Source organism: Moheibacter stercoris, from assembly GCF_040545805.1.
Classification (GTDB): Bacteria; Bacteroidota; Bacteroidia; order Flavobacteriales; family Weeksellaceae; genus Moheibacter; species Moheibacter stercoris.
In genome coordinates this window covers 1-41,954 of record NZ_JBEPMO010000020.1, presented here as the reverse complement: position 1 = coordinate 41,954, position 41,954 = coordinate 1, and the positions used below count along the sequence as shown (strand labels likewise).

The window sequence follows — 41,954 nt, the reverse complement described above, 5'->3', positions numbered from 1 at the left end:
CACAAAGCAATTTACTAAAATTGCTTCAATTGGGAAAGCTTTGGCTTTCCTTTTTTTATTTATAAAAAAGGCTATCTCACTTTTGAGACAGCCTCCTTTCCATTAAAATGTATGGTAGAATTACTTTTTAATTACTTTGAAAGTTTCCACTTGTCCGCCTTCTAATGTTACACGGAATACATACAATCCAGAAGTCAATGCCGAAACATTTACTTGGCCATTCGTTACTTTTCCATTTGTCATTACAGATTGACCTGCTAAGTTGAATACTTCTACTTTCTCAATTCCTTTTGATGTAGTAATGTTCAACACATCGTTTACTGGATTTGGATAGTAAGCAAATTTCGCTCCTGAAATGTCAGACAAGCCTAAAGTAGCACATTCTCCATCGATGATCATGTCTCCTTCTACGGTTGCTCCAGTAGATGAAACGAATAAATCGAAGGTTGCTCCTCCGTTCGCAGACTGATACGTCGGCAATGTATCGGTGTACACATAATCAGACGATACCCAGAATACTGGATTTCCTGATCCTGTTGGCGCTCCTGAAATACCTACCCAGTATTTTTTATCTGCTGTTGCAGTGGCTGGGAAAATTACGGTATTTGGTAAAGTAATTTCTACTGAATACACTGGATAACCTGTCGAACCAAACGTTCCATTTTCTGTAATTGAAGATGGAGTGATGGAGGTTAAAGTCTCACCGAATTGAGCTCCTACCGCTGTATCTCCTTCGAAGAACATCATATCAAATGTGGTAGGTGCTCCTCCTAAAGTAACCACATTGATTGTGAATTTCTCCACTTCGAATTGTGTATTGGCTAAAACATTGAAGTCGTTAGCAGCCATATAATTATCTGATCCGTTGTTTACAAATCCTACTCCATTGGTAGCCACTCCTTCATGTACTGGTGCACATGGATCGTACACTGGAGGATCAAAACATGTTACATTCAACTCATAATTTCCAGTAGATGAGCTCCATCCTTCTACCATAATGTAGTAAGTTGAAGTACCGTCTGACATAAAGGTAACTTCTGACTGAACTCCACATGAATCATCGTTGTAAGCAACTTCAGTTCCTAAACCACAATCCGTAAATACGCGGATTGCTGTATCATACGTAGAATTACATAATGACAATGTAACCATTTGAGCGCTTCCTGTTCCTGTGAATTTGTAGAATACATCTCCTGCAGAATTTCCACCTGAGTTGGTAGCAAATGTAGTGGCACCTGTAACTGTATCTCCACAAGCTACTGCAATTGCATCCTCACAATCATCATTTGCTGGTGGTGGTAAGATTTCTCCACATTGAACAAATTTCGATCTTGAAACATTTTCAAATTCACAATCAGAATTGTTGTGCAAAATGAATCGAACAGTTTCAGATGTTGTTGCAGTCCAAGTTATTGGAGTTACTCCAGCAGCATAAGCCACGGATCCATCTGGGCTTGCAATCGTGATAAAGTCAGTATTAACTGAACTTGAGAAGATATATTCTGTACCTGCCGTTACGGTAATACTAGAATATTCTCCAGTCCAAGCAGCAGAAGTTACCAATTCAGGCGCACCAGAACAAGCTGGAGTCAAAGATCCCCAAGATCCGTTAGGCGTATCCAAACATGGTTCTTCTGTTGCAACATCATTACAATCTCCTTCTACATAGAATACACTACGGAAATTTTCATCATCAAGTACCCAAGCTGCTCCAGAGTTATTACTCAAGGCCACTACAGAACCACTTGTTCCTGAAGTTGTCGTAACCCAATAGGTTGCGTTCGGTGTTGTAACATTTAACCAATAGGTTCCTTCTCCTAAAGTAATTGGAGTTGCAAGTGCAAATTCAACGCGGTGTGCAGTAAATCCGAATGCTTCTCCATACTCAACATTTGTCGTTGGTGTTAAAGTCATATTCTCTATTTCAGTTCCAGGGAAACCAGCTGCATCTTCATGAATTCTAATGGTAGCTGAGCTTACACCTGAAGTTGACAAGAAACTCATGGTTACTTGACGTAAAGTAAATTCAGTTCCTGCATCAACCGTGAAATCATCTGCTACACGATAAACATCTGATTCTAAAATTCCATATCCATTCTCAAGCGCACTAATTTCTCCATCTCCTTGGTAACAGTCATAATCAGGATCATCAAATACGTAAGGTTCTTCACAAGTAACATCCAATACATAGTTTCCAGTACTGGAACTGAATCCTTCTACCATAATGTAGTAGGTTGATGTACCATCAGATTCAAAGGTCAATTCAGAACGAGTTCCGCAAGAATCATCATTGAAAGCGATTTGTGTTGCCAACGTACAGTCTGAGTACACTCTTAAATATGTATCAAAAGAAGAATCACATAATGATAAGGTTACAATTTGTGCTTCTCCATTTCCAGTAAATTTATAGAAAACATCTCCTGCTGCGTTTCCTCCAGAATTGGTTGCAGTCGCAGTAGAACCAGATACGCTATCTCCACAAGCTACAGCAATTGCATTTGCACAATCATCGTTTGCTGGTGGCGGAACAATTTCTCCACATTGTACTCTTCTTGCACGCAATCCAGAGCTTGCAACATTACAATCTGAATCTAAATGCAAATAAAAACGAATCGTCTCATTGGCAGTTGCAGTATAAGTTACAGATCCTACACCCGAAGTATAAGCAATCGTACCAGCCGAATCAGCTATTGTTATGAAATCGCTTGAAATTGAACTAGAGAAAATATATTCTGTTCCAGCTGTTACATGTACCAAAGAATATTCTCCTGTCCATCCAGCTGTTGTAATATTTTCGCTAAGTCCATTACATGCAGGAGTAAATCCTGATCCTGTTGGATATTGACCATTTGGCGAATTAAAACAGCCTTCTATTGGTTCCTCTGGCGTAATACAATTTCCTTCCAATAAAAATGCACCATCATAAGGAAATCCATAAAGCCCTACATCTACCCATTCTCCTCCAAGTAATCCAGCGAAATTGGTTCCATTTTGAACTCCCTCAGTATATATCCAATAACTTGCATTGTTAGCTATTGAAGAAATTCCCAACCAGTATAAATTACCTGATTCACCACCTTCCAATGAAATAGGCGTTGGCAACGTCAACTCTACCAAATAAATTCCTGTCGCAATCTCTGTCATTGCATCTGGAGTTATGGCAGTAGGACTCATGATCTCTGCACCTGGCAATCCTGCATTATTTCCATAAAATGCTACATTTACTTGTACAACAGGATTCATCAAAATTAAATTCAACCTTTCAATTTCGAAGACAACATCTGCGGCAACTGGAAAATCAGCTGCAAGCCCCAGTAACGTCAAATCTCCCAAACCATCACTTGCGCCTACATCATAGAGAACATCACAAGGAGTAATGTCATCTAGCCCGAAGTCTATTGTTTGAGCATTCCAATTGGGAGCCCCAGTTGGAAGTCCATTTATCCCCGTTCCAGGGCCATTCCATTGATTTTGTAAAGTGCTACTGTAAGAATGTAGCATTGGATTGTTTCCATTCAGTTGAGCTCCTGCCGAGATCATACACAAAATAGAAACTAACCCAGAAAGTAGTTTTTTCTTCATCTGTTATGTATTAATTAATGATTAAGACGGAAAATTACAGTTTTTCATCAAAAAAATAAAATTTATTAATCATTTATCCATCTCTTTTATAGCGTATTATTTATTTGAAATGTTTCATTTTTTAATTTAAAATCCTGATTGATAATCTCCTAACTTCCCCAGTTCAACTCTAATTATTTTTTCTCCAAAACTTCAACTTTTAATGAATACTAAATGAAATTACAAATCCATCGGTGCCATTTGCTAGTGCAAATCGTCAGCACAAATAAGAAGAGGATTGACTTAATTGAACCCAAATGAATGCTTTGAGTTTTCATTTTCCTTTTGGTTGGATGTTTACTAAATTCTATTGTACAAAAAAAGCCCCGATTTCTCGGGGCTTGCTATTTCTAAAAGTTAGTATCTAATCCTTACTTTTTAATCACTTTGAAAGTTTCCACATGTCCGCCTTCCAATGTTACACGGAATACATAGCTTCCAGAAGTCAATGCCGAAACATTTACTTGACCGTTCAATACTTTTCCGTTTGCCATTACTGACTGACCTGCTAAGTTGAATACTTCTACTTTCTCAATTCCTTTCGCTGTCGTGATGTTCAATACATCTTTCACTGGATTTGGATAGTAAGCAAATTTCGCTCCTGACATATCTGACAAGCCCAAAGTAGCACATTCACCATCGATGATCATGTCTCCTTCTACGGTTGCTCCAGTAGATGAAACGAATAAATCGAAGGTTGCTCCTCCGTTCGCAGACTGATACGTCGGCAATGTATCGGTGTACACATAATCAGACGATACCCAATACACTGGATTTCCAGCAGCAGTTGGTTGTCCTGAGATTCCCACCCAGTACTTTTTGTCTGCTGTTGCAGTGGCTGGGAAAATAACGGTATTTGGTAAGGTAAATTCTACTGAATACACTGGATAACCTGTCGAACCAAACGTTCCATTTTCTGTAATTGAAGATGGAGTGATGGAGGTTAAGGTCTCACCGAATTGAGCTCCTACCGCGGTATCTCCTTCGAAGAACATCATATCAAATGTGGTAGGTGCTCCTCCTAAGGTTACAACGTTGATCGTGAATTTCTCCACTTCAAACTGAGCATTTGCCAATACATTGAAATCATTGGCTGCCATATAATTGTCAGCTCCATTGTTGACAAATCCAACTCCATTGGTTGCAATTCCTGTATGAATTGGCGCACATGGATCGTATGGTGGTGGTGGAACGATTTCTCCACATTGAACCATTCGATCAACCCAGTTTTGAGAACCTAAACAGTCTTCATTTTCATGCGTATAGTAACGGATGGTTTCTGTGGCAGTAGCCGTCCATGTTACAGTACCTGTTCCAGTTGTATAAGCTACCAATCCGTCTTCATCTGAAATCGTGATGAATGCTGTTGCAACATCAGTTGAGAAAATATATTCGGTTCCTGCTGTTACATTTACCAATGAATATTCTCCAAACCATCCCCAATCACCGCCTGTGATACTTTCTGGAATTCCATAACATGATGGTGTGTAAGCTGTTGATGGATAAGCTCCATTTTCTGCTTCTAAACATCCTTCTGTTGGCTCTTCTTCATCTAAGTCTTCACAGGTTACATCCAATACATAGTTTCCAGTAGTGATACTCCATCCTTCTACCATAATATAGTAAGTTGAGGTACCATCTGATTCAAATGTTAATTCTGAACGAGTTCCACACTCATCATCATTGAAAGCGATTTCTGTTGCCAACGTACAGTCTGTGAACACTCTTAAAACAGTATCGAAATCGGAGTCACATAATGACAAGGTAACGTTTTGCGCTACTCCAGTTCCAGTAAACGTATAGAATACGTCTCCTGCAGAGTTTCCTCCAGAGTTAGTTGCAGTCACAGTAGAACCTGTTACGCTATCTCCACAAGCTACAGTAATTGCATTTTCACAATCGTCGTTTGCTGGTGGTGGAACAATTTCTCCACAAGTAACCATTCGATCAACCCATTCTTCTGAAGCTAAACAATCTTCATTTTCATGCGTATAATAACGGATAGCACCTGTTAAAGTTGCTGTCCAAGTTACGGATCCAGTTCCAGTGGTAAAGACTATTTCCCCTGCTCCATCTGCAATTGTAATGAACGCCGTAGCTACATCGGTTGAGAATACATATTCCGTTCCTTCTGTAACGTTTACAATAGAATATTCACCAAACCATCCAATATCTCCTTCTGTGATACTTTCTGGAATACCGATACAAGCTGGAGTAAATGCCTCTTCTGGATATGCACCATATTCTGCTTCTAAACACCCTTCTTGTGGTTGTTCCAATTCACTACATGTTCCGTCAATGGACATAATCCCTTCGTAATTTCTTCCATTTGAAACATACAATGACCAAGTTGAGCCACCATTTGCAGATTGCCAAGTTGGCAATGTATCTTCTAGGTTGTAGACATAGGAAACCCAGAATATGTTATTATTGGTTGTTGAAGGTGTTCCCGACAAACCAATCCAATATTTTTTATCTTCTGTTTCAGTCGCTTCAAATACCAATGGTTCATCAAAAGTCAAAACAACTTCATAGGTTGTGAAACCTGTATTTCCAAATTCTCCAGCAGGAGTAATGGAAGTTGGGGTAATACCAAGAATAGCTTCACCAATTTGTGCTCCCACACCTGTTTCTCCTTCAAAGAACATGGCTTCAAATGTAGTAGGTAATCCACCTTGCGTAACAACTCTAGCTGTTACTGAATTGATTTCAAATTGAGTATTTGCTAAAACATTGAAATCATTGGCTACCACATAATGTGCTGTTGCAGAATGCACCATACCAACTCCATTGTTTCCTAAACCATCGTGCTCAGGCGCACAAGGATCATATGGAACAAATTCTCCACAAGCGACCATTCTTGAAACTAGGTTTTCAGAACTTAAACAATCTTCATTTTCATGCGTGATGAATCGAACTGTACCAGTAGTTTCTGCTGTCCAAACAAGGGATCCAGTTCCTGTAGCCAATATTTCAGTTGCATTTGAATTTGCAATGGTAATATACGCTGTTTCGATGTCAGTTGAGAACGTATATTCAGTTCCTGCAACAACATTGATAATAGAGTATTCACCAAAATATCCCTCATCGGTGATTAGATTTGGAACCCCATTACAAACTGGCGTTTGAGCAAATTCTGGCCAAGCACCATTTGGTGTAGACAAACAACCTTCTACTGGCTCTTCTGGCACAACATCAATCAAAATATTATCCAAATGCAAATAGAACATATCTCTAGCTGAATAGGCATTAAATCCTACATAATAAACACCTGTCGCGCTAGGAGTAAACGTTTTGGTATCTGAAGTTTTTCCATGTGAGAAACTTGGATAATCTGCAATTAGGTTGGTCATACCGCTTGGAGTATTCGAATTTCCAAACATTACTTTCATGCTTTCTGAAAAACCTGCAGCTCCATAGTCATAAGAAATTTGGTAAGTTACTCCTTCTTCCAAATTTAATCCTTGTGTAAAGAACCAAGAATTTGCGGCATTATTTGTATTCCAAGAATAACGCAATACTTTTCCAGAAAACCCATTGGTAGTCGTTGTATAGTTAACCGTAGCCCAATTGTTACCTGTTCCAGCGTTGACAACTGTCGTACATTCTGGCATTCCAGGTACAACTGCAGAAGTGAAATCTTGTAAATACGGAACATCTGTTGCTAAACATCCACATTCACCTGCTATGAAAAATACAGCTTGGGATTGAACACTAAAATCTTCACCCCAAGTATCACCAAAATCCTCACTAAATTGAACGTATCCACCAGTGGTACCATTTTCATTAACTTGCCAATATACGGTTGATGAATTGGTGTTTAAGAATTCTGGCTCAATCCAATAGGTTCCTGAATTCAATACAATAGGTGTAGTTAAATTAAAGGTTACATGGTAGCCTTTCAATCCATACCCTGCATTATGCAAAACACTTGATTCTGCAGATAACGTTATAGTATGAAGAATTTCACCTGGTGATCCATTTTCAGATGCACGAATGTTGAAGGTTCCCTGTGTGATAGCGGTTGAACTTAACACATCAAACGTCATTTGTCTAACCGTTAAATTGAATCCTTCATCCACTACGAAATCATCAGCAACTCTATATTCTGCATTGATTCCAAAACCATCTTGTACTTCTCCAATAATTCCGTCTCCTTTCACACAAGGATAATTTGGAGCTGATATTGGTGTGATTGTTCCACATTTTACCAATTTCATTCTTTGTATGGATGAATCATCACACGACTCATCATCATGTGCCAAGAAACGATAGTTTCCCGTAGCAGTAGGTGTAAATTCAACTTGTCCAACACCAGCTTTTAACACAGTGTTTCCAGCAAAATTTGCAATGGTAACAATGTTGGTTTCAATAGAACTTTTAAAATAATAGGTTTGTCCACCTATTAAATTTACTAGTGCATATTCAGCACCCCAAGCATCTGCAGTAATTGGTTCATAATGTCCTATACAATTTGGAAAATACACTAATTCTGGGTACATACCATAATAATCATTCAAACATCCCTCTGCAAATTGGGTTGATTCTACTTTCACATCGTCTACACCAATTCCGTAAGAATAATCATTGATTCCTTCAAACGCAATATAATATTCACTTGCATCATCCGACTCTGGCAAATTCAAGGTTACTTGAGTCCACGCAGTTACATTCGAAATGTATTCTGCTCCAGGAATCAATGTCCAAGCCCCATCTGCTGATGTCTTATAAAATACGCGTAATTGACTTTGATCTGAACCCCACGTTGGGTTCACATACCAAAAACTCAATTTAGACTCAACTCTATCTGTGAAATCAAACATTGGAGAAACCAATCTCGTTTGATTTGCAGTTTGTGAGGACTGACTAAATGATGCGTTTAAAACACCACCATGTGAAGTACGGTGCGCTCCTGTACCTGAGCCTGAAGACCCAGCTCGATAAATCCAGTTAGAAGTACCTACCACATATTCATTTGTCCAACAAATTCTTGATGCACTATCTGCTTCAAAGGTTTCGTTGAATGGAAATGTTGTAATGGTACAGCCTTCATCAAAAGTTCCAAAAAATTGGTTCGAATTCCAACCTGAAAAAATGTTTAAACCCACATTTAGTTGTGAATCTAACCATTGGTTTGTTTTAATTTTCTCCCATGAATTCATTGGATTGGCCAATAACATGGACGAGAAAATCACCGACATAAACAAAATCAGTTTATGCCGAGAAAATAAATGTTTCCTCATAAATAGTACTTAATTAAGGTTTTAAAAGTAAAGAATCTTTTCAAATATTTAATTATTTATTTATTTAATTTTGACCCAATTGTATCTAGACACCATTATGAATTCATCTTTATCATTCCACTCCAACGTTTTAATCTTTTTCAAAAAAAGTGGAACCTCTCGAGGAGTGTTAACAGAGAAAGAAACTTTTATTTTAAAACATCATTTCCCAGGTGATCAACAGACTGAATATCTTGGAGAAGCAGGTTTATTTCGTGGATTGAGTGCAGATGATTTACCTGAATATGAAAAAAAGTTAGAAGAAGTTTGTTTGACGCATTCCTTTGACAATAAAAATTGGTGGGAAGAACTAAGGAATTTCCCTTCTATTCAATTCGGATTGGAACAAATTGAGCAAACCATTTCCTTGCACAAAGGAAAAAAATTAGAAGACAGATTTAATCCCATTTTGTTTCCATCTGATTTCACCAATGGGGAAACGGGAATTCCCATTAACGGATTGATTTGGATGGGTGGCAAACAAGAAATGCTTGCTCAAATTCAAGATAAATTGGATAAAGGATTCAAATGCTTGAAACTAAAAATCGGGGTAGATTGGACTATGGAACATGAAATTTTAAAAAGTTTACGTTCCAACTTCCCAAAAGATTTATTGGAAATTCGTGTGGATGCAAATGGCGGATTTTCTTTTGAAGAAGCGAAAGTTGTTTTGGATGAATTGTATAAGTTAAGTATTCATTCCATCGAACAACCTATCAAAGCAAAAAATTGGGATAACATGGCAAAACTTTGTGCTTTCACTCCTACGCCAATTGCTTTGGATGAAGAATTAATTGGTGTATTTGAAAAAGACCAGAAACGAGAAGTATTACAAAGCATCAAACCCCAATATATTATCTTAAAACCTAGTTTGGTCGGAGGTTGGAAAGGTAGCCAAGAATGGATCGATTTTTCAAACGAAATGAACATCGGTTGGTGGATAACCTCCGCACTTGAAAGCAATATTGGACTTAATGCGATTGCCCAATGGACCTATACACTCAACAGCCCCATGCCACAAGGTTTGGGAACTGGAGCATTATTTCAAAATAATTTTCCTTCTCGATTAAAAGTTCAAGGAGACCAACTCTTTTTTATGTAAATTTGACGTATGAAGCATTTAATATTAGCTAGTTTAATTCTTTTCTTCTTAGGAATTTCGTGTGGCACGCAGAAAAAAGTTTCAACCTATACCTATCAAAAAGAATTACGAGATTTTTACAATAACCCCAAAACAACGCCACTAAAAGGGGAAGAAATCAGCCAATTCAAGGGGATTACATTTTTTCCGATTGACAATCAATTCAAAGTTTTGGCTAATTTTAAGGCGATTGAAAACGGCAAAATACTTCCGTTTCCAACCTCAGCTAAAAAAATCAAGCATTACAAAGAATATGGAATCATCCAATTTACCATTCAAAATCAACCATTAGAATTAACCTTGTATCAGTCAGAACCGCTTCATGAGGGATATGAAAACTCTTTATTTTTACCGTTTACAGATGAAACAAACGGAGATACTTCCTACGGTGGCGGAAGGTATTTGGATCTGGAAACAACCGATATTCAAAACAATCAAATTTGGATTGATTTTAATAAGGCATACAATCCCTATTGTGCCTATAGCAAACATTACAATTGCCCAATTCCACCCGCAAATAATTATTTGGAAATCGAAATCAAAGCTGGCGTAAGTTATTTGGAATGAAATTATTAGATTTTTCAACAGGAAATTTAGAAGAATTAAACCCCCAATCTGATTGGGAATTGGCCATTTCAAATTTTCTAAAAGATTGGCATTCATCCTCTGAAAATATCGCCTCACAAACCTCAGGATCCACGGGCGAACCCAAAACCATCCAATTACCCAAATCTGCCATGAAAATGAGCGCAGAATTAACGGGTGAATTTTTTGATTTAAAAAAAGGTGATTCAGCGCTTCTTTGCCTTCCTGTTGGATTTATCGCAGGCAAAATGATGCTTGTACGAGCTATTCAATTGGGATTAAAACTCTATTGCGTAGAACCTAAATCCAAAATTGACCTCAACGAATTTCCAGAAATGGACTTTGTTCCTATGACGCCGATGCAAGTTGAGAATTCTTTGAATTCTCTATTAAAAATCAAATGCTTGTTGATAGGCGGAGCTCCTTTGTCCAATTCATTACGTGAAAAATTGCTCCAATTGCCAACGCAATCTTATGAATCTTATGGCATGACCGAAACCATCACTCACATCGCATTGAAGAAAATCAATCAAGACGATTTTCATGTATTAAAAGGAGTTGGAATTTCACAAGACTCTAGAGATTGCTTGGTCATTCAAACACCTTATTTTGAAGAAAAAATTATCACCAACGATGTAGTCGAAATTAGGTCAAATACGACATTCAAATGGTTGGGACGAGCAGACAATGTGATCAATTCTGGAGGAATTAAATTATTTCCAGAAAAAATTGAAGACAAATTGAAACCCTATATTTCTCAAGATTTTATCATTAGTTCGATTCCGAATAAACTATTGGGAGAAGAATTAATTCTCATAATTGAAGGAAATCAACCCATCGAAATTGATTTCAATTCGTTGAATTTGCCAAAATTTGAAATTCCTAAGAAACAATTTCACCTAGCAGAATTCTCAAGAACGGAAGCGGGAAAACTAAAACGAGCTGCAATTCGAGAGGCGATACTCAATCAGATTTAGTCAATTTTGATCGCCTCAAAAAGCACAGGTAAATGGGTGTTTTCAAAAATAGGTCTTGCCTCATCCAACATGACATTCAAATCATTGTAACGATTAGAAAAATGACCCAAAATTAATCTCCCTACATTCGCATCTTTGGCAATCGTAGCCGCTTCTTTGGCGGTTGAATGACCTGTGTAATCGGCCATATCTTGCAAATCACTTAAAAAGGTCGATTCATGATACAACAAATCTACACCTTGAATAATTGGTACAATATCAGGTTTGTAACGCGTATCGGAACAAAACGCATAGGATCTTGACGGATCGGGATCCAATGTCAATTTCTCATTCGGAATGATTTCTCCTGATTCAAGTACGAAATCACGACCGTTTTTCAAATTGTCGTAATCACAGGTAAGGATTTCGGGATATTGCTGAACTGCCTCAATATTGAGTTTTCTCTTTTTGGGTTTTTCTTTGAACAAATATCCGTTGGTATAAATACGATGATTCAATGGAATGGTGTACACTTCCACTTTTTCATCTTCAAAAATTTTGACCGATGATTTTCCTTCCAATTCAATAAAATCAATTTCAAATGAACAATTGGATTGCGTATGTCTCAATTGGTTCATGATAAAATCTTGAATTCCTTTAGGACCGAAAATTTTCAATGGCGTTTCTTTTCCCAAAAGTTGCAGAGTACTGATTAAACCAATCAGCCCAAAAACATGATCTCCATGAAGATGAGAGATAAAGATATGGTTGATTTTGGAAAATTTTGCTTTGGCTCTCCTCAGTTGAACTTGCGTACCTTCTCCACAATCTATAAGGAAATACCGATTGGCAATTTCTAGTAATTGTGCAGTTGGAGCGGATTTCTTCTTAGGGATAGCAGAATTAAATCCCAAAATGGTCAATTTTATACTCAAGACGCTAAATTTTCTAAATGGTTAATCAATTTCTGTACCGCATGATAGCGATGGCTAATTTTGTTCTTTTCTTCCGGATTCATTTCGGCAAATGTTTGCGAATATCCAGTTGGAACAAAAACAGGATCATATCCAAACCCCTCTAAACCTTTGGATTCTGATAGAATCTCGCCCTCTACTTTGCCAGACAAAAAGGAAAGTTCACCTTTCCAAATCACACAAAAAACCGCTCGGAATTCCGCTTTTCTATCGGAATGATTTTTCAATTCTTGAAGAAGCTCCTCAATATTATCTTGTGAATTTCCTGTTCCAGCATAACGTGCTGAAAACACGCCAGGAGCACCATTTAGTGCATCTACAAATAATCCTGAATCATCAGCAAAAACATTTTTACCCGTTCGTTTGAAAATTGTTTCGGCCTTTATTTGGGCATTTTCCTCTAAGGTTGAACCGGTTTCTTCAATCTCTTGCTGAAAGTCAATATCATTTAAAGATAAAATAGTCAACCACTTTGGCAATATTGCACGTATTTCTTTGACTTTGTTCTCGTTATGTGAAGCAAAAATTAAATCCATTTTGTTTTCTTTTCTGTTAATTTAAAAATTCCCCATCCGGCCAAAATTGCCAAGGCAAAACAAATCACCACTGAATTATAATCGGTCGGGTCTGTGACATTTTGATCCATGGTTTCGTATTTGGTCATCATCACAAAGGAAATCATATTGTTCAACGCATGCAAAAACATGACCAACCAAAGCGATTTTGTACGATAATACACATACCCAAAAATGGCTCCCAAAAATCCAGCACCTAAAAATTGCCAAGGATTCATATGGGCCGCTCCAAATAGAAAGGAACTTAAAATGATGGCGATAATAGGAGATGTTCCGTTTTGTAGTAAGCCTCTAAGAAGAATTCCTCTGAATAAAATTTCTTCAAAAATAGGCGCCAAAATACAAACTGTAATAAATCCTGCCACTTTATAATGCAACATTTTTTCAAATGCATACATGATTTCACGATAAAAATCTTCCAACCATTTTGACCCAGTAGTCGGAATAAAGGAAGTTAAAAATTCCGCAAATGGCAACATCAAAAGATACATGACTACACTTAAGAAAATGACGGCAATGGATGTTGGCGTCCAAATGTGTTTTGAAATTTCTTTCCATGTTGTTTTCACATAAGGAATCACGACAAAAATGGCCATCAAACTACCCACCAAAAAAGACAAAGGCAAGGTAATATGATAGAAACCTTCATTGAAATAAACCGGCAGGTTGATCATGGCTCCTAGGAATTGCAAACAAATAACAATAAGCAGAGCTACTACCAAGGATTTTGGTATGGATAATTGAAAACTATTTTTTTCCAAGTTTGACGGGAATTCATTTTCCCGTAAGTGATCATTCATGATGATAAGGTTTTCCTTGCAAGATAGCAAAAGCTCTATAAAGTTGTTCGACTAAAAACAATCGAATCATCTGATGGGTAAAGGTCATTTCCGATAGGGATAATTTCTTATTGGCACGCTTGTAAACCTCATCTGCAAAACCATAAGGCCCACCAATAACAAAAACAATTTGTTTAACTGATTGATTCATCAACAATTGAATTTCGTTGGCAAATGCAGTAGAACTGAACTGTTTTCCTTTCTCATCTAACAAAATAACATAATCTGTAGGATGGATTTTGCTTAGAATTAATTCAGCTTCCTTTTCTTTTTGTTGTGATTCCGAAAGGATTTTCCGATTTTTGAGGTCGGGAATTTCAATTCGAGCATAATTCCAATGGCTAGGAAGCCTCTTTTCATATTTGAGAATCAGCTCCTCCAAAGGCTTTTCGTCTGTTTTTCCTATACAAAGTGTTAGAATATTCATTTTGTTTACATCAACTTTACTACAAAACTATGGCGATTCGATCAAAGTTGAAGGAAATTTCGAAAAACAATCTTTTTAAAAAGGTTACGAAAAGCATCAAGTTTCGAAATTTACACGATACTTCCTTATATGATTTGTTCAATTTATTGTTGAAGGGTGTTTCTGCAAGGACTTTTGCCATGCGCGTGGGAGCTGTCTCTTGGGCATTTTTCTTCAGTTTATTTCCGTTTTTGTTGTTCCTCTTTAGCATGTTGCCTTATGCGCCCTTATACCAAGAGATTTCAACTTTATTGTTTTCGGAATTTATTCCGAGAATATTACCTGAACGTATCACCAATGAAGTGATTTCTTATATTTCTGAAACAGCCGATGGGAAAAGTGGACGAAGCATTGGTTGGTTGTTTATCATTTTGACGATTTTGCTTTCCTCCAATGGAATCACGGTGATGATCAATGGATTCAATGGATCGCATTATGGCTATGCCGTGAGACGTAAAGGCATTCACAATCGATTTATTTCGATCATTTTAACCATTTTCTTTGTGGTATTTATCATTGCGCAATTGATTTTGACCTATTATACATCCTTTGCATGGAGTTACATTGAACAATATGACGTTTTGATCGAAACACCTATCATGCTTCGCATCTTAAATTTCGTATCGGCTAGTGTTTTCTATTTCACTTCTTTGGTCATGTTGTATTATTATGGCACCAACATCAAGCAAAGATTTCGAAATGTCGCTCCAGGAGCAATCATGGCAACTTTGTTATTCTTTGTCACCTTGATGGGATTTAATTACTACATCAAGAAATTTAATTATTATGACTTGTTATACGGATCAGTTGGTTTGGTTATGATCATGATGGTATTTATCTACATCAATGTTTTATTGATCATGATCGGATTTGAATTGAATGCAGCCATCCATTATGCGAAAACCAATCCAAGAAATGAGCTGGACAAAACGAATTAATGAAAATTTATAAAAATTTATTGTATAGAAAAAGCCACCCATTTCTGAGTGGCTTTTCTATTCTATTTGAAAATCAATTATTTTTTAACGATTTTGCTGATATGCGTTTTTCCAGTTGTATCTTTTACTTTCACAGCGTAAACACCTGCTGGTAAGAAAGAAACGTTAACTGAGTTTGAAGCTTTTCCTGCAAATACATTTTGTCCAGCCATGTTTGTGATTTCAATGCTTTGAACATCTGCGTTTTTCAATGCAACATTGATTACATCTGTCGCTGGGTTTGGATAAACTGACAATGCAGCTGAGTTCAATTCAATTGTACCAGCAGTAGCTTCGCTAGTAATTGTCATGATCACGTGAACATCACCAAATCCGATTGAAGCCATAGTAGCTGGAGTGTTGATTGAACAAGCTGGAGCCGTGATGTAAGAAGGTGCAGTTTCACCTGCGTCATTTGATGCTGGATACCAAGAAATTCCATCTGCTTCACCGTCACCTTCGAAAGCCATAACCAATTTTGATCCTGCTGGAACAACTACTGGCTCAGACAAAACAACTTCTTTAATTGTTAAAGCGTCTGCAGCTGTAAAGTTTACTGGCTCATATGCCAATTCTGTAACTGTTCCTGCTGGATAAGCTCCGTTTGCAGTTCCTAAAATTAAAGCAAATGGTAAATCACCTGTAATGTTTTCCATACCAAATCCTACACTAGTAACCGTAAAATCTTCGGTAATTCCAAAAGAAGCCAAATCAAATGCTCTTGAGAACATATTGTAAGATGTATGAACACCTTGAGTTCCACAAGTTACAGCATGAGGAGTTAAAATTGTGGTAGTGTCAGTGTTTTGGGTAATTGTTGTTTGTGCGAAACCTGCAGTAAATGCAGCACCCAATAAAAGAGTAGATAATTTTTTCATGAAATTGTTATTTTGATTAATTTATTAGTCCAAAAATAGATATATATATCAAATTCACAAAATTTAAACTAAAATAATTAAATTTTAACATTCATATTTTAATTGATAATAGAAAACTATTTACAACATTCTAGATTGTCAGATGAAATAAATAGTTAAAACCTTTACCTATCTATTGTTATTATAGTTGATTTTTAGCTGATTTTGACGAAATCTTGAATGTATTTTCCTGCATGACAAAGTGATTTCAAGGAATTTTCTATCAGATTTTGAACTTCAGTTTTAATGGTAGACGGATACAACATATGGATATTGGCTCCAGCATCTAAGGTGAAATACAGCGGAAGATTTGTTTCTTTTCTGAATTTCCAAATTTCCTCAATCGCTTTCAAGGTATTGGGCTTCATCAAAATAAAATAGGGACTAGAAGTCATCATCATGGCATGCAACGTCAACGCCTCCAATTCTACCAATTTCCCAAATTCATGCAAATCACCCGATTCCAAAATCGGAATAAGTGTTCCTAAATTTTCTTCTGCCGATGAAAATCTACGTTCAGCATAGGGATGGTTGTTCATCAGATTATGTCCAACCGTACTGGAAACTTCTTTTTGACCTTCATCGATTAATAAAATCGTATCTTGATAGTCTCGGAAATTTTCATGTATTTGATAGGGATATGGAATGGCAAATAAATCTGAACTTCCTACTACCCTATCTGTTTCGCCCCAAACCGTAATTCCTGGATAAATAGATCGGCAAGCACTTCCCGAACCCAATCTTGCTAAATAAGAAGCTTTTTGTGTTTTTTCTCCTTCCAGAAATTCAGCACCCAATTTTTCTTCTAAGTCTACCAAACATAAGGACAATGCGCCCAAACCTGAAGCTGAAGAAGCAATTCCGCTACTATGTGGAAATGTATTATGCGTATGCAATTCAAAATGAAAATTCTTTAAAAACCCAATATTCTCTGCAATTCGTTCAAAAAATTGAATAATTTTTGGCGCAAATGATTCCTTTAATTCTCCATCTAAATAAACCTTTACCGAATAATCATCTGTAGTTTTAGGTGAATAAGCTAAAGTTGTTTCTGTATAACTTTCGTTTAATGTAAAACTTAAGGAAGGATTCATAGGAATTTGAATATCCTTTTTTCCCCAATATTTGATCAAGGCAATATTGGATGGGCATTTAGCTTTTACGCTCCCTGAAACTTCAAGATTTTGTTGGATATTTTTTGCGTTAAATGGATTCATTTAGTCAGAATTCTTTTGATTAATTATGCGTAAATATTGCTCTGAATGATCATTCAAAGCCTCCTCAATGGAAATAAAAGGACGTTGAATAATCGATTGAATTTTCTCTGTTGAATAGGTCGAATTTCCTGTCAAAGCCTGAAAACTTGCCTTAGACATAAAGGGTCCTCCAAAAAATTTTGAAAACAAGGAGAGAAATTTCACCAATTTCAATTTCGATAAACTTACTGCTTGTATTGGTTTTAAATTTTTCTTTGTACGTAAATAATTAAAAATATCCACAAAGGATCTTTCTCCAGAATTAAGAATATATCCTTGATTCCACTTTTTTGCTTCGACTAATTCGACCATGATTCTTGCCACGTCACGTACATCAACGTACCCAGTTTTTCCTTCTGTTGCAAACGCATTTTTATGATAAGCCAATTTGAAAATTCGCTCACTAGCACGCTGACCATCTAGACTTCCAATCACTACAGACGGATAAACCACTAAGACATTTAAACCTTCTTGTGAACCTCTCCACACATTCATTTCGCCTTTCTTTTTGGAAATTGCGTATTCGGAATGAGGTTTTTCTGGATCCCATTTGGAATTTTCTGTAATCATCTTTTCATTGGGCGAATTGTCTAATACAGAAATTGAACTTACATAAACAAAATTTGACACTTGTTCAGAAATCGCCAAATTGACTAAGTTCTCGGTTCCTTCACTATTTACTTTATGGATATCTCTACGAAACCTATCGTCAAATCCAACATGGGCTGCAGTATGATAAATCGTTTCAATTCCTTGCAAACATTCTATCAGTTTGGGTATAGATTCCAAATCGGCTTCAACCCATTCAATTTGTTGGAATTCTTGGGATAATGAATGTGAATCAAATAAATTTTGAACAGCTTTCAGAGAAGAATTTTTTCGTTTCAAAGCACGAATACTTTCTCCTTTTTTGGCCAATTCCATTAAAAGATAGCTCCCGATTAAACCTGTTGCACCTGTGACAAAAACCATTGCGCTAAGATAAAGATTTCCAATCGAGCGAAACGAATCTCCATTTCAATTTAAAGAAATTTAAATAAAAACAGGTCGTTTTGACGGTTTTTCGTCCTCCAATAATTTGGCTAAACTTGGCGGTAATACTGTGATATGGTTGAAAAAATCATCGAAAAAACCTTTGGTTTCTTCTGACAATAATTCGGAATATTCTTCTATGAAATCTTCTCCATACAACATCGGCAATTGAACGAGTTTGCCTTCTTTAAAAATTCCCACCAAATGATATTCCTTTAATTCTTCAATGGATTTACCTGTGGCAATGCAATGATTGAGCATAAATTCCAAATCAATCTTTTCTCTAGTTGAATCTTTCATATTCATTGGTGCTCCGATTTGCATCGCATATTCTTGAATTTTCTCCATTGATTCTTTCGAAATGCTTAGCATCATATCCTTTTTACATCTTTCGCAAATGGCATATTCAAAACTCAACTCAAAATTTTGGTTGTCATAAGTCTTTTGATAGGCCTTTTCAATAAAATAATGCTTATGTCCAAAATCATTCCCACAAACCGAACATTCAGTTGGAGGTTTCTGAGTTTCTTCTGAATGAAATTGTTCAGGAATATCTTCGTTAAAATTGAAAAAGAAATGCATGATCGAATTTTATTCGAAGGTACAGAAAATTCGAACTTTCCTTGCTTCAAGAAGCAATTATTAACAATTCATTTAACCAAAACAAGGAGAAAATAAAAGCAAAGCCACTCCATTAGAGTGACTTTACTTTAAGATATATTAGTTTAACAAGTCTTCTAAAACTAAAACATTTAAGGCAGATTGTGCCATATCAGCATTCAAGGATGCAGTCACATTTGGAACACCAATGGCAACCAAACCAGTTGGACTTGAATAGGTTCTACCTCTGCATGCAACCTTTAGAGTATGAGTTCCTGAAGATACATTTGTGAAGCTCGTATTAAAATTAAAAACGTTATAGGAACCAACTTCACCTGTTAATACATCTACACGAACACCTTTTAATTGGTTATCTAAAAACAATCCACAAGCAAAACTCGCAGTCCCACCAAAATTCATTTGGGCAGTAGTTTGAAATTGAACGTGAATTTTATTGGTTGCACGTGTTAATTGAATTTGTTTGGTAAGTCCCGGAATTTCTTTCCAGTTCCCAGATAAGGCTTCGTTTTCAGCATAGGTGCCAAAACCTGTGGCAGCTAAATTCAAACCTACACGATCTGAAGCCGCTTCTACCATGGTCAAATAAAGTCCTCCCTCATATCCAACAGGAATTTTCACTTCCTCCCAAGTAACGGGACCATCTTCTCCATTGGAGGTTAAAGCTTTATTTTTCGCACCTGGATTCCCCACACTAGTATCAGTTCCGTTTACTCGAATTTTCCCAGAGACATTTAAATCACCATTTATATCCAATGTAGTAACTGGTATTTCTGTATTGACCCCGACTTGAGCAAAACTCATAGAAGCTAGAAACCCTATTAGGATCGTTAATTTTATATAATTTTTCATTTAGTAAGTTTTTAATTGGTTAAGGATCAACAGCAATATAATTATCAGGTATTTCGAAAACCTCAATTTTCATGGTTGATTTGGCCATAAAATTGTTTAAGTTATTGGAATTAACATACCTACCCACACCCAGATTTACAGTGGTGGAATATTGAGCTCTACGTGTACAAGCAACATCTAGGGTATGCGTTCCAATAGGAATATTTTCTGAAACATGCATCATTGTCAAGGTTTTAAAAGACCCATAGGCAATGGAAGGCTGTTCCACTACATTAACTCGAACACCTTCTAATTTTCCATCGACAAATATTCCACAAGCGTATTCTACCGCATCTAACACATTCGAGGCAAGTCCAGTAGTTGCAATTTGCGCCACGGTTTCAAATGTGAAATAGGTTTTATTTTGTGCGCTATACACTTCAAAGGTTTTCGTAAGATTGGGAATTTTTTTCCAATTTGTCAAAGTCGAGAGCAATGTTCCTTTTAAATAAATATTGTTTCCAGTATTTTCAGCTGAAGTAAATTGAACACCCACATTATCCTCAAACGTATTATTGTAAATAAGGTAAAATTTTTCCTCGCCATCTGGAATATTTAACATCAACCATTTTGGTGCTGCACCAGGGCCTGATGATACTAAAACCTGCCCATTAACACCCGGAGAAGCCAATGTACCTTCGGCGCCACCCAAGTGAACTTTTCCTCGTATATTAAGGTCTCCATTTACATCTAAATCAGCTCGCGGAGTATCTGTATTGATTCCAATTTGTGCCTGAAGAGTATAGGCAATGCACAAACTTAGAATTTGTAATATATTTTTCATAAAATTTAGGTTTGAGTTATTCGTTGACTACATATTCCATTACATCAATTTTCAAGTTGGAACTCAACATGAAATTATTGGCAACCTGTGCTCCAGTAACAAGAGTTTTACCAATTGCAAGTGGATAGTTTCCACCAGTACTTGTTTTGATTTTACGACAAGCTACTTTGTAGGTATGCTCACCAACAGGAACATTGGTTAGAATGTACGATAAGGTATAAAGACCTTGATTTTTGCTGTTTTTATTATTGGAGCTATTCACCTGATCCGCTCGAACTGCCACCAAAATATCATTTTGAAAAACTCCGCAGATATAACGTACAAAATTTTTGACGTCTACTTCTGGATTATAGGTGTTTAGCATTTCAACACCTGTTTGAAAAATGAGGGCTACCTTATTAAGCGATTTCTTGATTTCCAACTGTGTTGCTAATCCTGGAATCTGCGTCCATGTCGAATTCAATGACTCGCCTAAACTACTTAATTCGTCCAGGTCACCTGCTCCTGAAGGGAAGTCAATCCCTACTTGATCAACAACAGCAAAACTGTATTTTAACTGTATTTGACCTTCTTCTATATAAGGAACATTGACAAATTTCCACATAGGTTCATTTGTGCCATCTTGTGAAAATAACACTTGTCCATTCTGACCAGGATTCCCTGTAACAGTACTGGTCCCTTTTAATCTAAGTTCTTGTCTGAGTGATACATCCCCATTTACATCTAAGTCACTTTGGGGTTGGTTGGTTTGGATTCCCACTTGTGCATACACAAAGTTAAGTGGTACGCATAAGCAGAAAATTAGGAAAATTCTAATTTTCATTTTAGTTTAGTTAGTTAAGTTATGTAAATATAAGTAATCGAGTTTCTCCATTTAGGAAAAACTAGTTTTAAATTCGAATGTTAAGTGATTCGAATTAGGTCTGGGTCGGGGTAAATTTTGAGGTAATAATTAGGTTATTCATATAGTTAGTTTGTAAGTTAGGCTACAAATTTAATGTATTAATTCTTTAGTAGCTAAATATTTACAAAATATTTTTTCTAATTTTTGAATAATTTCCCTGGATTCATAATATTTTTTGGATCAATTGAATGCTTTATTTGGTTTTGCAAAGCCAAATTGCGAGAGGAAAACACGATGGGTAGATAGTTTTTTTGAATTAGTCCGATTCCATGTTCGCCCGAAATGGTACCACCTAAATTTTTAACAATTTGAAACAATTCCAGTAAGATTTCTCTTATGGTTGCATTGTTATAGGAATTTTTATGAATAGGATGGTTGATTCTGATGTGTAGATTTCCATCACCAGCATGACCATAACAAACAACTTTGAACGAATGTTTATCGGCTAAATCATGCATTTCTCGTACCAACTTAGCCAAATTGGCTCTTGGAACAACGGTATCTTCTTCTATCGTATATCCGTTTTGTTTGACAACTTCTGCTACCTTCCTTCTGATTTGCCAAATTCGATTTTTCTCCAATTCATTTTCGGCAAACAAAATATCACCAATGTCAAACTGGGTCAAGACATCAACTAATTTCGGTAAATCATGTTCAATAATTTCATCCAAAGAAATCAACAAATGAGCTTCCACTTCTACATCCATTGGCATAGATTGAATTCCAAGAAAATCAATTGCAGCATGAATGGCTCTTTGCTCCATAAATTCCAAACAAGATGGTTTTATGTTTGCATGAAAGATGGCGGAAACAGCATCACAAGCTTCATCCAATTTGCGAAAAGGCACTAGAAGCGATACATCATTTTGTGGTTTAGGTAGGAGCTTTAAAACTGCTTTGGTAATGATTCCCAAAGTTCCTTCACTTCCTACAAACAGTTGAGTCAAATTAATCCCAGTGCTATTTTTCAAAGTATTGGCGCCTGTCCAAATTACTTCACCATTGGGCAAAACCACTTCTAAATTTAATACATATTGAGAGGTTACACCATACTTTACGGCTTTTAGCCCACCCGCATTGGTTGCTATATTTCCTCCAATAAATGAACTCTGCCAACTGGATGGATCGGGTGGATAAAACAATCCAACAGACTCTACTGCTTGTTGCAAATGATAATTAATCACACCTGATTCTACGGTAACTTGGAAGTTTTCTTTGTCTATTTCCAAAATTCGGTCGAAATTTTCCATGGAAATCAATATGCCTCCTTTCACGGCAAGTGCACCTCCCACCAAACCTGTACCAGCGCCACGTGGGGTTATAGGAAGTAGATTTTCATAACAATATCGAACGATTTGTGAAACCTCATCTGTAGTAGTTGGCTTCAAAACAATGTCTGGGAAAAATTCTAAATTTTCGGAACAATCTTTTGCATAAAGTTCTAAATCTGAATTCAAAACATTCTCCTTTCCCAAAATGGATTGGAAAAACAAAACATCCCCTTCTGTTAAAACCTTATATTCCAAGAGAAATATTTCTAGAATTTTTATTTCTGTCTGAAATAAACATCAATTGGAACCCCAGTGAAATTAAAATGTTTTCTCAATTGATTTTCAATAAATCGTTTATAAGGTTCCTTCACATATTGTGGCAAATTGGCGAAAAAAGCAAATTGCGGTGTACGTGTTGGCAATTGAGTAACGTATTTTATTTTGATGTACTTTCCTTTAATTGCTGGTGGTGGACTTACTTCGATAATCGGCAACATCAATTCATTCAATTGACTGGTTTTGATACGACGATTACGATTTTCATTCACCTCCATAATTACTTCCACCAATTTATGCACACGCTGTTTGGTTATAGCAGATGTAAATACAATCGGAACATCTGTAAAAGGAGCAATTTTGTTGCGGATTTCTGCTTCGAATTCTTTCATGGTATTGGTTTCTTTCTCAACCAAATCCCATTTATTAATCACAATAATTACACCTTTTCTATTTCGCTCTGCTAAAAATAATATATTCAAATCTTGCGCTTCCAAACCTCTCGTCGCATCGACCATCAACACACAAACATCAGAATCTTCAATAGAACGAATAGCACGCATAACCGAATAAAATTCCAAGTCTTCGCTAACTTTTCCTTTTTTACGAATTCCGGCAGTATCGATTAAGACAAATTCTTGTCCGAATTTATTATAATGTGTTTCGATTGTATCACGAGTGGTTCCTGCAATATCAGTTACAATATTTCTTTCTTCTCCCAACAAGGCATTGGTCAAGGTAGACTTTCCAGCATTTGGACGTCCGACAATTGTAACTCTTGGCAAGCCTTCAAATGGATCGATGAATTCCGTATCCTCAAAATGAGAAATTACTTCGTCTAACAATTCACCTGTTCCACTTCCCGTCATAGAAGAAATGGTAAAAAATTGTTCAAATCCTAAATTGTAGAATTCATAAGAGTCATCCAAATTTTTATTGGAATCTACTTTGTTAACAACCAATAAAACAGGTTTTTTACTTTTACGTAACAATTGCGCAACCTCTTTATCCATTTCGGTTAACCCAACTTGGTTGTCCACCATGAACAAAATAACATTGGCTTCATCAACAGCTAATTCCACTTGCTTACGAATTTCCGCTTCAAATGAATCATCTGAACCAATGATATATCCTCCCGTATCGATGACAGAAAATTCTTTTCCATTCCAATCACTTTTTCCGTAGTGACGGTCACGCGTTACACCTGAGACATCATCTACGATGGCTTGACGTTTTTGTAATAAACGATTAAATAAAGTGGATTTTCCTACGTTGGGACGACCAACAATTGCTACAATGTTTGACATAAAAAATGTTTAATAATCCGATTTTTCAGCTTTTACAGCTGGATTTTAATCAGAATAATGATTATTAATGGGTATCTCTTTGAGCCCAATTTTTTGCAAAGGTACGACAAGAGTCTAAAGTTCAAAGTATAAACTGCGAAGTATTTTTTTTTTAAACAGATTAAAAGTTTCCAATCTTTTAACCAAAACAATTTCTTAATGCTTCCCTAGAACTTTACCTTTGCGCCGTGTCAAGTATCATTCTTTTATTTCTCTGTTTGTTTTTGGGCATTTTGGTTAGAGTTTTTAAAATCTTCCCAAAAGAAACTCCTTCTGTTCTCAATCAATTTTTGATTTATATTTCCCTGCCAGCAATGGCTTTGTATTATTTGCCCAAAGTCAAGATTTCGTATGAATTATTATTTCCGTTGGGTGTAGCATGGATTGGGTTTGGGGTAGCTGCTCTATTATTCATTGGGCTAGGCAAACTCTTCAAATGGTCCAGAAGTTTAACAGGTTGTCTCATTTTAACAGCTGGGCTTGGCAATACGTCCTTTGTGGGAATTCCCGTTATTGAAGCTTTGTATGGAAAAGAAGGATTAAAAACCTTAATTCTAGTTGACTTACCCGGTACTTTTATGGTTCTTTCAACTTTAGGAATTCTTGTTGCCGCAACTTATTCAAGAGGAAGGACGAATTTAAAAGAATTAGGATTTAGAATAGTAAAATTTCCTCCATTTATCGCATTTTGCATTGGAGTATGTATGACAATCCTGAGTTTAAATTTTCCAGATGTTTTGAATTCTGTCTTTGAAAAACTTGCCCTGACCATTACCCCATTGGCATTAGTTTCGGTTGGATACCAATTAAAAATTGAAAAGAAAAGCAAACATTGGAAGTTTTTAGGAATAGGTCTGTTCTATCAGCTTATGATTTGGCCAGCCATTATATTTCTTTTGTACAAATATGGATTCAATCAGTCAGGAATACAATTTGAAGTTTCGGTTATGGAAGCCGCCATGGCACCTATGATTACTGCAGCAATCGTATCTGCATCTTATGGTTTGAAGCCAAAACTAAGTTCTATGATGGTGGGAATTGGAATTCCACTATCATTTCTTACCCTAGCGTTTTGGTATTGGATTTTGCAAATTTCTTAACGCTTATTTCCAGATTTCGGAAACAATTTAAATACCAACAAAGCAGCTGCAAGTATTAATAATATCCAATAAAAATTTTGGAGAGAATTGGAAATAATATCGGAAACTTGTTCATTCATGAAACAAAAATACAATGAATTAATTTTCTACTTAAATTTGAGATTATATTTGGGACACCATGCAAAACAAAACCATTTTATTCATCCTCCTTTGCTGCACTTTATTTCTAATTCATCTTAACTATTTGTACGTTGACATTATGGAAGCGCGAAACTTTGTTTCGGTACGTGAAATGGTGGACGATGGAAATTGGATTTTCACAACTTTAAACGGAGAGCCGCGTTACCAAAAACCTCCTTTACCCACTTGGTTAAGTGCGGGGATGGCCGAAATTTTCGGGACCAATTCCACTTGGGCTTTACGTTTTCCTGCAGCCTTGTCTTGTGTTGTTTTGATTATTTATTTTTTTAAATGGATCAAAAAAGAAACAAAAAATATTGATATCGCCCTTATTTCTGGGCTAATTCTCACCACCACCTATTTGGTTTTATTTGTTGGCAAAAGAGCCACTTGGGACATCTATTGTTATAGTTTTGCTCTCATTGGCGTCTATTATTGGTGGAAAACTTTTCAATCCAACGAAAAACAATGGCTAAACTTTTCAATAGCCGGAGTTTTTCTCGGATTTTCCATTCTCAGCAAAGGTCCAACGGGAATTTATGTCATTGGAGCTCCTTTCTTTTTAGCCTATTGGATTACATACGGATTTCCAAAAATCAAATGGATGGGTTGGCTTTGGATGGGAATTTTGATGTGTGCAGTAGGATTTTCGTGGTACAGTTATATCTATTTAAACGATCAAGAAACCTTCCTTCGAATAATGGAAGAGGAATCTTCTGCTCGAACCAATCGTGAAGTCAAAGCTTTTACGCGCTACTTTAGCTTCCCGATACAAATGGGCGTTTGGGCGATTTTTGCCCTTGTTTCCCTAATTTTCCCTTACATCAAAAAGAAAACGACTTTCCCGAAATCCTATCAAATGTTCTTTTGGTGGACAATCATTTGTTTCGTTTTGCTTTCCTTGATTCCTTCCAAAAAAGAACGTTATTTATTTCCATTGATGATTCCTTTGGCTGCCATAACCGGATGTTATGTCTATTATTTACTTCAAAATCAAAATTGGAAAACTTGGGAAAGAGCTTTGGTGAAAATTGCTTTCGGATTAGTCGGAATCATTGGAATTGCAGTCCCAATCGTTTTGTTTGGATTCCTAAAAATTCCTTTTGATGTATATTCCATCAGCTTTTCCATCGCTGCAATCGGAATTGGAATCTACATTTTACTTCAAACCTTTAAACAATTCGACCTTCAAAAAGCATTTTATGGAACGGTTGGTTTTGTTTCCATTGCGATGATTTTGGGAATTCCGGTGATTGATGCGGTATTCAACAGCAATCCTACGTATAAATCCATTTTAACCAAGAAAGAATGGATTCAAAATTCGGGTTTGAATTTGTATAGTTTAGATGCTTATTCGCCTGAAATTTGGTACAAATACCAAGCAAATATTCCTGCTATAGATTTAGGAAAACCCGAAACGATTCCAACAGAAAAGGAATTTTTATTGGTGATGAGTAATTACGATAATTTATCCAATAACCTTGTAGAATTGGATAAAAGAGGATTCCAAATCGAAAAGTTGGACGAATTTGACGACAACGAAGAAAAACCCGGAACCAAAAATAATGTGCCACGTAAAAAGTTGGTCTTATTCAAAGTTTCAAAAAAATAAAAAATGAATCAATACACCATACGAACAGCTAAAAAAGAAGATTGCGAACAATTATTAGGACTGATCAAAGAATTAGCGATTTATGAAAAAGAACCCGATGCAGTAACTGTTTCTTTGGAACATTTCAGGGAATCAGGTTTTGGTGAAAAACCCGTTTGGGGCGCATTTGTAGCCGAAGTTGAAGGGAAAATCGTTGGAATGTCTTTGTATTACATTCGCTATTCGACTTGGAAAGGGCAACGTTTGTATTTGGAAGATTTAATTGTGACAGAATCTTTTCGTGGACAAGGATTGGGCAAAGAATTATTTGAAAAAACAATCGAATTTGGCAAAGAAAAAGGCTATTCGGGAATGATGTGGCAAGTATTGGATTGGAACGAACCCGCCATCAATTTCTACAAAAAATACCAAGCCAAATTTGACAACGAATGGGTGAATTGCAGCATCGAATTTTAAGATTTTTTTAAATGAGCATCTACTCGTCTTATCAATTCCTCCTTATCAATTCCTTCCTCCCACTCTTTTTCAAAATCAGATTCAATCCATCCAACCTCTTCCAAAAAGGGTTTCAATTGGTCTTTGTACTTTTATAAATCGATTCGGATAAAAGCATCTTCACCTTGTTGATCTTTTTCTATTTCTATCCCAGTAATTTGCATAAAGCTAATTTACGAAAAAATCCAATTTTGATTAAATCATCTTGATACTTGATACTTACTACTTAATACTTGTTACATTTTTACCCCATACATTATACATTATCCTTGAACCTGAATTATCTTTGCACACCAAAATTTATTTTCAATGAGTAACACGAATCGATATACGCTTACGGCGGCACTTCCTTATGCAAACGGCCCCATTCACATTGGTCATTTAGCGGGTGTTTATATTCCTGCAGACATTTATGCGCGATATTTACGCCGAAAAGGAATGGATGTAGCCTTTATTGGAGGTTCTGACGAACACGGAATTCCGATTACCATTCGTGCGAAAAAAGAAAATACAACGCCACAAGCAATTGTGGATCAATACCACGAATTGATCAAAGATACTTTGTACAAATTCGGGGTTTCTTTTGATCATTATTCGCGAACTTCCAACCCAAAACACCACGAAGTTTCTTCTGATTTCTTCTTGAATTTATACAACAATGGAAAATTCATCGAAGAGATTTCGGAACAATTTTATGACGAAGAAGCCAAAGAATTCTTAGCTGATCGTTACATCGTCGGAACTTGTCCGAAATGTCAAAATCCGAATGCTTATGGTGACCAATGCGAAAGCTGTGGTTCTACCTTGAGTCCAACGGAATTGATTGATCCTCGTTCGGCTTTGAGCGGAAATGTTCCCGTTTTGAAGGAAACCAAAAACTGGTATTTGCCTTTGAACGAATACGAATCTTTCTTGAAAGAATGGATTTTGGATGGACATAAAGAGGATTGGAAATCCAATGTCTACGGACAAGTTAAATCTTGGATCGATGATGGATTGAAACCACGTGCGATGACCCGCGATTTGAATTGGGGTGTGAAAGTTCCTCTTCCAGATGCCGAAGGTAAAGTATTGTACGTTTGGTTTGATGCACCGATTGGATACATCACATCCACCATCGAATGGGCAGAAGCCAACGGAAAAGATTGGAAAGACTATTGGCAAAATCCCGATACGAAATTGATTCATTTCATCGGGAAAGATAACATTGTATTCCACTGCATCATATTCCCAGCGATGTTGAAAGCGCACGGAGATTTCATTATGCCGGAAAATGTTCCAGCCAATGAATTTATGAATTTGGAAGACGATAAGATTTCAACTTCGAGAAATTGGGCAGTTTGGGGAAATGAATATTTGGATGAATTCCCAGGTCAAGAAGACGTTTTGCGTTATGTGTTGACTGCGAATTTACCTGAAAACAAAGACAATAATTTTACGTGGAAAGATTTCCAAACCAAAAACAATTCGGAATTGGTGGGGATTTTAGGGAATTTCATCAATCGCGTAATGGTATTGACACAGAAATATTACAACGGAATCGTTCCAGAAAAAACGATGGAATTTGAAGAAGTTGCTCAAATCAAGGAATTCGCCAAGAAAATTGGAGCACATTTGGAGAAATTCGAATACCGAAATGCCTTGATGGAATATATGAATTTGGCGCGTTTGGGAAATCAATTCCTACAAAGCCAAGAGCCTTGGAAAAAGCAAGACAATCCAGAGGAAGTAAAAGGAATTATGTACGCTGCCGCACAAATCACAGGAATGTTGGCGCAATTAGGCGAACCTTTTATGCCGTTTACAGCCGAGAAATTGTTCAAAATGTTGAACATTGAACAGAAAACTTGGAACGAATTGGAAACCGCAGAAGAATTAATTCCAACCGGACATCAATTCAATCCATCCGAATTAATTTTCGCCAAAATAGAAGACGAAACCATCGATTTTCAAATCAATAAATTACAACAAAGCAAAATGCAAAATCAAATGACCAATCCCAATGCAGCGCCCCAAAAAGAATTAGTTTCTTTTGATGATTTCCAAAAAATGGACATCCGAATCGGAACCATTTTGGAAGCCAAAAAAGTGGAAAAAGCCGATAAATTATACGAATTAAGAGTAGATACCGGAATGGATGTTCGTACGATTGTTTCAGGAATTGCAGAACATTTTACTTTGGAAGAAATCGTTGGAAAACAAGCAATGGTTTTGGCGAATTTGGCTCCTCGTAAAATCCGCGGAATCGAATCACACGGAATGTTGTTATTTGCTGACAAAGCCGATGGAAAATTAACCTTCATCAATCCAGAAGCAGAAACACCCAACGGAGTTCAAGTCGGTTAGAATATAAAAATACACTTATCTACTATCTTGTCAAGAAATTAGAAGCTTGACAAGATTTTTTTTACCCGACAGCTCTATTTATCAATGACTTATAAAGCCTAAAAGATAATTCTTCAATATCATCTTTTCTTGCCAAAGGCTCTAACCAAGTATTTGGGATTTCCTTTTTACCATAGTATAAACCAGCTAAACCTCCGGTAATTGAAGCTACCGTATCAGTATCATCGCCTAGATTTACAGCATTTTCGACAGCTTGTCGAAAATTTTCAGTATTTAAAAAACACCAAATACTTGCTTCTAGAGAAGCAACAACATAGCCTTTGCTTGAAATATCATTTTCTGAAAGACTCGCTATATCATCTTTTAAAAGTCTATCAAAACATTCTATCTCTTTAACTGGAATATTTAATTTCTCTAAATAGTTTGGAAACGAGTTTTGAAGTTGTCGATAAATAGAGTTCTTTTCTTTCCCTTGAAGAATTAAAAGAGCAAATTCCACGTAATAAAAACATGATAAAATTGATCGAATATGCCCATGGGTGATTGACGAAACATTTTGAATAATTTCAAATCTTTGAATCCATTCTAAATTTTCTAAACCAAAAACTATAGGAAGAATTCGCATCAATGATCCATTTCCATTATCAAAATCTTCTCGTCCACCAGCTAGTGTTGGTGAAACATTTTGTTTCAACCTATCAATTGCTCTTTGTGTGGCAATTCCTATATCAAAAACCTCACCTCTAGCAGTCCAAAAACTCTCATCATACCATTTGATGAAATTTCTAGCCAAATCATTTAAATTCAATCCAGAAATCATAGATTCAACCAAACAAAAACTCATCGAAGAATCGTCTGACCAAGTACCAGGTAGTTGATCGTATGTTCCAAAACCTAACATTTCTGAAATAGGATTCTCCTTTAAATATGTTCTACTTTTAAATTCTACTGGAACTCCAAGCGCATCACCTACAGAAATCCCCAACAAAACAGATTGTATATCATATAATTTGTGATTTACTTTATATTTTTTATCGAAATTCTCTAACACCATTCGAAATTCAGGTGGTAATTTCTTTAAAGTATAATCAACCAATTCTTGTGGAATCTCTTGGTAATAAATAGCCGCAAGTCCTCCAGATATTGAAGCAATTGTATCACTATCTCCACCAATTGAAATAGCCAATCGTATAGCGGATTCAAAATCTGTACTTTCCAAAAAGGACACGATTGATTGAGGAACGGAACCTTGACAACTCACATCGAATTGATAGGAAGGACGAATCTCGTCTAACGTGAAATTTAAGTCATAGTTAAAAGTTTCAGTTATATATTTCTTAATTTCCTCTTTTGACTTTCCTTTTCTAGCCAAAAACCCAGCCGCTGCAACAGCTTGAGCACCTTTTATTCCTTCTGGATGATTATGAGTTACTTCAGCAGTTTGTTTAGCAACATTTAAAACTTCATTTAAATCATCACTCACAAAACAAACAGGAAGCGCTCGCATTGCAGAGCCATTTCCATAACTATTATAAGGAAGTAAATCTTTAGAGTCCAACCATTGTTTAAATCTGGAACCAAATCCACAATCATAGTAGTTTTGACCAATTTCCCATAGGGTACGTGCAAAATCCTTTTGATTCAAAATCGCATCTGCAACTGCTATTGTCAATACGCTATCATCTGTAAACTGACAACATTCATGACACAAGTCAAATTCCGTCGATTTCAGATTTTGATGTTCAAATCTAGAACCAATGACATCTCCGATTATTGCCCCGATGATGGTATAGGTGTTAGAAAAGTTTTTCATATTTTAGTAGAATAAATTTACAATATAGGCGCTAACAATCGACAAATAGAGGCAATTGCGCGTTTCCAAATGCTCACGTCCTTCCATTTTTCGAAGGTTAAAAATTCGGAAACTTGTTTATCATCTTCAAATTGGGTTTTCATCCGTTGAATCAAGTTTGATTCGTGAATGATAGCCGTGATTTCGTAATTGATGAAAAAACTTCGGTTATCCAAATTCACCGTACCAACAAATGCTATTGCGTCATCAATCACCAAAGTTTTGGCGTGAATAAATCCCTTTTCGTACAAATACACTTTGACGCCACGTTTCATCAGAGGTTTCAAAAAGGACAAAGAAGCTTGTTGAACGACAAAAGAATCTCCCACTTTTGGCAACATCAATTCTACTTCTACGCCACTTGAAACTGCGACCAACAAAGCCGATTTGAATTCGTCTGAAGGAATAAAATACGGCGTACAAATTTGCACTTTCTTTTTCGCCAAAGTAATGGCCAAAATCATCGATTCCATCGCAGTTGGCATATCTCCAGCAGGAGTTGAGTAGGCAAATCCAACTAGGGAATTTACTTTTTCAGTAATAGTCTGTTGCTGCGGATGTAAATATTTTTCGTCCGAAGCATCGTACATTTCACCTGATGTCGTCGCCCAATTCAACCAAAAATACACTTGCAACATATCGACTGCATTTCCTTTGATCGAAACAGAAGTATCACGCCAGAAAACTGAATTATTCTTTGAATATGGCAATTCATTGATGTATTTATCCGAAATATTGATTCCTCCAACAAAAGCAATTTCGCCATCGACTATTAGGATTTTACGGTGGTTTCGATAGTTCGAATTGGCCAATGAACTAAATTGAACGGGAAGAAAAACTTGCAGTTGAATGTTGGAACCAGCCAATAATTTTTCAAAATTTCGACTCAATTTAGGTGAACCAAAATTATCGATCATCACCCGCACTTCCACACCTTCATTGGATTTTTCTTTTAAAAGTTCAATAACTTCCATTCCAATTTGGTCGGGATCGAAAATGTAATATTCCAAATGAATATGGTGTTTCGCAGAACGTAAAGCTTCCAAAAATTTCGGAAACTTTTCTTCGCCATTTAAGTACAATTCCACTTCATTATTGAAATAGGTTGGCGATGATTTCGAATTGTTCAAATATCTGAAAACTCTTGCTTGATCTCCAATTGTTTGTTCGACCAAATGAAAATTTGTCTCAGATGCTTGTTTGACTTCATTCCATTTCGATTCAATTTTAGTACGTTGCAAATCATCCAATCGCCCAAAAATTTTATTTCGATTGAATTTCTGTCCGAAAAAGAAATACAGAATCAGTCCTATGACGGGCAAAAAGAAAATAACCAAAATCCAAGCGATTGTTTTTGTTGGATTTCGATTTTCGATCAAAATCGTGACAACCGTTGATAAATACAAAAATAAAACAGGAATCCAGTACCATGTTTTGATAAATTCCCAAATCGATTGAATAAGCGGATAGTATTGCTCCATTTCTGTTTAGAAAGGCTTGAAATTACAAAATTTTGCGGAATTGATCTATATAAATTTTGTAGATTTACCCTTTTCAAATCAATCACAGAAAGATTTTTAAATTTAATTGTAACAATTTATTTAACATATCAACTAATTTGATTAGGTTAAATTTTTAAACGAAATAGTATGAAATTAAAACAGTTGGCTTTGGCGACTGTCTTTGCACTATCGATCATCGGATGTAAAGACAAAGATTCGACAACTACAAAAACTTACACAGCAGAAGAAATGAAAGACAATCCATTGGTACAAGAAAGTACGCTACCTTATTTTGCTCCCGATTTTTCTAAAATTAAAGACGAGCATTATAAACCGGCCTTGGAATATGCGTTGCAAGTTCAAATGGAAGCGATTGACAAAATTGCAAACAATTCAGAAGCTCCGACATTTGAAAACACCTTGGTGGAAATGGAAAAAGCAGGCGCTTTATTGGATCAAGTAGCGAGCGTTTTTGGTGCTTTGGCAAATGCAGATACCAACGATCATTTAAAAGCTTTGGATGCGGAAATGTCAACCGTTTTTGCAGAACAAAGCGATAAAATAAAATTGAACGAGAAATTATTTGAGCGCATCAAAACCTTACACGATCAAAAAGATCAATTAGGATTGGAAGGTGAAGATTTACGTTTGTTGGAAGTTACTTATCAAAACTTCTCGATTGCAGGAGCGAATTTACCAAAAGAAAGCAAAGACAAATTGAAAGAAATCAATTCAAAAATTGCTGGTTTGGAAAACAAATTTGGTCAAACCGTAATGGACGCTTCCAATGCGGCTGCGATTACCGTAACCGACACCACTTTGTTGGCAGGATTAACTCCAGCAGAAATGAATGCATTGAAAGTTGAAGGGAAAAACGAATGGAAAATTCCGGTTATCAATACGACCCAACAACCAATGATGCAAACTTTCACCAACCAAGAAATGCGTGAAAAATTATTCAATGCATCTTGGAAAAGAACCGACGGTGGGGAGTTTTCAACTTTGGACATTATCAAAGAATTGGTTGGATTAAGAATCGAAAAAGCGAAATTATTAGGATTCAACAATTACGCAGAATGGTTGTTACAAGATGCCATGGTGGAAACACCAAAAACGGTTACCGACTTCTATGCACAATTGGTTACTCCAACGGTAAAAGCGGTTGATTTAGAGAATCAAGCTTTAGTGGATTTGGCAAAAGCAGATGGTTTAGCGGAATTCAAACCAAGCGATTGGACTTTCTATGCTGAAAAATTGCGCAAAGCGAAATATGATTTAGATGAAAGTCAAATCAAACCTTATTTCGAATTGAAAAATGTATTGGAAAAAGGAGCTTTTTATGCGGCAACCAAATTATACGGAATCACCTTCAAAGAAAGAAAAGACATCCCTACGTATCATCCAGATGTGATGGTGTATGAAATTTTTGAAGAAGATGGAACGCCATTGGCTTTGTTCTATGGAGATTTCTTCAAGCGCGAAAGCAAAAGAGGTGGTGCTTGGATGGGGAATTTCGTAACCCAATCTCATTTGTTGAACAAAAAACCGGTGATTTACAATGTGTGTAATTATGCAAAACCTGCAGCAGGTGAAGCAGCATTGATCAGTTTTGACGATGTAACGACTTTGTTCCACGAATTTGGACACGCTTTACACGGATTGTTTGCCAACCAAAAATATCCATCGCTTTCAGGAACTTCAGTTGCAAGAGACTTCGTTGAATTGCCTTCTCAAGCTCACGAAAACTGGATTTTGGAACCAGAAGTATTGAAAAACTATGCAATTCACTACCAAACAGGTGAAGTAATTCCACAAGCTTTAATTGACAAAATCAAACGTGCGGCTACTTTCAACCAAGGATTTGCATTTGGTGAAGTTTTGGCAGCGAGTGTGATGGATTTTAACTTCCATACCTTAAACGAAATTCCAGCAGATTTTGATGTAAACAAATTCGAAATGGAAACTTTGAAAGGACAGTCTTTGTGGATGACCAACGTTCCTCCGCGCTATAGAGCTTCTTATTTCAACCATATTTTTGGTGGCGGATATGCAGCGAGCTACTATGCTTATACTTGGACCGAAATGTTGGCGCGTGATACAGGTAAATGGTTCCAAGAAAATGGAGGATTAACGAGAGCGAACGGACAACGTTACCGCGATTTGATACTTTCCAAAGGAAATACCATCAATTACAAAGAAGCTTACAACGAATTTAGAGGTGGTGAACCACAAGTAAGTACTATTTTGATTGAAAGAGGATTACAATAAATCCCAATTTTATAGATATTCCAAAGCCCTTGACATTCAAGGGCTTTTTTTATAAATCAAATAGTTTTCCATCTCATCATCAAATGATAAAGTTTTGTTAAGAAAGTCTCATTGCCAACTTAATTTGTTAAATTCGGACATCTTAATTAACATATCTGGGGGGAAATGCTTAAACACAAAACATCGGTATTGTTTGTTAGTTCAAATGGAAAAGACAGGAAAACATTACAAATACCTACCGTTATTCTTTTGAATTGGAGAAGATTTCTCATTTGGGGATCCGCTTTGTTCATCGTTCTATTTTCCTTGGTGGGATTTTTCATTTACGAACACACCAATGATTATTATACAACTTTATACAAAGAACGATTAGCGCGTGCCAATCAAATCAAAAATGCCATTGACATCGAAAAAGCCAAAGAATCCTTTGAATCGATTGATGCTGCAATGTTGGAAGTCAATGAAATCTTGGTAAAAAGAGGGTTGAAACCTTTAGCACTTGAAGGCGCAGGTGGTCCACTTGAATTTGAAATTACCAAAATCAATCAAGTAGCTGAAGAATACGCAGAAAACATTCAACATTTAGGAGAAATTCTAGAATCAACACCTTTTGGTTTGCCTCATTTTGGCGAACAAACTTCTGGATTTGGCAAAAGAAATAATCCGTTTGGCGGTTCCAATTCCGAAATGCATCGAGGTTTGGATTTCCGAGGTGAAATGCATTCGCCCATTCAAACTACCGCCTCTGGAAAAGTTATTTTTGCAGGTGTGAAAGGCGGTTATGGAAATGTGGTAATCATTGAACATCCCAATAAATTACAGACGCTTTACGCTCATTTATCGGAAATTCTTGTCAAAAAAGGTCAAACCGTTGAATTGGGTGATATGATTGGAAAATTAGGAAGTACAGGACGAAGTACTGGCCCTCATTTGCACTATGAAATTCTTCATAAAAATGAACGAATTGATCCTCAAAATTTTATAAATCTTTAACTATGTTTAAAAATTCTACTCCAAAAGACAAATCCAAAAACTTAACGAATCTTCCCATTGAAACGGTCATTGCAGAAGGAATCACGATTCAAGGCGACATTCTTGGTGAAGGCGCTATACGAATCGACGGAAAAGTGGAAGGAAATGTTCAGCTTTCAAAAGGTGTAATTTTGGGAGAAAAAGCTGAAATTATAGGTTCTGTAAAAAGTTCGGAAGTCATTGTTTTTGGGAAGCTAAATGGAAATTTGGAGTGCAAGGATTTGTACATCAAATCAACTGGAAAAATCGATGGAAACATTTTGGTCAATGCCTTTGCAGTAGATATGGGTGGAAAATACAATGGAAACCTTAAAATGACCCAAAACGAAATCAATCTAAACGAAAAACTGGAAATAAAACGAACCGCTGAAGCATAAAAAAAGTCCATCGTTTGATGGACTTTTTTCTTTCTATTTTGGGAATTATTCCGCAATTAAAATGAAATAATTCTTCTTTCCTTTTTGCAATAAGATATAGGTATCTGAAATCAAATCTTTGGACGAAATCATATACTCCTCACCTACTTTTTCTTTGTTCACCGAAATCGCATTGGCTTTCAATTCTCTTCTGGCTTCACTTTTTGAACTTAAGAATCCTGTTTTTTCAGACAAAGTATCGATGATGTTGATTCCATCTGCCAATTCCGCTTTGGAAACACTTGCTTGAGGAACACCTTCAAAAACAGCTAAGAAGGTTGCTGCATTCAAGGATTTCAAATCTTCTGCTGTGGATTTTCCAAACAAAACTTCTGATGCTTTGATGGCATTGTCCAATTCTTCTTTTCCGTGCACCAAAGTCGTAATTTCTTCCGCCAATTTCTTTTGCAATTGACGTAAATGAGGTGCTTCTTTGTGCGTTTCGATCAAGGAATTGATTTCCTCTTGACCTAAAAATGTGTATATTTTGATGTATTTCTCCGAATCTTCATCAGATTGATTCAACCAAAATTGGTAAAATTTATAAGGCGATGTACGGTTTTTGTCCAACCAAACATTTTCTCCACCTTCGCTTTTTCCAAATTTCGTTCCGTCCGATTTGGTGGTCAACGGACAGGTAAAAGCAAAAGCTTCACCTTGAACTGTACGACGAATCAACTCTGTTCCCGTCGTGATATTTCCCCATTGGTCAGAACCTCCAAATTGAAGTTTCACACCCATTTCTTTGTACATATGCAAGAAATCATATCCTTGAATCAATTGATAGGTAAATTCCGTAAAAGACATTCCGACAGTAGATTCAGCGCCCAATCTTGATTTCACAGAATCTTTTGCCATCATATAATTCACAGTGATGTGTTTTCCAACATTTCGAACAAAATCGATGAACGAAAAGTCTTTCATCCAATCGTAATTATTAACCATCACTGCTGCATTGGGTTTCGACTGATCAAAATCTAAGAAACGTTCCAATTGGCTGCGAATTCCATCTACAAAACGTCCTAAAGTTTCTTCGTCCAATAAATTTCGTTCGGCAGATTTTCCGGTTGGATCCCCAATCATACCTGTCGCGCCACCCACCAAAGCAATTGGTTTATGCCCGTGACGTTGCATATGCATCAACAAAATGATAGGAACCAAACTTCCAACGTGTAAAGAATCGGCGGTAGGATCAAATCCACAATAACCCGTCGTCATTTCCTTTTCCAGTTGTTCTTCTGTTCCGGGCATGATCGTGTGAATCAAACCTCTCCATTGCAATTCTTGGATAATTCCGCTCATTTTTACTTTAATTTTAAGGCGACAAAGATAAGTATCGAAGTTTGAAATGCGAAATTCAATAATCGATTAATTTAATTGGTAAATTCGTTCATCTAATCAAAAAACTTATGGATTCGATTTTTTTCAAAAACGAATGTTTTACTTGGTACAATTTGGAAGATCCTTCGCAAGAGGAAATTCAGAAATATTTGAAAGAATTTTCCTTGACTTCCTATACCGTTCAAGATGCGTTGGAAATTGGTCACTTGCCAAAATTTGAACACCAAGATAATTTTGATTTCATTCTCTTACGATTTTATGAAAAAGAACCTCGCTCCTACACCAATATCATTCGGGAATTCAGCCATAAAATCGGGATATTTATGGGAGAGAATTTTTTGATTACGATTCACCAAAAACCTGTTCCTTTTTGGGAAATTATCCAATCGGAACTAGAAAACGATCCCCAACATTCCAAATTAACAACCCGAAAATTATTCTATAAAATCGCCCAACGAACGCTCAATACATTTTTACAGCCTTCAATCAAAATAGCCGAACAAATTGAAATCTACGAACAATCCTTATATACAACGGAACGTGAATTGAAATTGAATTTGAAACGTTTGTATCAATTGAAACGCGAATCTTCGACTTGCGCTAAACTTTTGGTGCTGATGCGTGATGTGTTGAATGAGTTCCGTTCTTATGTCAAAAACGTTGCTTCGTATAGAGATTTACAAGAATTGAACACGAAATTGCTGCATTTACACGCCCAAAACACCGACGATTTACAAAACTTATTTACGTTGACCATTTCGGTTTCGGACCAAAGAGCCAACGAAATCATGAAGGTTTTGACGGTTTTTTCGGCTTTCTTTTTACCGCTTACATTTCTTACCGGATTTTATGGGATGAATTTCGAGTATATTCCCGGATTGAAAGATCCGAAAATGTTTTATACTGCAATTTTTGTAATGCTTGTGATTGTGGTGGTGATTTTTCTATGGTTCAAACGAAAGAAATTTTTATGAATTGGAGATTTCTAAATCGGATTTTACAGTTTTCTATACTCTTTCTATTAATTTTATTCGGAGGAACTTTCTTGTCGATTGGCAGATTTTCCAAAATAGATCAAACCCAAAAAGCCGATGTAGCGATAATTCTCGGAACTGCTGTTTGGGGAAATGAACCTTCACCTGTTTTCGAACAAAGAATTCTTCACGGAATTAAATTATACCAAGATGGTTGGGTTGATTATTTAATCTTTACTGGAGGTTCGCCAGAAATTGGGAAACCATCTGAAGCGGAAGTTGCTAAAAGCTATGCAGTGAAAAAGGGAATTCCAACCGACAAAATATTCATTGAAGATCAATCAAGGATTACCCAAGAAAACTTAGTTTATTCAAAAGAAATTTTGACAAAAAACGCATTTTCAACTGTTTTAATCGTTAGCGATCCTATTCATATGAGGCGCGCAATGACGATGGCAAGTGATTTGGAATTGGTTGTATATAGTTCGCCCACACAAACTTCTCAATTTCGAAGTGCTTCCAAAAAATTCGGGTTTTTACTGAGAGAAACCTATTTATTAATTGGATATAAGGTTCTTCAATTCGTTCGCTAAATCCTACATCTGTATTCTAAATTTTGAATTAAATCTTGTAAATTGCCAAAAAGATTGATCTATGTCGTTGAAAAAATTTGCCAACCTGATTCGAACCAAATCTGAATGGAATCATTTGATTCAAGCAACCAAAAACTTGAAAGGAAAAGTGATTCAGAATTTAAATTTCACAAAGGAAGAAATAGATTGGAGTCAATTTCAATTGGAGGGAACCACTTTTTTGGGATGTGATTTCAAAAAGAATGATGGCATATATGTCATAACTCAAGGAGCATTTGTCTATCCAAAATTCAAAAATTTACCTTTTAATCCTCATCGGGCTCATCTTTATGATTGGGAGGAATTGATGGAAGGCTATACACCAGAGCTTGATGAGAGTGTAGATTTAAATATTTACAAGCATTTCTACAAGCATCGTTACAATCCTCCAATGGAAATTGCGTTGGCTGAGCGAATTCATGATTATGGAATTGATGTTGCACTTCGCAATTTGTTGGAATTTGATGAATATGGAATGACCGAACGAAAAGTGGTTGGTTTCATGGGCGGACATTCTACTCTTAGAGGATCTGAATATTACATCAAAGTAGCCATTGGAGCCAAGCGACTATCTGAAAAAGGCTATTTTATCGCGACAGGTGGCGGTCCTGGCATCATGGAAGCAGCCAATTTAGGTGCTTATTTTGGCAAGCATACCGATGCTGAATTAATGGAAGCAATCCAGATTTTATCGGATTTGGAATTTACGGAAGAAGGACAAAAAGATTATTTGGCGAAAAACTACATCCAACAATCCAAACTGGTTTTGGATAAATTTCCAGAAGGAAACGAAAATTTAGCAATTCCTACATGGTTTTACGGACACGAACCTTCGAATTTATTTGCAAGTTCCATTGCGAAATATTTTTCGAATAGTATACGAGAAGATACCTTGTTGGCGATTTGTTTGTATGGAATTATTTATGCTCCTGGAAGTGCGGGAACAACCCAAGAAATTTTCCAGGAAGCGGCCCAAAATCATTATGGAACGTACGGATATTATAGTCCGATGGTGTTTTTGGGGAAGAAAAGATATGTCGAAGACACGGCTTTGTACTCGGTTTTGCACCAATTAGCAGTTGGAATGCCTTATAAAGATTTATTGTATTTAACTGACGATGCGGAACTTGCAGTAGAGTTCATAGAAAATCACCCACCAATTATGGTATAAATTTTGTGGTTTAAAAAATTCGTTATATATTTGCAGTCTAAATCGCGGGATGGAGCAGTAGGTAGCTCGTCGGGCTCATAACCCGAAGGTCACAGGTTCGAGTCCTGTTCCCGCTACTAAGTCAAAAAGAGATTCTCAAAAAGAGTCTCTTTTTTTATGTCCTAAATCGTCGGGTTATGAGATTAAAATAATAGAAAATATTCACAGGTTCCCCCGATGCGTCGGGGCTGTTCCCGCTACTAAGTCAAAAAGAGATTCTCAAAAAGAGTCTCTTTTTTTATGTCCTAAATCGTCGGGTTATGAGATTAAAATAATAGAAAAT

Annotated in this window: 32 protein-coding genes and 1 tRNA gene; 15 read left to right on the top strand and 18 right to left on the bottom strand. The window is 36.4% G+C overall.

Annotated features, from left to right (window positions below):
• Nucleotides 1-120 precede the first annotated feature (120 nt).
• On the bottom strand, nt 121-3,582 hold the full coding sequence (locus ABID46_RS12065) for a T9SS type A sorting domain-containing protein (RefSeq protein WP_354510451.1): 3,462 nt from the start codon (nt 3,580-3,582) through the stop codon (nt 121-123).
• 410 nt (nt 3,583-3,992) lie between these two features.
• On the bottom strand, nt 3,993-8,864 hold the full coding sequence (locus ABID46_RS12060; protein WP_354510449.1) for a T9SS type A sorting domain-containing protein: 4,872 nt from the start codon (nt 8,862-8,864) through the stop codon (nt 3,993-3,995).
• A 97-nt stretch (nt 8,865-8,961) separates the two neighbouring features.
• Between ABID46_RS12060 and ABID46_RS12055 the strand changes: the two genes are divergently transcribed.
• From ABID46_RS12055 to ABID46_RS12045, 3 genes are read left to right on the top strand one after another with little or no spacing between them, the layout of a single operon-like run.
• Entirely contained in the window at nt 8,962-10,005 is a 1,044-nt protein-coding gene (locus ABID46_RS12055) for an o-succinylbenzoate synthase (RefSeq protein ID WP_354510447.1), read from the top strand.
• Between the two features lie 9 nt (nt 10,006-10,014).
• Complete coding sequence (locus ABID46_RS12050; RefSeq protein WP_354510445.1) at nt 10,015-10,611, top strand: DUF1684 domain-containing protein; 597 nt, start codon at nt 10,015-10,017, stop codon at nt 10,609-10,611.
• Complete coding sequence (locus ABID46_RS12045; protein WP_354510443.1) at nt 10,608-11,606, top strand: AMP-binding protein; 999 nt, start codon at nt 10,608-10,610, stop codon at nt 11,604-11,606. Before ABID46_RS12050 ends, ABID46_RS12045 begins: the two co-directional genes overlap by 4 nt.
• Here ABID46_RS12045 and ABID46_RS12040 read toward each other — a convergent pair.
• Genes ABID46_RS12040 through rlmH form a run of 4 tightly spaced genes read right to left on the bottom strand, consistent with a single transcriptional unit; the run spans nt 11,603 to nt 14,400 of the window.
• Nucleotides 11,603-12,520: a ribonuclease Z gene (locus tag ABID46_RS12040; protein WP_354510441.1), complete on the bottom strand. Its 918-nt coding sequence runs from the start codon at nt 12,518-12,520 to the stop codon at nt 11,603-11,605. The genes ABID46_RS12045 and ABID46_RS12040 overlap by 4 nt on opposite strands.
• On the bottom strand, nt 12,517-13,095 hold the full coding sequence (rdgB, locus tag ABID46_RS12035; protein ID WP_354510439.1) for an RdgB/HAM1 family non-canonical purine NTP pyrophosphatase: 579 nt from the start codon (nt 13,093-13,095) through the stop codon (nt 12,517-12,519). The genes ABID46_RS12040 and rdgB overlap by 4 nt, the downstream gene beginning before the upstream one ends.
• A complete protein-coding gene (locus ABID46_RS12030) occupies nt 13,086-13,934 on the bottom strand; it encodes a CPBP family intramembrane glutamic endopeptidase (protein ID WP_354510437.1) in 849 nt (282 codons plus the stop codon). The genes rdgB and ABID46_RS12030 overlap by 10 nt, the downstream gene beginning before the upstream one ends.
• Complete coding sequence (gene rlmH / locus ABID46_RS12025; protein WP_354510435.1) at nt 13,927-14,400, bottom strand: 23S rRNA (pseudouridine(1915)-N(3))-methyltransferase RlmH; 474 nt, start codon at nt 14,398-14,400, stop codon at nt 13,927-13,929. The genes ABID46_RS12030 and rlmH overlap by 8 nt, the downstream gene beginning before the upstream one ends.
• A 29-nt stretch (nt 14,401-14,429) precedes the next feature.
• On the opposite strand from rlmH, the gene ABID46_RS12020 reads away from it, so the two are divergent.
• The gene (locus tag ABID46_RS12020) at nt 14,430-15,377 is read left to right on the top strand and encodes a YihY/virulence factor BrkB family protein (protein WP_354510432.1); all 948 of its coding nucleotides are present in this window, start codon (nt 14,430-14,432) and stop codon (nt 15,375-15,377) included.
• A gap of 77 nt (nt 15,378-15,454) precedes the next feature.
• Here ABID46_RS12020 and ABID46_RS12015 read toward each other — a convergent pair whose 3' ends face one another.
• The 9 genes from ABID46_RS12015 to der form a co-directional block, all read right to left on the bottom strand.
• Nucleotides 15,455-16,294, bottom strand: coding sequence for a T9SS type A sorting domain-containing protein (locus ABID46_RS12015; RefSeq protein WP_354510430.1), 840 nt, complete (start codon nt 16,292-16,294; stop codon nt 15,455-15,457).
• 194 nt (nt 16,295-16,488) lie between these two features.
• A complete protein-coding gene (locus ABID46_RS12010) occupies nt 16,489-17,550 on the bottom strand; it encodes a diphosphomevalonate decarboxylase (protein WP_354510428.1) in 1,062 nt (353 codons plus the stop codon).
• On the bottom strand, nt 17,551-18,561 hold the full coding sequence (locus tag ABID46_RS12005) for an NAD-dependent epimerase/dehydratase family protein (RefSeq protein ID WP_354510425.1): 1,011 nt from the start codon (nt 18,559-18,561) through the stop codon (nt 17,551-17,553).
• Between the two features lie 60 nt (nt 18,562-18,621).
• On the bottom strand, nt 18,622-19,203 hold the full coding sequence (locus ABID46_RS12000) for a hypothetical protein (protein ID WP_354510423.1): 582 nt from the start codon (nt 19,201-19,203) through the stop codon (nt 18,622-18,624).
• A 138-nt stretch (nt 19,204-19,341) separates the two neighbouring features.
• Nucleotides 19,342-20,091 (bottom strand): hypothetical protein, encoded by a 750-nt coding sequence (locus ABID46_RS11995; protein ID WP_354510421.1) that lies wholly within the window; start codon nt 20,089-20,091, stop codon nt 19,342-19,344.
• A gap of 19 nt (nt 20,092-20,110) precedes the next feature.
• Nucleotides 20,111-20,914, bottom strand: coding sequence for a hypothetical protein (locus ABID46_RS11990; protein ID WP_354510419.1), 804 nt, complete (start codon nt 20,912-20,914; stop codon nt 20,111-20,113).
• Between the two features lie 16 nt (nt 20,915-20,930).
• A complete protein-coding gene (locus ABID46_RS11985) occupies nt 20,931-21,737 on the bottom strand; it encodes a hypothetical protein (protein ID WP_354510417.1) in 807 nt (268 codons plus the stop codon).
• Nucleotides 21,738-21,955: 218 nt separating this feature from the next.
• Entirely contained in the window at nt 21,956-23,344 is a 1,389-nt protein-coding gene (locus ABID46_RS11980) for an FAD-binding oxidoreductase (RefSeq protein ID WP_354510415.1), read from the bottom strand.
• Between the two features lie 20 nt (nt 23,345-23,364).
• Nucleotides 23,365-24,672, bottom strand: a complete 1,308-nt coding sequence (gene der / locus ABID46_RS11975; protein WP_354510413.1) for a ribosome biogenesis GTPase Der — start codon at nt 24,670-24,672, stop codon at nt 23,365-23,367.
• Nucleotides 24,673-24,899: 227 nt separating this feature from the next.
• Between der and ABID46_RS11970 the strand changes: the two genes are divergently transcribed.
• The 4 genes from ABID46_RS11970 (at nt 24,900) to metG (ending at nt 30,444) form a co-directional block, all read left to right on the top strand.
• The gene (locus ABID46_RS11970) at nt 24,900-25,811 is read left to right on the top strand and encodes an AEC family transporter (RefSeq protein ID WP_354510411.1); all 912 of its coding nucleotides are present in this window, start codon (nt 24,900-24,902) and stop codon (nt 25,809-25,811) included.
• Between the two features lie 178 nt (nt 25,812-25,989).
• Nucleotides 25,990-27,603 (top strand): ArnT family glycosyltransferase, encoded by a 1,614-nt coding sequence (locus tag ABID46_RS11965; RefSeq protein ID WP_354510409.1) that lies wholly within the window; start codon nt 25,990-25,992, stop codon nt 27,601-27,603.
• A 3-nt stretch (nt 27,604-27,606) separates the two neighbouring features.
• Nucleotides 27,607-28,059, top strand: coding sequence for a GNAT family N-acetyltransferase (locus ABID46_RS11960; protein ID WP_354510407.1), 453 nt, complete (start codon nt 27,607-27,609; stop codon nt 28,057-28,059).
• Between the two features lie 348 nt (nt 28,060-28,407).
• Complete coding sequence (gene metG / locus ABID46_RS11955; protein WP_354510405.1) at nt 28,408-30,444, top strand: methionine--tRNA ligase; 2,037 nt, start codon at nt 28,408-28,410, stop codon at nt 30,442-30,444.
• Nucleotides 30,445-30,505: 61 nt separating this feature from the next.
• Here metG and ABID46_RS11950 read toward each other — a convergent pair whose 3' ends face one another.
• Together ABID46_RS11950 and cls are read right to left on the bottom strand one after the other, a co-directional pair.
• Entirely contained in the window at nt 30,506-32,257 is a 1,752-nt protein-coding gene (locus ABID46_RS11950) for an ADP-ribosylglycohydrolase family protein (RefSeq protein WP_354510403.1), read from the bottom strand.
• Between the two features lie 17 nt (nt 32,258-32,274).
• On the bottom strand, nt 32,275-33,777 hold the full coding sequence (gene cls, locus ABID46_RS11945; RefSeq protein WP_354510401.1) for a cardiolipin synthase: 1,503 nt from the start codon (nt 33,775-33,777) through the stop codon (nt 32,275-32,277).
• 168 nt (nt 33,778-33,945) lie between these two features.
• On the opposite strand from cls, the gene ABID46_RS11940 reads away from it, so the two are divergent.
• The 3 genes from ABID46_RS11940 (at nt 33,946) to ABID46_RS11930 (ending at nt 37,475) form a co-directional block, all read left to right on the top strand.
• On the top strand, nt 33,946-36,066 hold the full coding sequence (locus ABID46_RS11940; protein ID WP_354510399.1) for a M3 family metallopeptidase: 2,121 nt from the start codon (nt 33,946-33,948) through the stop codon (nt 36,064-36,066).
• A 165-nt stretch (nt 36,067-36,231) separates the two neighbouring features.
• On the top strand, nt 36,232-37,059 hold the full coding sequence (locus tag ABID46_RS11935; RefSeq protein ID WP_354510397.1) for a M23 family metallopeptidase: 828 nt from the start codon (nt 36,232-36,234) through the stop codon (nt 37,057-37,059).
• A 2-nt stretch (nt 37,060-37,061) separates the two neighbouring features.
• Nucleotides 37,062-37,475 (top strand): bactofilin family protein, encoded by a 414-nt coding sequence (locus tag ABID46_RS11930; protein WP_354510395.1) that lies wholly within the window; start codon nt 37,062-37,064, stop codon nt 37,473-37,475.
• A 45-nt stretch (nt 37,476-37,520) separates the two neighbouring features.
• On the opposite strand, the gene tyrS is transcribed toward ABID46_RS11930, so the two are convergent.
• On the bottom strand, nt 37,521-38,816 hold the full coding sequence (gene tyrS / locus ABID46_RS11925) for a tyrosine--tRNA ligase (RefSeq protein WP_354510393.1): 1,296 nt from the start codon (nt 38,814-38,816) through the stop codon (nt 37,521-37,523).
• Nucleotides 38,817-38,923: 107 nt separating this feature from the next.
• On the opposite strand from tyrS, the gene ABID46_RS11920 reads away from it, so the two are divergent.
• From ABID46_RS11920 to ABID46_RS11905, 4 genes are all read left to right on the top strand, one after another.
• Entirely contained in the window at nt 38,924-39,829 is a 906-nt protein-coding gene (locus ABID46_RS11920) for a CorA family divalent cation transporter (RefSeq protein WP_354510390.1), read from the top strand.
• Nucleotides 39,826-40,422: a YdcF family protein gene (locus ABID46_RS11915; RefSeq protein WP_354510387.1), complete on the top strand. Its 597-nt coding sequence runs from the start codon at nt 39,826-39,828 to the stop codon at nt 40,420-40,422. Before ABID46_RS11920 ends, ABID46_RS11915 begins: the two co-directional genes overlap by 4 nt.
• Before the next feature lie 61 nt (nt 40,423-40,483).
• Entirely contained in the window at nt 40,484-41,632 is a 1,149-nt protein-coding gene (locus ABID46_RS11910) for an LOG family protein (RefSeq protein ID WP_354510385.1), read from the top strand.
• A 43-nt stretch (nt 41,633-41,675) separates the two neighbouring features.
• Nucleotides 41,676-41,748 (top strand) — tRNA-Met (locus ABID46_RS11905).
• Nucleotides 41,749-41,954 lie beyond the last annotated feature (206 nt).

What these genes read in the sequence shown, in the direction of transcription:
- ABID46_RS11920 (WP_354510390.1), top strand. Translation starts at nt 38,924, where the DNA reads ATGGATTCGATTTTTTTCAAAAACGAATGTTTTACTTGGTACAATTTG.
- metG (WP_354510405.1), top strand. Translation starts at nt 28,408, where the DNA reads ATGAGTAACACGAATCGATATACGCTTACGGCGGCACTTCCTTATGCA.
- ABID46_RS12010 (WP_354510428.1), bottom strand. Translation starts at nt 17,550, where the DNA reads ATGAATCCATTTAACGCAAAAAATATCCAACAAAATCTTGAAGTTTCA.
- ABID46_RS11960 (WP_354510407.1), top strand. Translation starts at nt 27,607, where the DNA reads ATGAATCAATACACCATACGAACAGCTAAAAAAGAAGATTGCGAACAA.
- ABID46_RS12015 (WP_354510430.1), bottom strand. Translation starts at nt 16,294, where the DNA reads ATGAAAAAATTATCTACTCTTTTATTGGGTGCTGCATTTACTGCAGGT.
- rdgB (WP_354510439.1), bottom strand. Translation starts at nt 13,095, where the DNA reads ATGGATTTAATTTTTGCTTCACATAACGAGAACAAAGTCAAAGAAATA.
- der (WP_354510413.1), bottom strand. Translation starts at nt 24,672, where the DNA reads ATGTCAAACATTGTAGCAATTGTTGGTCGTCCCAACGTAGGAAAATCC.
- ABID46_RS12000 (WP_354510423.1), bottom strand. Translation starts at nt 19,203, where the DNA reads ATGCATTTCTTTTTCAATTTTAACGAAGATATTCCTGAACAATTTCAT.
- ABID46_RS12045 (WP_354510443.1), top strand. Translation starts at nt 10,608, where the DNA reads ATGAAATTATTAGATTTTTCAACAGGAAATTTAGAAGAATTAAACCCC.
- ABID46_RS11965 (WP_354510409.1), top strand. Translation starts at nt 25,990, where the DNA reads ATGCAAAACAAAACCATTTTATTCATCCTCCTTTGCTGCACTTTATTT.
- ABID46_RS11930 (WP_354510395.1), top strand. Translation starts at nt 37,062, where the DNA reads ATGTTTAAAAATTCTACTCCAAAAGACAAATCCAAAAACTTAACGAAT.
- ABID46_RS12050 (WP_354510445.1), top strand. Translation starts at nt 10,015, where the DNA reads ATGAAGCATTTAATATTAGCTAGTTTAATTCTTTTCTTCTTAGGAATT.
- ABID46_RS12030 (WP_354510437.1), bottom strand. Translation starts at nt 13,934, where the DNA reads ATGAATGATCACTTACGGGAAAATGAATTCCCGTCAAACTTGGAAAAA.
- ABID46_RS12065 (WP_354510451.1), bottom strand. Translation starts at nt 3,582, where the DNA reads ATGAAGAAAAAACTACTTTCTGGGTTAGTTTCTATTTTGTGTATGATC.
- ABID46_RS12060 (WP_354510449.1), bottom strand. Translation starts at nt 8,864, where the DNA reads ATGAGGAAACATTTATTTTCTCGGCATAAACTGATTTTGTTTATGTCG.
- ABID46_RS12005 (WP_354510425.1), bottom strand. Translation starts at nt 18,561, where the DNA reads ATGGTTTTTGTCACAGGTGCAACAGGTTTAATCGGGAGCTATCTTTTA.
- ABID46_RS11995 (WP_354510421.1), bottom strand. Translation starts at nt 20,091, where the DNA reads ATGAAAAATTATATAAAATTAACGATCCTAATAGGGTTTCTAGCTTCT.
- ABID46_RS12020 (WP_354510432.1), top strand. Translation starts at nt 14,430, where the DNA reads ATGGCGATTCGATCAAAGTTGAAGGAAATTTCGAAAAACAATCTTTTT.
- rlmH (WP_354510435.1), bottom strand. Translation starts at nt 14,400, where the DNA reads ATGAATATTCTAACACTTTGTATAGGAAAAACAGACGAAAAGCCTTTG.
- ABID46_RS11990 (WP_354510419.1), bottom strand. Translation starts at nt 20,914, where the DNA reads ATGAAAAATATATTACAAATTCTAAGTTTGTGCATTGCCTATACTCTT.
- ABID46_RS11915 (WP_354510387.1), top strand. Translation starts at nt 39,826, where the DNA reads ATGAATTGGAGATTTCTAAATCGGATTTTACAGTTTTCTATACTCTTT.
- ABID46_RS11985 (WP_354510417.1), bottom strand. Translation starts at nt 21,737, where the DNA reads ATGAAAATTAGAATTTTCCTAATTTTCTGCTTATGCGTACCACTTAAC.
- tyrS (WP_354510393.1), bottom strand. Translation starts at nt 38,816, where the DNA reads ATGAGCGGAATTATCCAAGAATTGCAATGGAGAGGTTTGATTCACACG.
- ABID46_RS11950 (WP_354510403.1), bottom strand. Translation starts at nt 32,257, where the DNA reads ATGAAAAACTTTTCTAACACCTATACCATCATCGGGGCAATAATCGGA.
- ABID46_RS11935 (WP_354510397.1), top strand. Translation starts at nt 36,232, where the DNA reads ATGCTTAAACACAAAACATCGGTATTGTTTGTTAGTTCAAATGGAAAA.
- ABID46_RS11910 (WP_354510385.1), top strand. Translation starts at nt 40,484, where the DNA reads ATGTCGTTGAAAAAATTTGCCAACCTGATTCGAACCAAATCTGAATGG.
- ABID46_RS12055 (WP_354510447.1), top strand. Translation starts at nt 8,962, where the DNA reads ATGAATTCATCTTTATCATTCCACTCCAACGTTTTAATCTTTTTCAAA.
- cls (WP_354510401.1), bottom strand. Translation starts at nt 33,777, where the DNA reads ATGGAGCAATACTATCCGCTTATTCAATCGATTTGGGAATTTATCAAA.
- ABID46_RS11940 (WP_354510399.1), top strand. Translation starts at nt 33,946, where the DNA reads ATGAAATTAAAACAGTTGGCTTTGGCGACTGTCTTTGCACTATCGATC.